The following is a 55,350-nucleotide window of genomic DNA, read 5'->3' as shown; positions in this document are numbered from 1 at the left end:
CGACGTGGTGGTCGAGCCGTCCCTGTCCACCCTCGTCTTCCGCTACGTCCCGGCCGCCGTCACCGACCCGGCGGAGATCGACCGCGCCAACCTCCATGCCCGCAAGGCGCTGTTCGCCTCCGGCGACGCGGTGGTCGCGGGCACCAAGGTGGGCGGCCGCCACTACCTGAAGTTCACCCTGCTCAACCCCGAGACGACGGTGTCCGACATCGCCGCCGTCCTCGATCTCATCGCCGGCCACGCCGAGCAGTACCTGGGAGAGTCCCTTGACCGCGCTTCCTGAATCCACCCGCGTCCACGACCTCGTGGGGATCGGACTCGGCCCCTTCAACCTCGGCCTCGCCTGCCTGACCGAGCCGATCGCCGAACTGGACGCCGTCTTCCTGGAGTCGAAGCCCGGCTTCGAGTGGCACGCCGGGATGTTCCTGGACGGCGCCCACCTCCAGACCCCGTTCATGTCGGACCTGGTCACCCTCGCCGACCCCACCTCGCCGTACTCCTTCCTCAACTACCTGAAGGAGAAGGGCCGGCTGTACTCCTTCTACATCCGCGAGAACTTCTATCCGCTGCGGGTGGAGTACGACGACTACTGCCGCTGGGCCGCCGGCAAGCTGAGCAGCGTCCGCTTCGGCACGACGGTCACCGAGGTGTCGTACGAGGACGGCCTCTACGCCGTACGGACCGAGGCCGGCGACACCGTCCGCGCCCGGCACCTCGTGCTCGGCACGGGCACGGTGCCCTACCTTCCCGAAGCCTGTCGGGACCTCGGCGGGGACCTGCTGCACACCTCCCAGTACATGCACCGCAAGGCGGAGTTGCGGCAGAAGAGGTCCGTCACGGTCGTCGGCAGCGGGCAGAGCGCCGCCGAGATCTACTACGAGCTGCTGTCCGAGATCGACGTCCACGGCTACCAGCTGAACTGGGTCACCCGCTCCCCCCGGTTCTTCCCGCTGGAGTACACCAAGCTGACCCTGGAGATGACCTCCCCGGACTACATCGACTACTTCCGCGCGCTGCCCGAGGAGACCCGCTACCGGCTGGAGAAGCAGCAGAAGGGCCTGTTCAAGGGCATCAACTCGGAGCTCATCGACGCGATCTTCGACCTGCTGTACCAGAAGAACGTGGCGAGCGGAGACCGGCCGGTGCCGACCCGGCTGCTCACCAACTCCACGCTGAAATGCGCCGGTTACGACGGCGAGGCGTACACCCTCGGCTTCCGCCAGGACGAGCAGGGCAAGGACTTCGAGATCCGCACCGAGGGCCTGGTGCTGGCCACCGGCTACCACTACGCGCCCCCGGCCTTCCTCGCCCCGCTGCGCGAACGGCTGCGCTACGACGGCCACGGCCGCTTCGACGTGGCCCGCAACTACGCCATCGACGTCACCGGGCGCGGCGTCTTCCTCCAGAACGCCGGCGTCCACACCCACAGCATCACCAGCCCCGACCTGGGCATGGGCCCGTACCGCAACGCGTGCATCATCCGCGAGGTGCTCGGCAGCGAGTACTACCCGGTCGAGAAGTCCATCGCCTTCCAGGAGTTCGCCGTATGACCGCCCCGACCTTCACCTTCCGGCCCGTCGATCCGCTCCGGGACGCCCAGTTGCTGCACTCCTGGGTCACCCACCCGAAGGCCGCCTTCTGGATGATGCAGGAGGCGAGACTGGAGGACGTGGAGCGGGCGTACATGGAGATAGCCGCCGACGAGCACCAGCACGCGCTGCTCGGGCTCCGGGACGGCGCCCCCGCCTTCCTCATGGAGAAGTACGACCCCGCCCACCGGGAACTGGTCGGCCTCTACGAGCCGCGGCCGGGCGATGTCGGGATGCACTTCCTGACCCCCGCGACCGACACCCCCGAGCACGGGTTCACCAAGGCCGTCATCACCGCCGTCATGGCACATCTCTTCGCGGACCCGGCCACCGAGCGCGTGGTCGTGGAACCGGACGTGCGCAACAAGGCGGTGCACGCGCTGAACGCGGCCGTCGGGTTCGTGGCCGAGCGCGAGATACAGAAGCCGGAGAAGACGGCCCTGCTGAGCTTCTGCACCCGCGAGCAGTTCACGAAGGCGGTGTCCGCGTGCTGACGCCCGCCGAGTCCGTGGCCCACCTGTCCCCCGAGCGCTGGGCGCGGGCCGAGCGGCTGCTGCTCCGCAAGGCGCTCGCCGAGTTCGCGCACGAGCGCCTGATCACCCCCGAGGAGGACGGCGAGGGCTATGTCGTCCGCAGCGACGACGGCCTCACCGCCTACCGGTTCACCGCCGTGCGGCGCGCCCTCGACCACTGGGAGGTCGACGCCGGCTCGATCACCCGGCAGCGTGACGGCGCCGAACTTCCTCTCTCCGCACTGGACTTCTTCATCGAGCTGAAGGACTCCCTGGGCCTGAGCGACGCCATTCTGCCCGTCTACCTGGAGGAGATCTCCTCCACCCTCTCCGGCACCTGCTACAAGCTCGCCAAGGACCGGCTCGCCTCCGCCGAACTGGTGGCGAGCGGCTTCCAGGCGATCGAGACCGGGATGACCGAGGGCCACCCCTGCTTCGTCGCGAACAACGGGCGGCTCGGCTTCGGGGTCCACGAGTACCTGGCGTACGCCCCGGAGACCGCGCACCCCGTCCGGCTGCTGTGGCTGGCCGCGCACCGCTCCCGCGCCGCGTTCACGGCGGGCGCCGGGATCGAGTACGAGGGCTTCATCCGGGCCGAGTTGGGCGCGGAGACCGTCGAGCGGTTCCGGCGGACGCTGACCGGGCAGGGCCTCGACCCGGCCGACTACCTCCTCATCCCGGTCCACCCCTGGCAGTGGTGGAACAAGCTGTCCGTCACCTTCGCGGCGGAGGTGGCCCGCCGGCACCTCGTCCCGCTCGGCGAGGGCGACGACGAGTACCTCGCCCAGCAGTCCATCCGGACCTTCTTCAACACCAGCGCCCCGCACAAGCACTATGTGAAGACGGCCCTGTCCGTCCTCAACATGGGCTTCATGCGCGGGCTCTCGGCCGCCTACATGGAGGCCACCCCCGCGATCAACGACTGGCTCGCCCAGCTGATCGAGGGCGACCCGGTGCTCAAGGGCAGCGGCCTGACGATCATCCGCGAGCGGGCCGCCGTCGGCTACCGGCACCTGGAGTACGAGCGGGCCACCGACCGCTACTCCCCCTACCGCAAGATGCTCGCCGCGCTGTGGCGGGAGAGCCCGGTGCCCTCCCTCCAGGACGGCGAGACGCTCGCCACCATGGCCTCCCTGCTGCACGTCGACCACGAGGGCGCGTCCTTCGCGGGCGCCCTGATCGAGCGGTCCGGACTCGATCCCGCCGCATGGCTGCGCCGGTACCTGCGGGCGTACTACGTCCCGCTGCTGCACAGCCTCTACGCCTACGACCTGGCGTTCATGCCGCACGGCGAGAACACCATCCTGGTGCTGCGGGACGGGGTCGTGCAGCGGGCCGTCTACAAGGACATCGCCGAGGAGATCGTGGTGATGGACCCGGACGCCGTGCTGCCGCCGGAGGTCACCCGGATCCGCGCCGACATCCCCGAGGACCAGAAGCTGCTGTCGATCTTCACCGACGTCTTCGACTGCTTCTTCCGCTTCCTCTCCGGGAACCTCGCCGCCGAAGGAGTCCTCACCGAGGACGAGTTCTGGCGCACGGTCGCGGAGGTCTCCCGCGCGTACCAGGAGGCGAATCCGCAACTCGCCGACCGGTTCCGGCAGTACGACCTGTTCGCCCCCGAGTTCGCGCTGTCCTGCCTCAACCGGCTCCAGCTCCGCGACAACCGGCAGATGGTGGACCTCGCGGACCCGTCGGCGGCGCTCCAGCTGGTGGGCACGCTGCGCAACCCGCTGGCCGGCCGCTGACGCGCGGCACCGGTGCTCGGCGCCGGTGCCGGGCACGGACGGGCGGGCGGGCGCCCCGGAGTACGGTCCTCCGGGGCGCCCGTTCGGCTCACGCTCGGCCGTCGGTCCAGGGCACCTGCGGCGACCGGTAGTACCCGATGCCGAGGGCGTCCCAGCGCGGGGCCTGCGCGGCCAGCCGTACCTTGTAGGTGTCCCAGTCGTGGGTGGCGGCGGGCGACCAGCCCAGCTCGGCCGCGCCCGGCAGCCGCGGGAACGCCATGTAGTCGATGTCGGCCGACGTCTTCAGCGTCTCCGACCACAGCGGCGCCTCCACCCCCTTGACCGCCGACGCGGGAGCGCCCGGCAGATAGGCGCCCGGATCCCAGTCGTACGACCGCCGCACCTCGACCAGTCCGGCCCAGGTCAGCCCCAGCCTGGTGTCCTTGGTGTACTTCATGTCGAGGTAGACCCGGTCGGCCGGGGACAGGATCAGCCCCGTGCCGTTCCGCGCGGCCGCGGCGACCTGCTCCTTCTCGGCCGCGCTGGTGCTGTCCAGCCCCCAGTACTGGGCGAGCGCCCCCTTGGCCGGGTGGGCGCCGGTGAGCTGGTGCCAGCCGATGACCTTCTTGCCGTACTTCGCGACGATCGGCTGCACGCGGTCCATGAAGGTCACGTAGTCGGCGTGGCTGGTGGAGTGCGCCTCGTCACCGCCGATGTGCAGATAGCGGCCCGGCGTGAGCGCGGCCAGCTCCCTGACGACGTCGTTCACGAAGGTGTAGGTGACGTCCTTGGACACGCACAGCGAGCTGAAGCCGACCTCGGTACCGGTGTAGCGCGGAGGCGCCACGCCGTCGCAGTTCAGCTTGGCGTAGGAGGCGAGGGCCGCGTTGGTGTGGCCGGGCATGTCGATCTCCGGCACGACCTCCATATAGCGGGAGGCGGCGTAGGAGATGAGCTGCCGGTACTCCGCCTTCGTGTAGAAGCCGCCCTTGCCGCCGCCGACCTCGGTGGTGCCGCCGTAACGGGCGAGCCGGGGCCAGGAGTCGATGGCGATGCGCCAGCCCTGGTCGTCGCTGAGGTGCAGATGCAGCTCGTTGACCTTGTACAGGGCGAGTTCGTCGATGTACCGCTTCACCTGGGCGACGGTGAAGAAGTGCCGGGAGACGTCCAGCATGGCGCCGCGGTAGGCGTAGCGGGGCTGGTCCTCGATGGTGCCGCCGGCGATCCGCCAGCTCGCGCGCTGGACGGTCTTCTTCTCGACGGCGGCCGGGAGGAGTTGGCGCAGCGTCTGCACGCCGTGGAAGAGTCCGGCCGGGGCGCTCGCGGTGAGCGTGACACCGGAGGGGCCGCTGCGCAGCCGGTAGCCTTCGGCGCCGTAGCCGCCCTTGTCCAGGCGCAGCCGGATGCCGCCGCTGCCGTGCTCGGTGAGCGGCAGCGGGTAGCCGGTGGAGGGCCGCAGGATGCCGGCCAGGTAGGCGCCGACGCGGCGGACTCCCGCCGGGCCGTCCACGCGGAGGGCGGTGGCGCGGGTGATGCGGTACGGGGCGCCGCCGGGGGTGACGGAGGCGGGGGCCGGGACCACCTGGTCCAGCGGCGTGACGCGGGCCTCGGGCGGGGCGGGGGCGGCGCCGAGGGTGAAGGCACCGGCCGCCGCGACGAGCAGCAGCGAACCGAGGACGCGGGCGGTTCGGGGAGTCGTACGGTCATTCCGTGTCACATGCGCTCCCTTCGGAACTGGTCGGGACCACTCTCCCACCGGGGGCGCCGGGAGGTGAGGAGTGACGTAGGACACAGTGGACGAACGGGAGTTCAGCACACCACCCGGCAGCTCAGTGCCCGATATCGGGCAGGATTCTTGCGAAACCGACGCCGGTACCCGAGGATCTACGGGTGCACGACGAACTCGTAGATCATCTGACGCGGTCCACGCCCCTCGGCAGGGGCGAGGCGTTGCGGGTGATCCAGGACGTGCTCGCCTATTTCGACGAGTCGACGGAGGATTTCGTCCGTCGCCGCCACCGCGAACTCCAGGCCCGTGGCCTGGTGAACGCGGAGATCTTCGAACGGATCGGGGCGGACCTCAGATATCGAGCGGTGGCACCGCCCGAGCTGACGCTCAGGCAGCTGCGCCGCATCGTCTACGGCTAGGAATATCTGTATATGTGCGGAATTGTCGGTTACATCGGGAAGCGTGACGTCGCCCCCCTCCTCCTGGAGGGCCTCCAGCGGCTGGAATACCGCGGGTACGACTCCGCGGGCATCGTGGTCACCTCCCCGAAGGCGCCCGGCCTGAAGATGGTCAAGGCCAAGGGCCGGGTGCGCGACCTGGAGGCCAAGGTCCCGGCGCGCTTCAAGGGCACCACCGGCATCGCCCACACCCGCTGGGCCACCCACGGCGCCCCCTCCGACGTGAACGCCCACCCGCACATGTCGGCCGACAACAAGGTCGCCGTCGTGCACAACGGCATCATCGACAACGCCGCCGACCTGCGCCGCAAGCTGGAGGCGGAGGGCGTCGAGTTCCTCTCCGAGACCGACACCGAGGTCCTCACCCACCTCATCGCCCGCGCCGGCGCCGAGAAGCTGGAGGACAAGGTCCGCCAGGCGGTCCGGCTGATCGAGGGCACGTACGGCATCGCCGTGCTGCACGCCGACTTCCCGGACCGGATCGTGGTGGCCCGCAACGGCTCCCCGGTCGTGCTCGGCATCGGCGAGAAGGAGATGTTCGTCGCCTCGGACATCGCCGCGCTGGTCATGCACACCCGGCAGATAGTGACGCTGGACGACGGCGAGATGGCCACCCTCAAGGCCGACGACTTCCGCACCTACACCACCGAGGGCACGCGCACCACCGCCGAGCCCACCACGGTGGAGTGGGAGGCCGAGTCGTACGACATGGGCGGCCACGACACCTACATGCACAAGGAGATCTTCGAGCAGGCCGACGCGGTGGACCGCGTGCTGCGCGGCCGGATCGACGACCGCTTCTCCACCGTGCACCTCGGCGGGCTCAACCTGGACGCCCGCGAGGCCCGGCGGATCCGCCGGGTGAAGATCCTCGGCTGCGGCACCTCGTACCACGCGGGGCTCATCGGCGCCCAGATGATCGAGGAGCTGGCCCGCATCCCCGCGGACGCCGAGCCGGCCTCCGAGTTCCGCTACCGCAACGCGGTCGTGGACCCCGACACGCTGTACGTCGCGGTCTCCCAGTCCGGCGAGACGTACGACGTGCTCGCCGCCGTGCAGGAGCTCAAGCGCAAGGGCGCGCGGGTCTTCGGCGTCGTCAACGTGGTGGGCTCCGCGATCGCCCGTGAGGCGGACGCCGGGATCTATGTGCACGCAGGCCCCGAGGTCTGTGTCGTCTCGACCAAGTGCTTCACCAACACCACGGTCGCCTTCGCGCTGCTCGCGCTGCACCTGGGCCGCACCCGCGACCTCTCGGTGCGCGACGGCAAGCGGATCATCGAGGGCCTGCGCAGGCTGCCCGACCAGATCACCGAGATCCTCAAGCAGGAGGAGCAGATCAAGGAGCTGGCCGAGCTGTACGCCGGCGCCCGCTCGATGCTGTTCATCGGCCGGGTCCGCGGCTACCCGGTCGCCCGCGAGGCCTCCCTCAAGCTCAAGGAGGTCTCGTACATCCACGCCGAGGCCTACCCCGCCTCCGAGCTGAAGCACGGCCCGCTGGCCCTGATCGAGCCCGCCCTGCCGACGGTCGCGATCATCCCGGACGACGACCTGCTGGAGAAGAACCGCGCCGCCCTGGAGGAGATCAAGGCCCGCTCGGGCAAGATCCTCGCCGTGGCCCACCGGCACCAGGAGAAGGCCGACCAGACGATCGTCGTCCCCAAGAACGAGGACGAGCTCGACCCGATCCTGATGGGGATCCCCCTCCAGCTCCTCGCCTACCACACGGCGAAGGCCCTGGGCCGCGACATCGACAAGCCGCGGAACCTGGCGAAGTCGGTGACGGTCGAGTAGGGACCGGCGCAGCCGACCGAACGAACCCCCCATGCGCCGCACGGGGGGTTCTTCCGTCTCAGGGGATCACGATCACCGGCCGCCGGGCGCGCCGCGCGAGCCGCCCCGCGACCGAGCCGAAGATCCGGCCCACGATCCCGTGCGTGGAGCCGACGACGATCGCGTCCGCCTCGTACTCCCGCCCCACCTCCTCGAGTTCGTGGCAGATGTCACCGCCGCGCTCGACGAGGATCCAGGGCACCTCGGAGAGGTAGTCCGCGCAGGCGAGTTCGAGGCCGAGCACCTCCGTACGGTGATCCGGCACGTCCACGAAGACCGGGGGCTCGCAGCCCGCCCACACCGTGGTGGGCAGCCGGTTGGCCACATGCACGATGATCAGACCGGAGCGGGAGCGGTGCGCCATGCCGATCGCGTACGCGAGGGCGCGCTCGCTGGAGGTGGAGCCGTCGAAGCCGACGACGACACCGTGCCGGAAGGCGGGGTCGCAGGAAGGACGTGCCTCTTCGGCCGCCTGGGGATCGGCCGCCGTAGGATCGGCGACCGGTCGCTTGCGGTCCGCGGGTTCGAAGAATTCGTGACCGGCCATGGCTGTCTCGGCGTTGTGATCCTTTATGGGACGGAACGACAGTGTGCGGCGGACCTGTGTCCGGGATTCATCTTCCCCACCCCATACCCCCAAGGGTACGGCGGCACGCCTCCCGAGCCCAGATCCCTTGCACGCTCCGTAAGCGGTCCCCCGACATCCGTAGGGGTTCACCGGAGCATGCACGAGCCGCGCCCGTTACGCAATGCTTGCTGCCCCGTACAGGCGCTTTGCACGGGATTCGCGGACGCACGGCCGGTGACCGACCGCTCCGCCAGGCGTTGAAGGGGGTGAGCCACCACCACGGGGAGCCACCGGGCGCCATCGTGCGCCGGCGGCCGACCCAGCTCGCCACAGGGAGTACGAGATGTCCGGACACCGGTCCCGCCCCGAGGAGCCCGGCCCGCAGGACAGCACCGGTGAGCTGATCCGCTGGGCCGCCTTCACCTGCGTCCTCGTCCCGGTGGTCCTGCTCTGGTACGGCACCTCGCTCGCCGGCGCCACCGGCACCGCCCTGGGGCTTGCCGCCGTCACGGCCGCCTGCCGGCTGCTGCTCCGGCGTTCGGAGCACGCGGCGCGGCACGGCGCGCGCCGGAGTGCGGGCCGGGGCCGGGGGCGCGGATCACGGCGCGGCGGGACGCGGGGTGCCGGGCGGGACGCCGGCCGGGGCGGGGGCCGGAACGGCGGGCGCCACGGCGGGCGTTGCGAGATGCAAAGAGGCGGACGTCACACGCGGCAGCGGACACCGGTCGACTGACCGGTTTCCGTGCTTCCAAGCGCTCCTTTTCAGCCAACTTCTTGATATCGCCCAAGTGGGGTCCCCACCACCCCTCAACCCCCGTTCCACCTGCACGGAAAGGGTCCAGGGGGCGCTGCGCACCCTACGCGGTTTGGCCACTGCCCGGAGGCGCACTTCCCTGCACGGCCCACGAGTGCAACGCTTCGTGATCGAATGCTTCACGCCAAGTTGTCATGTCGACAATGTGCCGCATTTGGAACTGGTCACCGTGCGTTTGCGGGACCCAGTAGATTCGATCTTGACTGTCTTTACGGCGGGGGACTCGTGCAGGACCGAGGGGAAACGTGCAGGAGCGACACAACCGAGGAGCCGCGACCACCGAGGGGGGCTTAGCAGTATGAGCCACGACTCCACTGCCGCGCCGGAAGCCGCTGTCCGGAAACTGTCCGGGCGTCGCCGCAAGGAGATCGTCGCGGTGCTGCTGTTCAGCGGCGGCCCCATCTTCGAGAGTTCCATACCGCTGTCGGTGTTCGGCATCGACCGCCAGGACGCCGGGGTGCCGCGCTACCGACTGCTGGTGTGCGGCGGCGAGGAGGGTCCGCTGCGGACCACCGGCGGTCTCGAACTCACCGCCCCGCATGGGCTGGAGGCGATCGCCCGCGCCGGTACGGTCGTCGTACCGGCCTGGCGCTCGATCACCGCGCCACCGCCCGAGGAGGCGCTCGACGCACTGCGCCGGGCACACGAAGAGGGCGCCCGCATCGTAGGGCTGTGCACCGGCGCGTTCGTGCTCGCGGCCGCCGGGCTGCTCGACGGCCGCCCGGCGACCACCCACTGGATGTACGCGCCGACGCTGGCCAAGCGCTATCCGTCGGTGCACGTCGACCCGCGGGAACTGTTCGTCGACGACGGCGACGTGCTGACCTCCGCGGGGACGGCGGCCGGAATCGATCTCTGTCTGCACATCGTGCGGACGGACCACGGCAACGAGGCGGCCGGTGCGCTGGCCCGCCGGCTGGTGGTCCCGCCGCGCCGCTCGGGCGGTCAGGAGCGCTACCTCGACCGGTCTTTACCCGAGGAGATCGGCGCCGACCCGCTCGCCGAGGTCGTCGCCTGGGCGCTGGAGCACCTCCACGAGCAGTTCGACGTGGAGACGCTGGCGGCACGCGCGTACATGAGCCGTCGTACGTTCGACCGCAGGTTCCGTTCGCTCACCGGGAGCGCGCCGCTGCAGTGGCTGATCACCCAGCGGGTGCTCCAGGCTCAGCGGCTGCTGGAGACGTCGGACTACTCGGTGGACGAGGTGGCGGGCCGGTGCGGGTTCCGCTCGCCGGTCGCGCTGCGCGGGCACTTCCGCCGCCAGCTCGGTTCCTCGCCCGCCGCGTACCGGGCCGCGTACCGGGCCCGGCGGCCCGGTGGCGACAAGCCGGGTGAGGCGGAGGCGGCGCTCCAGCAGGGCGCCGGGCAGCCGTTGCCCCCGGTGGGTCCGGCGGGTCCGGGACCGCTGAGCGGCATGCCCGTGCTGCACACCGAGCGGGACAACGGGGTGCCGATGCAGAGCAGGCGCACCGCGGCCGGGGCGGTGAGCCTGCTTCCCGGACCGCGTTCCGGGAGCTGACCGGAAGACCGGCGAGGGGGTGCGGAGTCCGGCTCCGCGCCCCCTCTCTTCGTCCGCGGGGCATCCAAAGGGCGAGGTCCGCCTTAGGGTGGTCGCATGAACGATCGCATGGTGTGGATCGACTGCGAGATGACCGGCCTCTCGCTGTCCGACGACGCTCTCATCGAGGTGGCCGCCCTCGTCACCGACTCCGAGCTGAACGTACTCGGCGAGGGGGTGGACATCGTCATCCGCCCGCCGGAGCGGGCGCTGGAGACGATGCCGGAGGTGGTGCGTCAGATGCACACCGCGTCCGGGCTGCTCGCCGAGCTCCCGAACGGCACGACGCTCCAGGACGCCGAGGAGCAGGTCCTCGCGTACATCAAGGAGCACGTGAAGGAGCCGGGCAAGGCTCCGCTGTGCGGCAACTCCGTCGGCACCGACCGCGGCTTCCTGCTGCGCGACATGCCGACGCTGGAGGACTGGCTGCACTACCGGATCGTGGACGTCTCCTCGGTCAAGGAGCTGGCCCGCCGCTGGTACCCGAGGGCGTACTTCAACAGCCCGGAGAAGAACGGCAACCACCGGGCGCTCGCCGACATCCGCGAGTCCATCGCCGAGCTGCGCTACTACCGCGAGGCCATCTTCGTGCCGCAGCCCGGCCCGGACTCGGAGACGGCGCGGACGATCGCGGCGAAGCACGTGCTGCCCGCGGCGCAGTAGCCGGCGAAGCCGGCCCCCGGATCCTGTCCGGGGGCCCGCGGGGGCGCGTCGGGGAGTCGCGCGAAAACCTGTGCGCGAGCACCCCCTCGGACCCTGTAGACTTCTTCTCGGCCGGTCGGGGAAACGACAAGTTTCCAAGCGCCGGTCATGGTGGGTGTAGCTCAGCTGGTAGAGCACCTGGTTGTGGTCCAGGATGCCGCGGGTTCGAGTCCCGTCACTCACCCTGTGTGAACAGCCGGTGACCCGTCGCAAGACGGTTCACCGGCTGTTTCTCGTTTCCCGCAAGCGGCGCCCGGCATCCGCGCCGCCCCCGCCTACGAGGACGCCCGCACCACCAGCTCCGTCGGCAGCACCGCGTGCCGCCGCTCGCCCCGCCGGGAACCCGAGGGGCGCCGGTCGGATATCTCTGCCAGCAGGAGGTCGATCATGGCGCGGCCCATGTGGTCGATGGGCTGGCGGACGCTGGTCAGGGGCGGGTCCATGTGGCGGGCGATGGCGGAGTCGTCGTAGCCGACGAGGGCGACGTCGTCCGGGATGCGCAGCCCGGACTCGCGCAGGACCTGGCGGGCGCCGGCCGCCGTGACGTCGGAGCCGGCGAAGACGGCATCCAGGCCGGGGCTGCGGGCCAGCAGGGCGGACATGGCCTTGCGGCCGCCCTCCTCGGTGAAGTCGCCCGGTTCCACCAGGAGTTCGTCCACCTCGTGACCGGCGGCACGCAGGGCGTCGCGGTAGCCGTCGACGCGGCGGCGGGCGCCGTAGACGTCCAGGCGGCCGGTGATGTGGGCGATACGGGTGCGGCCGCGGGCCAGCAGGTGCTCCACGGCCGCGCGGGCGCCGCCGTAGTTGTCCGAGTCCACCGAGGTGAGCGTCTCCGCGGCCGAGCGCGGGCCGCTGACCACGGCCGGGATCTCCAGCTGGGACAGCAGTTCGGGCAGCGGGTCGTCGGCGTGCACCGAGACCAGCAGGACGCCGTCGACCCGGTGCGCCGCCAGGTACTCGGCGAGGCGCTGCCGCTCCCGGTCGTTGCCCGCGAAGATCAGCAGCAACTGCATCTCGGTGTCGGCCAGTTCGGCGCCGACCCCGCGCAGCATGTCGGAGAAGTACGGCTCCGCGAAGAACCGGGTCTCCGGCTCGGGGACGACCAGCGCGATGGCGTCGGTGCGGTTGGCGGCCAGCGCGCGGGCCGCCGTATTGGGGACATAGCCCAGCTCGGCGACGGCCGCCTCCACCGCGGCGCGGGTCGCGTCGCTCACTCGGGGCGAGCCGTTGATCACGCGCGAGGCCGTGCCCCGGCCGACCCCCGCCCGCGCGGCGACCTGCTCAAGCGTGGGCCGGCCCCCGCTCCGGCCCCGCACTCCATGGCTCGCCATGCGCTCCGCCTCCCTCGCATCCTCCGGTTGGCTGGAATCTAACAGTCCCGGCCCGCCCCCAGACGGCTCCGTATGCCCCAGGCGCCCCGAACGCCCCGCCCGCACGGGCCAGTTAACGCTCCGATAACTGAACTAGGCCCCCGTGTCCGGTCCCTTGACACCCCGCTCGGAACCGACGACTCTTCAAGCCATCACTTGTGGGAGCGCTCCCACAGTACCTGACACCTACACAACCCGCACGTTCCCCGCCCGAGCCGCAGCGCGTGACGAACGGGCCCGATTCCATGCAGTCGGCCGGGGGGTCGGCACGTCAGGCAACAGGAGGACGCAATGCGCACGAACTTCCGCGGGTCCAGGCGGATGATGGCCCTCGCGGCCGTCGCCGCGCTGACCACGGGTTTGCTGGCCGGCTGCGCCAAGGACGCCAAGGACGGCTCCTCGGACGACGCGGACGGCGGCAACGGCAAGGGGAAGATCACGCTGACCGTCGGGACCTACGGCGTCTTCGGCTACAAGCAGGCCGGTCTCTTCGACGAGTACATGAAGCTCCACCCGGACATCAACATCAAGGAGAACGTCACCACCCGCACCGACGTCTACTGGCCGAAGGTGCTCACCCGCCTCCAGGCCGGCTCCGGCACCGATGACATTCAGGCCATCGAGATCGGCAACATCACCGAGGCCGTGCAGACGCAGGCGGACAAGTTCGTCGACATGAGCAAGTACGTCGACAAGTCCCAGTGGCTGGACTGGAAGAACGCCCAGGCCACGACCAAGGACGGCAAGCTGATCGGGCTCGGCACCGACATCGGCCCGATGGCGATCTGCTACCGCAAGGACCTGTTCCAGAAGGCGGGCCTGCCCACCGACCGGACCAAGCTCGCCCAGATGTGGAAGGGCGACTGGGCCAAGTACGTCGACGTCGGCAAGGAGTACATGAAGAAGGCGCCCAAGGGCACCAAGTTCGTGGACTCGGCGGCCTCCGTCTACAACGCCGCCCTCGGCGGCGCCACGGACCGCTACTACGACAAGGACGGCAATGTCATCTGGGACAAGTCGCAGGGGGTGAAGAAGGCCTGGGACGTGGCGATGACCGTCGCCACCAGCGACATGTCGGCGAAGCTCAAGCAGTTCGACCCGACCTGGGACCAGGGCTACGCCAACGCCTCCTTCGCCACCGTCGCCTGCCCGGCCTGGATGATGGGCTACATCGAGCAGAAGTCCGGTGACTCCGGCAAGGGCAACTGGGACGTGGCGGCGGCGCCCACCGCCTCCAACTGGGGCGGCTCCTGGATCGGTGTGCCGACCGCGGGCAAGCACCAGAAGGAGGCCATCGCGCTGGCCAAGTGGCTGACCGCGCCCGCCCAGCAGGAGAAGGTCTTCGCCAAGCAGGCGAGCTTCCCCTCGACCCCGGCCGCCTACCCGGCCCTGAAGCCGGCCGCGGACACCACCGCCTACTTCTCGAACGCGCCGATCACCCAGATCTTCTCCGACTCGGCGAAGACCATCCCGACGCAGATCTTCGGCGCCAAGGACCAGCCGATGAACACCGCCGTCACGGACGTCGGCATCCTCCAGGTCGAGCAGAAGGGCAAGACGCCGGCTCAGGGCTGGGACGCGGCGTCCAAGGAGATCAAGGACGTGCTCGGCCAGTGACCAGCTCCGACGAGGCTCTCGCGCACTCCGCGTCGAGCGCCGAGGCCGCGCCCGGCACCCCGCCGGGCGCGGCCCGGAGCGCTCGCCGCCCGGCCGGGCCGGCCGCCGCCGGCTCCTGGCGCAGCCGGCTGTACCGCTGGGACATGAAGGGGTCGCCATACGCGTTCGTCGCCCCCTTCTTCATCCTCTTCGGGGCCTTTACCCTGGTGCCGCTGCTCTACACGGCCTGGTACTCGCTGCACGACGTCCAGCTGTCCTCGCTGGACCACCAGACCTGGACGGGCCTGGACAACTACCGGAACCTGCTGTCCTCGGACTTCTTCTGGAACGCCCTGAAGAACACCTTCACCATCGGTGTGCTCTCGACGGTGCCGCAGCTGCTGGCCGCGCTCGGGCTCGCCCACCTGCTGAACTACCGGCTGCGCGGCTCGACCGTGTGGCGGGTGGTGATGCTGACGCCGTACGCGACCTCGGTGGCCGCGGCGACCCTGGTGTTCACGCTGCTGTACTCGTGGGACGGCGGCATGGTCAACTGGCTGCTGCACTTCGCCGGGGTGGGACCGGTCAACTGGCGCGAGTCCGACTGGGGTTCGCAGTTCGCGGTGTCGTCCATCGTGATCTGGCGGTGGACCGGCTACAACGCGCTGATCTATCTCGCCGCCATGCAGGCGATCCCGGCCGACCTGTACGAGTCGGCGGCGATCGACGGCGCCAACCGCTGGCAGCAGTTCCGGCATGTGACCGTCCCGCAGCTGCGGCCGACGATCCTGTTCACGGTCGTGGTCTCCACCATCGGCGCGACCCAACTCTTCGGTGAGCCTCTGCTGTTCGGCGGGGTCAGCGGGTCCAAGGGCGGCTCCGAGCACCAGTACCAGACGCTCGGTCTGTACATGTACGACCAGGGGTGGATCGTCGGCAACCTCGGCAAGGCGTCCGCGATCGCCTGGTCGATGTTCCTGATCCTGCTGATCATCGCCGCGGTCAACCTGCTGCTCACCCGACGGCTGAGGAAGTCCCAATGACCACCAGTGAACTGACGCTGCCGCCGAAGGCGCGCACCCCGCGCACCCGGCGCCGGGTGCTGGGCGCCGGCAAGCAACTGCACGCGGGACCGATGACGTACGTCGTCCTGACCGTCTTCGCGCTGGTCTCGCTCGCCCCGCTGGTGTGGACGGCGGTCGCGGCCTCCCGCACCGACCGGCGGCTGGCGCAGACCCCGCCGCCGCTGTGGTTCGGCGGCAACCTGTTCAGCAACCTCCAGGCGGCCTGGGACCAGGCCGGGCTCGGCACCGCGATGGTCAACTCGGTGTTCGTGGCGGGCACCATCACGGTCAGTACGGTGCTGTTCGCGACACTGGCCGGGTTCGCCTTCGCCAAGCTCCGGTTCCGCTTCTCCGGGCTGCTGTTGCTGCTGACCGTCGGCACCATGATGATCCCGCCGCAGCTCGCCGTCGTACCGCTGTATCTGTGGATGGCGGACCTCGGCTGGTCCAACCAGCTCCAGACGGTGATCCTGCCGAGCCTGGTGACCGCCTTCGGCACCTTCTTCATGCGGCAGTACCTGATCCAGGCGCTGCCCTCGGAGCTGGTGGAGGCGGCGCGGGTGGACGGGGCGAGCAGTCTGCGGATCGTCTGGCACGTGGTCTTCCCGGCCGCGCGGCCCGCGATGGCGGTGCTCGGCCTGCTGACCTTCGTGTTCGCCTGGAACGACTTCCTGTGGCCGATCATCGCCCTGAACCAGCAGAACCCGACCGTGCAGGTGGCCCTGAACGCGCTCGGCACCGGCTACGTCCCGGACCAGTCGGTGATCATGGCGGGCGCGCTGCTGGGCACCCTGCCGCTGCTGATCGCCTTCCTGCTGTTCGGCAAGCAGATCGTGGGCGGGATCATGCAGGGCGCGATCAAGGGTTGAGCCCGGCGAACCGCTCAGCCCGCGCGGGGCCGGGCCCTGACCGCCCGGCCCCCTCATCCGCCCGCTCCGCCCGGCGGGACGCCCCGCGCCCGCCCCTCCCCCGCGGGCCGCCCGTCCGGCACGCCCGCCACCTCCGGTCCCTCCAACTCTCACGGGAGCGCTTCCATGTCCGAACCACTCACCCCCGCCACCTTCCCGACCGACTTCCTCTGGGGCTGTGCGACCTCGGCGTACCAGATCGAGGGAGCGGTGCGGGAGGGCGGCCGCACCCCCTCGATCTGGGACACGTTCAGCCATACGCCGGGCAGAACGGCGGGCGGTGACCACGGTGACATCGCCGTCGACCACTACCACCGCTACCGGGAGGACGTCGCGCTCATGGCCGGCCTCGGCCTGAACGCCTACCGGTTCTCCGTCTCCTGGTCGCGGGTGCAGCCGACCGGCCGGGGCCCCGCGGTCCAGGTGGGCCTGGACTTCTACCGCCGGCTCGTGGACGACCTGCTGGAGCACGGCATCCGGCCCGCCGTCACCCTCTACCACTGGGACCTGCCGCAGGAGCTGGAGGACGCGGGCGGCTGGCCGGAGCGGGAGACCGCGCTGCGGTTCGCGGAGTACGCCCAGCTCGTCGGGGAGGCGCTGGGCGACCGGGTGGAGCAGTGGATCACCCTCAACGAGCCCTGGTGCAGCGCCTTCCTGGGCTACGGCTCCGGGGTGCACGCCCCCGGCCGTACCGACCCGGTGGCCTCGCTGCGCGCCGCGCACCACCTCAACCTCGGCCACGGCCTCGCCGCCTCGGCGCTGCGCTCGGTGATGCCGGCCCGCAACCAGATCGCGGTCAGCCTCAACTCCTCGGTGGTACGGCCGCTCACGCCGGACCCGGCCGACCTGGCCGCGGTGCGGCGCATCGACGACCTGGCCAACGGCGTCTTCCACGGACCGATGCTGCACGGGGCGTATCCCGCCTCGCTGCTGGAGGCGACCGCCCGGATCACCGACTGGTCGTTCGTGCGGGACGGCGATCTGGCCGCGGCCAGGGCGCCGCTGGACGCGCTGGGCCTGAACTACTACACCCCCGCGCTGGTCTCGGCCGCCCCCGGCAAGGTCGCGGGCCCGCGCGCGGACGGCCACGGCGCCAGCGAGCACTCCCCCTGGCCGGGCGCCGACGACGTGCTGTTCCACCAGACGCCGGGCGAGCGCACCGAGATGGGCTGGACCATCGACCCGAGCGGCCTGTACGAGCTGATCATGCGCTACTCGCGGGAGGCGCCGGGGCTGCGGCTGTACATCACGGAGAACGGCGCGGCCTACGACGACAAGCCGGACGCCGAGGGCCGGGTGCACGACCCCGAGCGCATCGCGTACCTGCGCGCCCACCTCGCCGAGGTGGAGCGCGCCATCGCGGACGGGGCCGATGTGCGCGGCTACTACCTGTGGTCCCTGATGGACAACTTCGAGTGGGCGTACGGCTACGGCAAGCGGTTCGGCGCGGTGTACGTCGACTACACGACCCTGGAGCGCATCCCGAAGTCGAGCGCCCACTGGTACAGCCGGGCGGCACGGACGGGGCAGCTGCCGCCGGTGGACGCGGCGTGAGCTGACCGCCTGAGCCAGGGGCGCGGCGGAGTGCCGCCGCGCCCCTGGCTCGTGTCCGCGGTCCTGCCGTGTCTCACTTGAAGGCGGCGAACGCCTTCGAGAACGCCCACTTGTCCTGGGCGACGGAGCTGCACGTGGGGTCGGCGGAGGGCTTGGGGCCGCCGGGGCACTGCTGGTCGCGGGCGCCGGACCACATGGACAGTCCGCCGAGGCCCTTGGCGGTGGCGAAGCCCGCGAGCCGGGTGGCGTCGGCGACCGTGAAGGTCTCGGTGGACACGTCGTTGACCCCGATCATCGGGGTGACGGCGACGGTCTTCCAAGCGGCCGCGTCGGAGAGCCCGAGCACGCTCTTGACCTGGGCCTGGGTGGCGGTCGCGGCCTGCTCGGCGTAGCCGCCCATGTCGCCGCTGTACGAGGCGCCGTAGTCCATCGCCATGATGTTGACGGTGCCGGTCCGCACGCCGTTCGCCTTGGCGTTGGACAGCAGGTTGACGCCGTCCTGGGTGAGGCCCTCGGGCATCACCGGGAGGGTGAAGGAGACGTCCAGGCCGGGGTGCTGGGCCTGGAGCTTGGCGATGGCCTGGGCGCGGCGGGTGTTGGCGGCCGTGTTCGGCAGCGCGCCGCCCTCCACGTCGAAGTCGACCTTGGTCAGCTTGAACGCGTCGATCACCTTGCCGTACGCCGCCGCGAGCGCGTCCGCGGAGGAGCAGGTGGTGGCCAGCTCGGAGCCGCTGGCGCCGCCGAAGGAGACCCGGACATCGCCGCCCTTGGCGCGCAGGGCGCCGATCTGCGCGGCCACGGCGTCGCCCGTGACATCGGTGACGCCGCCCCACTTGGGGGTGCAGCCGCCGCCGTCGGTGATGAAGGCCAGGTTGTAGTTCTTCACCCCGGTGGCGTCGGCGGCGCCGAGGAGGTCGAAGGCCGGGTAGAGGGAGGTGTCCACGTAGGGGGCGAACCCGGCGGACGCGGTGGTGCCGGAACCGGTGCTCGTGGTGGGCGTGGGGGCGGGGCTGGTGGTCTTGGTGGGCGTGGGGGCCGGGGTGGGGGTCCCGGTTTCCGTGGGTCGGCCGCTCGGCTCGGGGGCCGGGCCGTCGTCGGTGGAACAGGAGCTGCCGTCGATACGACAGCCCGTCGGGGCGCCGCTGCCCTCGACCACGAAGCCGACGGTCACCGACTTGCCGGGGGCGAGACCGGTGGTGTCCCAGCTCGCGGGGCGGACCGTGACATGGCTTCCGCTGACGCTGGAGGTGCCGTTCCACAGCGAGGACAGCCTCGCCCCGGCCGGCAGGTCGAACTCCAGGGTCCAGTTCTTCTCCTGCTGCGTGCTGGTGTTGGTGACGACGTACTGGCCGGTGTAGCCGGTGGACCAGTCGCTGGTCCTGGTGTACGCGGCGTTCACCCCCGCCGCGTTCGCCGTGCCCGTGAACAGGAGCGCTGCGCCGCCGACCACGGCCGCGGCGACGAGGCCGCCTATCGCCTTGTTCCTGCCACTGATGCTGCGCCGGTGCGTGCTCATGCGCGTGCCTGCCTTCGTTCGTCGCGGGGGTGTGGGGGTGTGTGGTGCGGCAGCACGCTAGCGAGCCGGAATCGGGCAAACGGTCTGATGCGGACGGCCGTTGCGGTCCTTAGGCTTCGCTTAAGGAAGGGATCGGGGCCGGTTAAAGGTGGAGACCAGCCGGCGTGCCCCGCGCCGGCGCACGGCACCCCGGTGTCCCCGGCGCCGCGGCCCGCGCGCGTCCCGCTGGAAGCGGATGCGTATCTCGCTGCCGCCCAGCACCGAGGCGCCGATGCGGACGTCGCCGCCGGTGGACTCGGCGAGCCGGCGCACGATGTCGAGGCCGAGCCCTGTGGAGCCCGTGGTCCCCGAGCCCCGGCCGCGGGCCAGCGCCGCCTCGGGGTCGGGTATGCCGGGGCCCGCGTCGGAGATCAGCACGATCACCGCGTCCTCGCCCTGGTGCACGTCCACCGCGAAGGCGGTGCCCTCCGGGGTGTGCCGGAAGACGTTGCCGAGCAGGGCGTCGAGCGCCGCGGCCAGGTCGGCGCGGGCCACGGGTATCCGCACCGGGCGGTCCACCCCGGCCACCCGCCAGGCGCGGCCCTCGTCCTCCGCGAGCGCGGACCAGAACTCCATCCGCTCGCCCACCACTTCGGCCGCGTCGCACCCGGCGCCGGAACCGGGCGCGGCCGTCTGGGGCTTGGCCTCCCGCGCCGTGCGGATGATGGTGTCCACCTCCCGCTCCAGCTGGGTGACGGCCGCGCGGGTCTGCTCGGCGGCCGGTCCGGCGCCCAGCGAGGCGGCGTTCAGCCGCAGGACGGTGAGCGGGGTGCGCAGCCGGTGGGAGAGGTCGGCGGCCAGCTCCCGCTCGCTCGCGAGGAGCCGGACGACCTGGTCGGCCATGGAGTTGAACGCGACGGCCGCGAGCCTCAGTTCGGTCGGGCCCTCCTCCGGCACCCGTGCGCCCAGCTCGCCCTCGCCCAGTTCCCGCGCGCCCTCGACCAGCCGGCGCGCGGGCCGCACCATGCGTACCCCGAGCCGGTCGGCGACGGCGACCGAGCCGACGATCAGCGCGAGGCCGACGCCGGCCAGCACCGCCCAGGCGGTGCCGACGCCGTGGGTCACCTCGGACTCCGGGACGTACACCTCGACCACGGCGATCGCGCCGGAGCCGAGCGCCACCGGCTGCAACAGGGCGAAGCCGCCGGTGACGGTGGCGGTGGAGGCCCGGCCGAGGCGTCGTACCGCCCGGATGTCGCGGCCGGTGGCGTGGGAGGCGCCGGTGTCGAGGGCGGCGCGGGTGCCCTCGGCGGGCAGGTGGACGGCCAGGTGGGAGTCGGCGCCGGCGGCGGCCACCACGCGCTCCAGTTCGTCCCGGTCGGTGGTGATCGACAGCGCGGGCGCCACGGCGGCGGCCTCCCGCTCGGCGCTCGCGAAGGCACGGTCGCGGGCCATCTCCCGGACCACCAGGCCGAGCGGCACGGCGAAGGCGACGACGACCATGGTGGTGACCGCCAGGCAGACCTTGACCAGGGCCCACCTCATCGCGGCGGCTCCGGGTCCGCCGGGGGCTCCAGCTTCACGCCGACGCCGCGGAGCGTGTGCAGATAGCGCGGCCGGGCCGCCGTCTCACCCAGTTTCCGGCGCAGCCAGGACAGATGGACGTCGATGGTCTGGTCGTCGCCGTACGACTGCTGCCAGACCTCGGCGAGCAGTTCTCTGCGCGGGACGACGACGCCGGGGCGTGCGGCGAGGAAGGCGAGCAGATCGAACTCGCGGCGGGTGAGGTCGAGCCGGGTGCCGTCCAGCTCGGCCTGGCGGCGCAGCGGGTCCACGGTCAGGCCGCCGACCCGCAGCACGCGGGAGGGCGCGTCCTCGCCGCCGGTGGCGCGGGCGCGGCGCAGCACCGCCGAGATCCGGGCGCACAGGTGGCCGACGGAGAACGGCTTGGTCAGATAATCGTCCGCGCCCGCGTTCAACAGCCGGACTATCTCCGCCTCGTCGTCGCGCGCGGTGGCGATGATGACCGGCACGTCGGTGATGCCGCGCAGCATCTTCAGGGCCTCGGAGCCGTCCAGGTCGGGCAGCCCGAGGTCCAGGACGACCACGTCGAAACGGTGGTGGGCGACCTCGCGCAGCGCCTCCAGCGCCGTACCGACCGAGCGCACGGTGTGCGAGGCGTCGGTCAACTGCCGGATGAGCGCGGAGCGTACGAACTGGTCGTCCTCGACCACGAGCAGACTTGCCATGCGCCGCACCGTACGCCATGCGCGGGAACCCGGTGCGGGCCTGTGGACAACTCCCCGGCTGTGGACAACCGGCGCCGGCCGGTGGTCCCGCACGACCGGTGGGGCAGGATGGACCGCGATGCGCAGAGGACTCGTACACGTACTGGCCTGGCTGCTCGCGACGGGCGCGGCGGTCACGCTGTCGTGGTGGGGCGTGCATACGGTGATGGCCGGGACGGCGCCCGCCCCGCCGCGCGCGCTGCCGGTCGGGGGAGCCGTCGCCCCGACGACGATGGCGACGTCGGCCACGGCTCCGGGCCCGCGGCCGTCCCGCTCGCACTCCGCGCCTCCGCCGCCGTCCCGCTCCGCCGGGGCGACCGGCCACTCCTCGCGGGGTCCCGGCTCCCGGCCCGGCCCCTCCCCCACCCCTTCCACCGCCTCCGGCACGGTCAAGGCGTACGACACCGACGGTGGCCGTGCGGTGTTCGAGCTGGGCGCGGCCGATGCCACGCTCGTCTCGGCGACGCCGGGGGCCGGCTGGTCGATGCAGGTGTGGAAGACGCAGACGTGGATCCGGGTGGAGTTCAGCCGGGGCACGGACCGGGTGTCGGTGTTCTGCGCCTGGCACGACGGCCCGCCGCACGTGGACATCGGCACCTACTGAGACGGCCGGCCGGGGCTCAGCGGAACGCTCAGCGGAACACGGAGGGCGGCGGCGCCGGGGAGTCCACGGCCGCCGCGTCCGTGACGGGCGGCGCGCCGCCGGTGAAGTCGGTGAGCGCGCGGCCGTGTTCGACGCGGGCGGTGTGCGGGTCGGAGGCGGCGCGCCGGGTGAGTTCGGCGAGCGGCAGCGGCAGGTCGGCGGCGACCAGCACCGCGTTGCCGAAGCGTTTGCCGCGCAGCACGGCGGGGTCGGCGATCAGCGCGAGTTCGCCGAACCGGGCGGCGGCGGTGGCGATCTGGCCGCGCAGATGGGCGAGCGGCGGGCCGTCGGCGAGGTTGGCGGCGTAGATCCCGGAGGGTTTCAGGGCGCGGCGGACCTCGTCCAGGAACTCGGTGGAGGTGAGGTGGGCGGGGGTGCGGGCGCCGCTGAAGACGTCGGCGATGATCAGATCGGCCCAGCCGTCGGGCACCTTGCCGAGTCCCGCGCGGGCGTCCGTGGAGCGCACCCGGATCCGGGCGCCGGCGTCCAGCGGCAGCTCGCGGCGGACCAGTTGCACCAGGCGCGCGTCGCGCTCCACGACCTGCTGGGTGGAGCGCGGCCGGGTGGCGGCGACGTAGCGGGCGAGGGTGAAGGCGCCGCCGCCCAGGTGGACGGCGTGCACCGGCTTGCCGGGCGGGGCGGCGAGGTCGATGACGTGGCCGAGGCGGCGCTGGTACTCGAAGGAGAGATACGCCGGGTCGTCCAGGTCGACGTGCGACTGGGGCGCCCCGTCGATCAGCAGCGTCCAGGCACGGCCCCGGTCCGGGTCGGGGACGAGCCGCGCGAGACCGCCGTCGACGGCTTCCTCGACGGCGGCGACGGCGGCGGCTGCGCGCCGGGGGTTCCTGGACCTGCCCATCCGGCCATTTTCGCAGGTCTCCGCGGTATGCGTGTCAGCGGCAGTTGTCGGCGGCCTCGATCAGGCGCGCCGCCTCCCCGAGGGCCTCGCGCAGCACGGCCGGGTCGGTGGCGAGGTCGGCGTCGTCGCCGGGGGGCAGGAGCCAGTCGGCGCCCGCGACCGGGGGCTCGGGGGCGAGCCGCAGCCCGCGCCCGTTGGTCTCGGTGCAGGTGCTGCCCGGCACGTCCCAGCCGGCCGCCGTGCCGGCGGGCACCAGGAAGCCGAGGGTGTCGCGGTCGTCGTCATGCAGCACCGGTCCGACCGCGTCCGCGGCACCGCGCCGCAGGATGTCGACCGCTTCGAGGCCCTGCCGGGCCGGTACGGTCACCAGGTCGCACACCGTGTCGCCCGAGGCGGGCGACAGCGGCGGGGTACACGGTTTCTTGCTCTGGCTGGTCTCCATGCCCGCCTCCACCACACAGCACTGTCGCGGTCAACACGTTCAACGCGCCATCCTGTCAACGGCTACGGCACAAGTGCGCCGCAAAGGATGGCACTTCATGGCAGATCACGGATGAGATATCCGCTTTTGTGGCCAAACCCAGCGTGGCGGGACCCTCACAGCCGGTACGTTCTTGCTCGCCGGAACCAGGGCACCACTCGGGCGCCATGTCCCGAATCCGCCCCGGCACCGGCATGGTTCGACGGTTCGCACGAGAGGACCCGGCCATGGCGTCGTCTACCGTGACCTCGTCACAGCCCGAACGGCCACCCCGGCCGAACCTCGCCTTCCGGCGGCTGCGCGGCCGGCGCTCACCGGCCGAGTTCGCGGCGCTGGTGCGGCGGGCCGCGCGGGAGATCGGTGAGCGGGTGAGCTGTGACGCGCGCTACGTCGGGCGGGTCGAGGCAGGTGAGATCCGCTGCCCGAACTACGCCTACGAGCGGGTGTTCCTGCACATGTTCCCCGGTCGTACGCTCGCCGACCTCGGTTTCGCGCCCCGCTCGACCGTCCGCGGCCGCGCGGCGCGTACGGCCACGCCGTCTCCCGCCGTGCGGGGGGCCGCCGCCGTGGCGAGCGGCGGCGTGTCGGAGCCGCCGGACCAGCACGACCCGTATGACCCGCACGAGGCGTACGGCCCCCAGGGGCCGTACCCGTACGACCATCCGAACCACGAGGAGAGCGACGTGCTGCGTCGCGCATTCATGACCGGCGGGGGCGCCACCGTGGCCGCCGCCGCGCTGGGCCCCCTGCGGCTGGCCCCGGACGCCGTGCCCGCGCCCCGCCGCTCGCACCGGCCCGGCGGCTCCGAGGCGACGGCCCTGGAGGAGGCGGTCCGCCGGATCCGGCTGCTGGACGACCGGCACGGCGCGGACGGCCTCTACCGGGGCGCGGCGGCTCCCCTGCGCGCGGCCTACGCGCTGCTGGACGCCGGGGCGACCCGGCAGGCCACCGTCGAGCGGCTGCACGCGGGCGCGGGTGAACTCGCCATCTCCGTGGGCTGGCTGGCGCACGACTCCGGCCGCTTCGACGACGCGCGCTCGCACTACGCGGAGGCGCTGGCCACGGCCCGGATGACCGGGGACGAGGGGCTGGAGGCGCACGCCTTCTGCAACACCGCGTTCCTCGCGCGGGACGCGGGCCGGCCACGGGAGGCGGTGCGCGCCGCGCAGGCCGCGCAGCGGGCGGCCCGGTCGCTCGGTTCCGACCGGCTGAACTCGCTGCTGGCGCTGCGGGAGGCGGGAGGCTGGGCGGGGCTGACCGACCGCACCGGCTGCGCGCGGGCGCTCGCGCGGGCGCAGGCGCTGTTCGCGCGGGGGCGCTCCGACGCGGACCCCGAGTGGATGAGCTTCTACGGTGAGGCCGAACTGGAGGGGCTGGAGGCGCAGTGCTGGTCCATGCTGGGCGACTGGCCGCGCGCGTCCCGGCACGCCCGGCGGGCGGCGGACCTCCAGGACCCCCACTTCACCCGGAACATCGCCCTGTATACGGCGGAGCTCGCGGACGACCTCGCGCGCGAGGGGCGGCCGGACGAGGCGGCGGAGGCGGGGATGCGGGTGCTGTCGCTGCTGCACCAGGTGCAGTCGTCACGCATCCAGACGATGCTGGCGGGCACGGCACGGGTGCTGCTGCCGCACCGGCGGGCGGCCGGGGTCTCGGATTTCCTCGACCGGCACAAGGCGTATCCGAGAGTGGCGGGAGCCTGAGCGAGGGGCCGGGGGCTGGCCGGAGGAGTGTTGCTCCCCGGCCCGCCGGACGACCCTGTCAGCCCGCCAGATGGCCCACGTCGTTCCAGCTCTCCAGCGCGGGTTCGCCGTACGCCCAGCCCAGGATCGACAGGGACGTCGGGTTGAGGCGGATACGGGCGGCGAAGTCGAGCGGGAAGCCGAGCCAGCGGGCGGCCAGGGAGCGCAGGATGTGGCCGTGGGCGAAGAGGAGGACGTCCCGGTCGGCGGAGCGCGCCCAGCCGACGACCTCGTCCGCGCGGGCGGTGACCTCGGCGACGCTCTCTCCTTCGGGGACGCCGTCGCGCCAGATCAGCCAGCCGGGGCGGACGGCCTGGATCTCCGCCGGGGTCAGGCCCTCGTACGCGCCGTAGTCCCACTCCATCAGCGCGTCCCAGGTCTCGGCCCGCTCCCCGAACCCGGCCAGCGCGCAGGTCTCCGCCGCGCGCGCGAGCGGGCTGGTGCGCACCGCCACACCGGGCAGCCCGTCCAGCGGCGCCCGGTGCAGGCGTTCGCCGAGCAGCTTCGCGCCGTGCCGGCCCTCCTCCAGGAGCGGCACATCGGTCCTGCCGGTGTGCTTGCCGGACAGCGACCACGCCGTCTGTCCGTGCCGGGCCAGCAGGATGCGCGGTGCCATGGGGGACCTTTCCGGGAGACGGACGCCCAGAAGACGCCACGGGAACGACAAGAGTCGGCCCCTCCATCATCGCTCACCCCGGTGGGGCAACCCCGCCCCCGGTCCCGGCGTCTTTGTGGGCCGGGGCCGCCCACCGCCGGACGACCCCGGAGCACCCGCGTGGGCCGCGGAAGGACACCGTAAAGTGGCACGGTCGCCCGCCGGGTGGCCGTACCGCAGAAGGGGGAGGGCGATCGGATGCCGCAGACCGAGATACCGGGCACCGAGGTGGCGCCCCGCACCCGGTTGCGCTGGTGGACCGAGCTGCCGCTGCTCGTCCTGGTCTACGGCTGCTACTCGGCCGGCCGCCTGTTGGTGCGCGGCGACGTCGACGACGCCGTGGACCACGGCCTGGCCCTGCTGCGCGCCGAGAAGCTGCTCCACCTGAACGCCGAGCACCCCCTCAACCGCCTGTTCACCCGCGAGCCCTGGCTCGGGATACCCGCGGACTTCTGGTACGCCTCGCTGCACTACCTGGTCACGCCCGCGATCCTCGTCTGGCTGTTCCGCAACCGCGCCGAGCACTACCGGCGGGCCCGCGCCTGGCTGATGACGTCCACGTTCATCGGACTGATCGGCTTCACCCTGGTGCCGACCTGCCCGCCCCGGCTGCTCGCCGCCGACCAGGGCTTCGTGGACACCATGGCCCACTACAGCGCGTACGGCTGGTGGGGCGGCGACGCCAGCGCCCCGCGCGGTCTGGGCGGCATGACCAACCAGTACGCGGCGATGCCGAGCCTGCACGTCGGCTGGGCGCTGTGGTGCGGGCTGATGCTGTGGCGGCACGGCGGCAACCGGCTCACCAAGGTCCTGGGCGTGCTCTATCCGCTGGGCACCGCGCTGGTCGTCATGGGCACCGCCAACCACTACCTGCTGGACGCGCTCGCCGGCGTCGCCGTGATGGGCGTCGGCCACCTGCTCGCGCCGCGCGTGCTGCGGGCCGTCGACCTGGTCCGCGCCCGGCTGTCCAAGGGCTCCGCGGCCGGAAGTTCCGCGATTGTCAGTGGCGGATGCCAGACTTCCGCGGGTGAGCGAATTCCACGGCAGCGCGAGTCGCGGCCCGGCGCCGGAGCCGAGCCGGACCCCTCCCCCACGGACGCGGGCGACGGGGCTCCGGCACCGGCTCGCTGAGCTGCGCGGCCCCGGCGTACCGGCGAAGGCCCTGGACGCCCGCGCCCTCGCGGCGCTGGCCGCCAACCCCGGCTGCCGCAGACGGGCGATCCTGGACGGCGCCGGGGTGGACAAGGCCAGGCTGGCGAGCGCGCTCGGGGCGCCCTCCGGCTTCGGCCAATCGCAGTTCGCGCTGACCCGCGGCAACGCGTTCGAGGCGAAGGTGAAGGCCGACGGCGGCGCCGAGCTGCTGCGCCTCGCGCACTCCCGCCTCGACCCGGCCGCCGAGGCTCCCGCGTCCGCCGCGGTGCCGGACCTGACCGCCCACGGCCCCGAGGGCCGTACGGCGCGTACGGCCCTCGCGCTGCGCGAGGCCACCCGCGCGGGCGGCTGGACACTGCTGGACCACCCGATGCTCGCCCTGGACGTGGCGGGCTCGCTCGCGTTCCTGGAGCCGGACGCGGTGGTGGTGCACCCGGACGGAAGCTGGTCCGTGGTGGAGATCAAGTCCTTCCCGATGCTGGACGGTTCCGCGGACCCGGCGAAGGTGGGCGCCGCCGCCCGGCAGGCCGCGGTGTACGTGCTCGCCCTGGAGGACGTGGCCGCCCGGCTCGACCCCGCCCCGCGGGTGCGCCACCGGGTGCTGCTGGTGTGCCCCAAGGACTTCTCGAACCTGCCGGCCGGATCCGCCGTGGACGTGCGCAAGCAGCGGGCGGTCACCGCGCGGCAGCTCGCCCGGCTCACCCGGATCGAGGAGATCGCCGGCTCCCTGCCCGAGAGCACCTGCTTCGCGCCCGACCGGGAGCCCGAGGAGCTGACGGCCGCGGTGGCGGCGGTCCCGGCGACCTACGCGCCCGAGTGCCTGTCCGCCTGCGAACTGGCCTTCCACTGCCGCGAGCGGGCCCGCGCGGCCGGCGCGGTCACCCCGCTCGGCCGGCCGCTGCGCGCCGAACTGGGCGGCCTGACCACGGTCGGAGACGTCCTCGCGGCGGCCCACGGCGAGCTGGGCGACCCGGACGATCCGGCGGTCGCGGCCCTGCGCCGGGCGGCGGCCCTGCGCGCCGAGGCCCTCCAGGAGGCCAGGAACCGGGAGGTGGCCGCCGTATGTCGCTGATCGACACCCTCGCCCGCCTGGAGGCCGTCGGCAGCGGGCGGGCCCTGGCCGCCGCGACCGTGCGGCACCGGCATCTGTCCGGCCGTCCGCTGGTGTTCGTGCCGCTCACCACCGCGGGCGAGGCCGGCGCCCCGCTCGGCGCACTGGTCGGCACCGAGCGGGACGCGCCCCGGCTGCTGGTCGTACCGCAGCCCCGCGACCGCGAGCTGCGGTTCGCGTTCCTCGCCGAGCTGGCCGACGTGATCCTGCCGTACATCGACTCCTACGCCACCGAGGTGGAGGCCGCCGAGCGCACCGAGACCGACCCGGAGACCGGCAAGCGGGTCAAGGTGGAGACGGAGCTGTGCGCGGACGCCCCCCAGCTGATCGTGCCGAGCCGCGCCGGCCTGGAGTTCGTACGGCTGCTCGGCCGCTCCATGCGCTTTCGCCGCACCGCGGAACAGGACCCGGAGGCGCCCTATCCGGCGCCGCCGCGGGTGCCGCTGCTCGGGCGCTGGCTCACCCACTACGGGGAGCGGGCCCGCGTGCCGGGCTCCGCGCTGCTGCTCGCCCTCACCGATGTGCTCTCCCGGCACTGGGCGACCGGCCAGTCGGGCCTGGAGGACCAGCACCTGGGGGCGCTGCTGGCCTGGATCGACCCCCCGGAGGGGATGAGCGGCGCCGAGGCCGCGCGGGCGGCGGAGCTGGCGCGCGACGAGGCCGGGCAGCTGCGGTGCCCGCCGGCCGGTCCCGCCACCGACCCCGCGTTCGACAACAAGCGGCTGGCCCCGGCGATCGAGCGGTACGACCGGGCGCGCACCGCCCTCGCCGCCGCCGAGGACCCGCTGGAGGCCGACGACCGGCTCGCCGCGCTCACCCGCGCCGAGCGGGAGATCCGCGAGCTGATCGAGGGCCAGACCCGGCCCACCTGGGAGGCGGTGTGGCGGGGCCTGGACCTGCTGCGGGCGCTGCCGGAGGGCGGGCATGCCGGGGAGCGCTGGGTGCGGGACCGCTGGTCGTTCACCGGGCACCGGGACCGGGTGCTGGCCGGGGAGCCCCCGCAGCCGCGCCGGGACGACGCGGTGACGGCGGCGAACAAACTGGCCGCCCGCGAGCGGGAGCAGGCCCGGCTGGAGGCGCAGGAGGCGCTGGACGATCCGCTGGTGATGGCGGGGCGGCGGCTGGCCGGGGAGGCGTTCGCGGGCGAGGTCACCGAGGTCGTCATGGCGTACAGCGAGGGCAAGCGGCCGAGCCCGCGCCCGCTGGTGACGGTCCGCACCGACGACCGGCCGCAGCTCGCGGAGCGCGTCAAGGTGTACCGGTCGCTGGGCGGCCGGCCGCAGTCGGCGGAGTTCGTGGAGCGGGCCGCCGAGGACGCGGTCGTGCTGCGCGTCCTCGACAAGATGGGGCGCGGCAGGGAGCCGGAGCCGGGCTCGGTGCCGGAGAAGGGCGAGCGGGTCTGCTTCACCCTCTTCGAGCACGAGCAGCGCGGCGGGGCGAAGCTGCCCGACCCGGAGGAGACCCCGTGGACGCACGGCGGACCGCCCGGCGAGGCCGTGGCGGAGGCCGCCGATCCGATCACCGAGGAGGACGTGCTGTGACGACCGTCGAGGCGGACCCCCAAGCCGCCGCCGCCCGCGCCACGGACGCGATCCTCCACGACACGCTGCACGGTACCGAGCGCGGCGTGGTGGTCGACTCGCCGCCCGGCGCGGGCAAGTCCACGCTGGTGGTGCGGGCGGCGCTGGAACTCGCGGACGCGGGGCGCCCGTTGATGGTGGTGGCGCAGACCAACGCCCAGGTGGACGACCTGGTGCTGCGCCTCGCCGGGAAGAACCCGCAGCTGCCGGTGGGGCGACTGCACAGCAGTGACGCGGACGCGTACGACAAGGCGCTGGACGAGCTGCCCCAGGTGCGTACGTCGGCGAAGGCGGCCGATCTCGCCGGGCTGCCGGTGGTGCTGTCCACGGCGGCGAAGTGGGCGCATGTGAAGGTGGACGAGCCCTGGCGGCACGCGATCGTGGACGAGGCGTACCAGATGCGCTCGGATTCCCTGCTCGCGGTCGCCGGCCTGTTCGAGCGGGCGCTGTTCGTGGGCGACCCCGGCCAGCTGGACCCGTTCGCGATCGTCGGCAGCGAGCAGTGGGCGGGGCTGTCGTACGACCCCTCGGCCTCCGCCGTCACCACGCTGCTGGCCCACAACCCCACGCTGCCGCAGCACCGGCTGCCGGTCTCCTGGCGGCTGCCGGCCTCCGCGGCGCCCCTGGTCTCGGACGCGTTCTACCCGTACACCCCGTTCCGCAGCGGCACCGGGCCCGGTGACCGCCGGCTCGGCTTCGCGGTGCCCTCCGACGGCTCGGGCCCGGACCGGGTGATCGACGAGGCGGCCGCCTTTGGCTGGGGCCTGCTGGAGCTGCCCGCCCGGCACACCCCGCGCACCGACCCGGAGGCGGTGCGGGCGGTCGCGGCGGTGGTCCGGCGCCTGCTGGACCGGGGCGGCGCGGCGCTCTCCGAGGGCTCATCCGAACCGGTGCCGCTGACCGCCGCCCGGATCGCCGTCGGCACCGCCCACCGCGACCAGGCGGCCGCGGTGCGCTCCGCGCTGGCGGAGCTGGGCGTCCGCGACGTGACGGTCGACACGGCGAACCGGCTCCAGGGCCGCGAGTACGACGTCACGGTCGTCCTGCACCCGCTCTCCGGGCGCCCCGACGCCACCGCCTTCCACCTGGAGACCGGCCGCCTGTGCGTCCTGGCCTCCCGGCACCGCCACGCCTGCATCGTGGTCTGCCGCGAGGGCGTCACCGACCTGCTGGACGACTACCCCTCCACCGAACCGGTCCAACTGGGCACGCTGGTCAAGTTCCCGGACGGCTGGGAGGCGAACCACGCGGTCCTGGCCCACCTGTCGGAACACCGGGTGACCTGGCGGCCATGACCGACGCACCGGGCACCCGGCGGCCGACACCCAGCCCAGCACCACCCCCTCGCTCGCCGGACGGAGTCCGGCACGCCGCCGGAGGCGGCCGATGGCTACAGCCCGGACGGCTGGGAGGCGAACCACGCGGTCCTGGCCCACCTGTCGGAACACCGGGTGACCTGGCGGCCGTGAGCCCTCTCCGGGGCCGCGGCCTCACCGTGGAAGCGCCCTTGCGCGCACGCGGGACAATGGACGGTGGTCCGGCAGCCCGCCGGTCCGGCAGGAAGGCCGTACGAGGAGGAGATGAAGACATGGCGGAGCCCACGCCGCGTCGGAACGAACCGCGGCTACGCCCCGCGCCCCTGATCTTCGAGCCCGCGGAAGCGGCCGCCGATCCCGAGCATTTCTTCCAGCTGGAGTCCATCGAGGATCCGCGGGCGCTGCTGTCCCGCGCGACGGAGCTGACCCAGGCGTTCCGCGCGGCCGCCGACCGTGCCGTGGAGTTCCAGGCCATCGCCGCGGCCCAGCTCGCCGACCCGCGCCGGTTCGACCGGCTGACCACCGCCGACATCGCCGAGCGCGCGGAGTGGACCGAGGACTATGCCAAGCGCATGGTCGAGTTCGGCCGGGACCTGATGCGCGGGAACAGCGAGGGCCGGACCACCGCCGATCCCGTGTGACCCCGCGGGCGATCCGCCGTGTGATAAGCCGACGTGATCCTCGTCTGGCATATGCCAAGCGGGCAAGATACTCCTCTCCACCGTCACCTGTCCCAGTTTTCCGCAACTCAGCAGAACCGGTTGCTCACCGCCGGTAGATCTGTACGGCATGAGCGGTACACCGAACGTCACCCGCGTCACCTCCGACGGCGCCGCCTGGCTCGCCTCGGCCGGGACCTACCCGCAGCGCACGCCCGCCCCGGCCGTGCTGCCCTGCGGCACCGTCTTCGACGTGGTCAGCGCCCCGGCCGTCTTCGGCCGCCGGATGCTGGACCGACTCTGGGACGACGGCCCCGGCTCGGGCCCGGTCGCGATGTCCCGTGGCCGGATGCTGCTGTTCTGCGCCCCCGGCACCGCCCACCGGCTGCCCTCGCTGCTGGCCTGGGAGGAGTGGGGCTCGCACCGGGCCGCCGCCGTACCGCCCCTGCTCTGCCACGGCACGGGCGACGCGGTGACCGTCCCGGCACCCGACGGCGACGCCTCGGCCGACCCCCGCTGGCTGGTCGCCCCGGACGCGCGTCACCCCTGGCTGCCGGGCCCGGAGGTGCTGCTGTGGGCGGCGGTACGGGCGGCCCGGTCGGCGGTGCGGATATCGATTTTTCCTCCCGCCGACCAGGATGCTAAGGTCTACGACGTCAGCAGGCGCCGCTAGCTCAGTTGGTTAGAGCAGCTGACTCTTAATCAGCGGGTCCGGGGTTCGAGTCCCTGGCGGCGCACGCGATGGCGATGGCGAGTTCGACCGCAAGAAGCGCGGTCCGAGCTCGCCATCGCTGTTTTCGTACGGCTTCCGCCGCGCGGTGTGGGTGGCGAAGCCCCACACCCCCCTTCAGGGCGACCTGGTGGACACCGGCCGGGAGGTCAGCCCCTGATCCTCTGCGTGATCTTCACCGTCCACGCCCCCGACGCCGTCCTGTCCTCCACCTCGACCTTCACGCCCTGCCCCGGCACGGTGAAGCTCTCGCCCAGGGCCACCGGAGCGTCCGCCAGGGGCGGGTAGACGGAGTCGTCGGGGCAGGCCGAGGTGTGCGGATGGGCGTCGACGACCTCGACGGGGCCGCCGCCGGATGCCGCACCGCTGCGCACCCGGTAGACGAGGATGCCCTCGCGGCAGGTGGCGCGGTCGTTGCCGGCGGCGGTGCGGGCCTCGAAGGCGAGGGCGCTGTCGGCCCCGGTGCGCACCACGGCCAGCTTCACCCCGCCGCCGAGCCCGAACGCGGGCGCCCCGCCGGTGCCCTGCACCGGGATGCCGGGCCCCGCGGCGAGGGGTTCCAGGGTGATCCGGGTCGGCCCGGTACCGCGCACGCACATCACCTGACGCGGGTCCAGCCACCCGAGCCGCCACTTGTGCCAGGCGAACAGATCCGGCGAGAGGCCGAACTGGCTGCCCATCAGGTCCCAGTCGCCGACGTGCGTGTCCCAGTCGCCCTTGCCGTCGGCCGGGCGGTGGTAGAGGTCGGGCAGATCGAAGACATGGCCGGTCTCATGGGCGAGAACCAGCCGGTCCGGCGGATGCTTCTCGAACACCGTGACGACGCGCCGGACATCCGTGCCGTCCACATGCAGGGGGGTGTCGAGGTTGACGACCTTGGTGGCGTCGGAGTCCACGCCGGGCGCGTCCGGGTCGGCCACCAGATACACCACCTGGTAGCGGGAGAAGTCGACGACTTTGTCGGCCACTTTGAAGGCGTCGTTCAGATAGGCGGCCCGGTCCTCGGCGGCCCAGTCCCGCCGCATGGCGTACGCCGTCGAGGGACGGGGCATACGCAGCCAGTGCGTCAGCGGATGCGGGCGCAGGGTGAACCTGCCGTAGGAAGCCTGCTCGAAATAGCGGCTGGTCTCCGGGAAGTGGTCGGCCGTCAGCTCCGCCGGGGTGGTGCGCGGAGTGCCGTCCGGAAAGGACAGGAAGACCATCACCGCGTCCAGCGTCCGGGTGGGGCGGGTGTAGTCGGAGTCCCAGGTGTCGACGCCCTCGGAGTGGTGGGCCTCGGTGCGGTGCAGGGCACAGGGGGCGGTGGAGAAGGGCTCGGCGACCGACGGGCCGGTGAAGATCGAGGTCGCGGCCACCGCCGACAACGTGGTGCACACGGCGGCGGTGCTGCGCAGCAGGGGCACGGACATGACCTCCGGACGCGGTTCGACAGACCCGCACCCAGGTTGCTCGGTTTCGCCACTCGATGCCCTGTTTGTCTGCACCAGAAGGGTGAGCGCTCCCCATTTGGGCGCCCGGCGCACTACGGCGCTCGTCATCCCTGATTCACTCACGGAACGTCACAACTGGTCGACGGGCTCAATAACCCGTCCAGGTGCGGGCAGAAACGATCTGTCAGAAAGTCCGTCCGGTCCGGGACACTGGATGATGGCTGGAAGGGCCTGGGGCCAGCCTCTATGATCGGCACACTTTCCGGCACGGACAGAGATCGAGTGCACTGCGGGAGCGAGCGGTGAGCGGAACGTCCGAAGGGCCGACGCCCGCGGCAGACCTCGACCGGTCAGCCGTCACAGACAGTGATCACATCACCTACGACCGTGTCTTCGGAGCGGCGCCGCTCGCCATGGCCGTCGTGGACCGCGGGGGATTCGTCCTGCGCGCGAACCCGGCCTTCGGCGAGCTGCTCGGCACCGACTGCGACACCCTCACCGGCCGGTCCGCCGCGGAACTGGTGGACCTGGCCGCCGATGCCCGTTCCTGGCACGCCTACCGGGAGGTGCTGAGCGGGCGGCAGGCCAGACTGCGCTGCACCCGCAGGCTGAAGCGTCCCGCCGGGAGCACGGTGTGGGTGCAGCTGACCGTGGTCCCGCTGACCGACGGCGGGGCGGGCGTGCTGCTGACCGCCGCCGACATCAGCGCCCGCCGTGAACTCCAGGCGCGGCTGCGGCACTTGCAGATGCACGACCCGGTGACCCGGCTGCCCAACCGCACCCTGTTCTTCGAGCGCCTGACGGCCGCGCTGGAGGCGGAGTCGTACGAGCGCGGCGGCACCGGCCGGATCGGGCTGTGCTACCTGGACCTCGACGGGTTCAAGGCGGTCAACGACACCCTCGGCCACCGGGTCGGGGACCGGCTGCTCGCCGCCGCGGCCGAGCGGCTGACCAGGGTCGCCGACGACGCCGGGTACGCCCGTGCCGCCACCCCCCTGGTGGCCCGGCTCGGCGGGGACGAGTTCGCGCTGCTGGTGGAGGACTCCACCGGCACCGAACAGCTCGCCGACCTCGCCGAGTCCGCGCTCGCGGCCCTCCAGGAGCCCTTCGACCTGGCCGGGCAGCGGCTGTCGCTGACGGCGTCCATCGGGGTCGTGGAACGCCATGCGGCGGGCACCACGGCGACCGGTCTGATGCAGGCGGCGGATACGACGCTCTACTGGGCGAAGGCCGACGGCAAGGGCCGCTGGACGCTGTTCGACCCCGAGCGCAACGCGCACCGGATGACCCGGCAGGCGCTGTCCTCCACCCTGCGGCCCGCCATCGAGCGCGGTGAGTTCGCCCTCGAATACCAGCCGTTGGTGGGCATGGAGGACGGCCGGCTGACCGGGGTGGAGGCGCTGGTGCGCTGGCACCATCCGCAGTTCGGCACGCTGACGCCGAATCGGTTCATCGGGCTGGCCGAGGAGGACGGCTCGATCGTGCAGCTCGGCCGCTGGGCGCTCGTCACCGCCTGCCGGCAGGCCCGCCGCTGGCAGCAGGCCCACCCCGGCGAACCGCCGATCTTCGTCAGCGTGAACGTGGCCGTGCGCCAGGTGTGGGACTCCGACCTGGTGGCGGACGTGGCGGAGACCCTGGCGGACACCGGGCTGGCCCCGCATCTGCTCCAGCTGGAGCTGACCGAGTCCGCGGTGATGGGCTCGGCGGGCCGTCCGCTCCAGGCGTTGCAGGCCCTGAGCGACATGGGGGTGCGCATCGCCATCGACGACTTCGGCACCGGCTACTCCAACCTCGCCTACCTCAGCCGGCTCCCGGTCTCGGCGCTGAAGCTGGACGGCTCCTTCGTCCGCGGCTTCCAGTACGAGGAGCCGCCCAAGGGGGTGGCACCCAACCCCGCCGACGAGGTGATCGTGGAGGCGATGATCCAGCTGGCCCACCGGCTGGGCCTCACGGTGACCGCCGAGTGCGTGGAGACCTCCGCCCAGGCCACCCGGCTGCGCCGCATCGGCTGCGACACCGGCCAGGGCTGGCTGTACTCCCGCCCGGTGCCGCCGGACCGCATCTCCGAGCTGCTGGGAGCGCGGGCGTACACCGCCACCACGTGAGGACGGCCGCGCCGCCACCACCTGAGGACGGCCGCGCCGCCATCGCGCGGGAGCGGCACGTCCGGTGTCGCGGGAACTAGGGCCTTTCTTCCGGATCAGGTCGGCTTGAGTTGGCGGTGCCTTACGGCCGAGCCGAGCGGGGGCTGGTGCGTGCAGATGCAAGGCGGAGGAGGGAGTCGACGCGGAGCGTCGACGACCGACGACAACGCCGCAGATGTGCGTACCAGGCCCCGCGACCCCGGCAAGATCCGGAAGAAAGGCCCTAGTCGGCCGTCGGCAATCCGTAGGCGTCCGCGATGAGTTCGTACGACCGCACCCGCACCTCGCCGCGGTGGGCGTGCGTGGTGATCATCAACTCGTCGGCGCCGGTGCGCTTGTGGAGGTCGTTCAGGCCGGAGCGCACCTCGTCGGCGGTGCCGTGCACCACGTTGGCCGACCAGGAGGCGATGAACTCCTCCTCCATGGCGCCGAGTTCCTGGTCCTCGGCCTGAGCCGGGTCGGGGAAGAGGCCGGGGCGGCCCATGCGCAGGCGGAGCATGTTGAGGGCCATCGCGCGGGTCTGGCGGCGGGCCTCGCGCTCCTCGTCGGTGGCGAGGGCGGAGACGCCGATGAGGGCGTACGGCTCGGCGAGCACCGGGGAGGGGCGGAAGGTCTGCCGGTACAGGTCGAGCGCGGGGATGGTGTTCTGCGCGGAGAAGTGGTGCGCGAAGGCGAACGGCAGACCGAGCATTCCGGCCAGCTGGGCGCTGAACCCGGAGGAGCCGAGCAGCCAGACCGGCGGGCGGTGCGGGGACTGGACCCCGCCCTCGGTGCTGCCCTGCACCGGGCCGGGGATCGCGTGGATGCGCCGGTAGGGGTGGCCGTCGGGGAAGTCGTCGTCCAGGAAGCGGATCAGCTCGGCGAGCTGCTCGGGGAAGTCGTCGGCGCCCTCGTTCAGGGTGTCGCTGCGGCGCAGGGCGGCGGCCGTGGCGCCGTCGGTGCCGGGGGCGCGGCCGAGGCCGAGGTCGATCCGGCGCGGGGCCAGCGCCTCCAGCGTGCCGAACTGCTCGGCGATCACCAGCGGGGCGTGGTTGGGCAGCATCACGCCGCCGGAGCCGAGCCGGATGCGCTCGGTGTGGGCGGCGAGGTGGGCGAGGATCACGGCCGGCGAGGAGGAGGCGACACCCGGCATGGAGTGGTGTTCGGCCACCCAGTACCGGTGGAAGCCGCGGGCCTCGGCGAGGCGGGACAGCTCGACGCTGGTGCGCAGCGCGTCGGTGGCGGTGCGGCCCGCGCCGACCGTCACCAGGTCCAGGACGGAGAGCGGGACGGGTGCGGTGCCGTGCGCCGTACCCCGGATGCCGTCCGCGACCGTGCGGTCCTCGTGTGCCACCGCGTGGTTCTCGCGTGCCTGAGCTGCCTCGTCTGCGGACACGGTAGGGGCCTCCTGGTTCCGGCGTGAGCTGTGCCGGAGTGTCGTAACAGGTGGCCCTCCCCGCTTATTCCGCCCGCCGGCGGCGGCCCTCAGGCCTGGACGAGCGGCTCCCTGGTGAACAGCGCGCCCAGCTCGGGCGCGTTCACCCGCCGGTCGGCGAGCCGCAGGCCCTCCCACACGGTGACCTGGTTCGCGGTGAGGACCGGCTTGGACAGGGACTTCTCCAGCAGGCCGAGGTGGGCGGCCGTGTGCAGGGCGGTGTCCGGCAGCAGCACTGCCTCCGCGCCCGCGTCGTCCGCGGCCCGCGCCAGCGCCAGCACGTCCTCCTCGCCCCAGCGGGCGGCCTCGGCGGCCGAGCCGATCCCCGCGGAGTGCGTCCCGGTCACCTCCAGGCCCCCGGTCCGCAGGAACTCCGCGAACAGCGCGGTGATCTCCTCGGGGTAGGTGGCGCCGACGGCGACCCGTCGTACCCCCAGCTCACGGGCCGCGTGCACGAAGCCGAAGGAGGTCGAGGAGGCCGGCATCCCGGCCAGCCGGGCCAGCGTGCGCACCTGGTCCTGCGCGCCCTGCCAGCCGTGCACGAAGCCGCCGCTGGTGGATGCCCACACCACGGTCTCGGCACCGGCGAGCCGCAGCCGCTCCATGCCCGCGCCGAGCCGCTCCGCGGAACCCGTCGCGCGCAGCTCCTCGACCCGGCGCGCGTCCTCGCCGTCCTCGGCGTGCACCAGGTCCACCCGGATGTCGCTGCCCAGGAGCTGCTCGATGCGCGGATAGTCGTCCTCGGCGAAGTGGCCCGGATAGAGGACTCCGAGTGCGGTCATGTCCAGCCTTCCTGCGTGCGTTCGGGCGGTACGCAACGCCCGCGCGCCGCCTCGCGCGGCGGCGCCCGGTGCGCTCTCACGGCTCGGGTACCCAGCCTCGGGGGCGCCCCCCACACAATGACCGGCCGACCGTGTTGACGGCGGTGGACCGGGGTGCGAGCGTGGGCGACCCGTGCTGTCCGGGCGGTCGGAGGGACCTCCGGGGCGTCCGGGCCAGCACCCGCCACGGACCGCGGGAGCCGCGCATGTCGGACGCCGGGAGCCGTCCCGCCGGACGCCGGGAGCCGTCCGGCACGGCGAGCGTTCCCACCCTGCTGGTGCTGGACGCCGAGCCGCCGCCCCGACTCGGCCGGCTGACCGGGCGGGCCCGGATCGTGCACACCGACGCGGCGCACCTGGCCGAGCGGCTGCCGCACGCGGACGCGCTGCTGGTCTGGGACTTCACCTCGACGGCGGTGCGCGAGGCATGGCCCGGTGCCGGGCCCCGGCCGCGCTGGGTGCACACGGCGAGCGCGGGCGTGGACCACCTGCTGTGCCCGGAGCTGGCGGCGTCCGACACGGTGGTCACCAACGCGCGCGGGATCTTCGACCAGCCGATCGCCGAGTACGTGGCGGCGCTGGTGCTGGCGGTGGCCAAGGATCTGCCGCGCACCCTGGAGCAGCAGCGGGAGCGGGTGTGGCGGCACCGGGAGAGCAGACGGGTGGCGGGCACGCGTGCCTGTGTGGTCGGCTCGGGGCCGGTCGGGCGGGCGATCGTCCGGCTGCTGAAGGCGCTCGGGGTGACGACGGCGCTGGTCGGGCGGGTGCCGCGGACGGGGGTGTACGGCCCGGACGACCTGGACCGGCTGGTCTCCCGCGCGGACTGGGTGATCGCGGCGGCGCCGCTGACGGGGGCGACGTACCGCATGTTCGACGCCCACGTCTTCGGCGTGATGCAGCCCTCGGCGTTCTTCGTCAACGTGGGGCGCGGTGCCCTCGTGGACGAGGACGCGCTCGCCCGCGCCCTGACCCGGCGCTGGATCGCGGGCGCCGCGCTGGACGTGTTCGCCACCGAACCGCTGCCTGCCGACAGCCCGCTGTGGGAGCTGGAGGGGCTGATCGTCTCCCCGCACATGAGCGGCGACACGGTGGGCTGGCGGGACGAACTGGGGCGCCAGTTCCTGGAGTTGTACGAGCGCTGGGCAGCGGGCAGGCCCCTGCCGAACGTGGTCGACAAGTCACGCGGCTATGTACCCGGCCACTGATCGGGCGAGCGGCGCGGGCCGGCCCGGCGGCGAACGGCTCGACCGGCTCGACCGGCTCGCGGTGCTGCCATTGGGGCATGCCAATGACATATGCCAGCGGGTCATCTCCGCAGTTGAGGCAGCCGCCGGAACGAGAACGACGGGCCGGGAACTTGTCAACGCCCCCTCCCCGGCGGCCGTTCCCCCGTTATCGTGGTAGCGCCGCACCGTCCGGACATCCACGGCCCAGTAAGCGAGCGCAGGGGGGACCCACCGTGGCGCTGATGCACGAGCCGACCGCCCCGTACCACTCCGCCCAGGACGCGCTGCGCGTGCTGGAGGCCGTGGCGCGCACCGCCGCCGGGGTCACCGAGACCGAGGTGGCCCGGCACACCGGCCTCGGCCCCGAGCGGCTCACCCTGCTGCTGCGGATGCTGCGCCGGGAAGGGTATGTGGAGCAGATCGGCGGCGGGGCGTACACCACCGGCGACACCCTGCACCGCCTCACCTCGGCACGGGACCGCGAGCGGGCCCTCGCCGAGAAGCTCCAGCGCATGCTGGACCGGCTGCGCGACTCGGTCGGCGCGGCGGTCTACATCAGCCGGTACGTCGACGGCGAGGTCAAGGTCACCCAGTACGCCGCCGGGCCCTCCGCCCCCGCGGTCAACGAGTGGGTGGACTTCCGCTACTCGGCCCACGCCACGGCGGTCGGCAAGAGCCTGCTGACCCAGCTGGACCACAACGCGCGCCGCGACCACCTCGCCCGGCACAAGATGGCCCGCCTCACCTCGCGCACCATCACCAGCGACAAGCTGCTGCTCTCCCGCCTGGAGTCCCAGCCGCCGACGGTGCCGGTGCTCGACCTCCAGGAGTACGCGGTGGGCACGGTCTGCGCGGCGGTTCCGATCACCGCGGGCGCCTCGGTGGGCTGCCTGGCCGTGTCCCTCCCGGTGGAGCACGCGCACCGGCTGAAGCAGGCCGCGGACACGCTGAACCGGAGCGCGGCACCGGTGCTGCTCTCGCTGGCGATCTAGGCCGTTTCCTTCAGATCATCGGATCGTTGGTCTGGCGTGTCGTTGACTGACGCCCAGTGGGCCCGCATCGAACCGTTGCTGCCGGACCGGACGCCGAAGCGGGGCGGACGGTGGCGCGATCACCGGCAGGTGATCAACGCCATTGCGTTCAAGTACCGCACGGGTACGCCGTGGATGGATCTGCCCGAGCGCTTCGGGTCGTGGAAGGGCGCCCACAACCGGCTGCGGAAGTGGGCGGCCGACGGCACCTGGGAGAAGGTCTTCACGGCCCTGCTCGCGCAGGCCGACGCCGAAGGCGACCTCGACTGGGTCGTCGCGGTCGACTCCACGATCGTGCGGGCTCATCAGCACGCCGCCGGGGCCCGCCAAAAGGGGCCCCGGCCGGCGAGCCGGCCGACCATGCCCTCGGACGCTCCCGCGGCGGACTGACCACCAAGATCCACCTCGCTTCCGACAGTCGCTGCCGGCCACTGGCGTTCGTCATCACGCCCGGCCAGGCCGGTGACGCACCCGCATTCGAGCAGGTCATGACCCGCTTACGAGTGCCCCGGCGGATCGGCCGCGCCAGAACCACGCCGGACGTGGTCTTGGCCGACAAGGCCTACTCGTCGCGGGCGATCCGCCGCCATCTGCGACGACGCGGCATCCGGTCAGTGATCCCGCAGCCCGCCGACCAGGCCGCCAACCGCAAGCGGCTCGGGCGCCGAGGTGGCCGCCCGCCGGCCTTCGACCGCGAGGCCTACAAGCAGCGGAACACCGTCGAGCGGTGCATCAACAAGCTCAAGCAGTGGCGCGGCCTGGCCACTCGCTACGACAAGACCGCCACCGTCTACCTCGCCGGACTCCACATCGCCGCCATCTTCATCTGGTCGGCGAGGTGATCCGAAGGAAACGGCCTAGGCCTCTCGTCCGGGTGGTCACGAGCACCCCTGAGGACCAGGTAGTATTTTCTTCGTCGCCGGCCGCGGGAAGCGGAAGGCGAGAGTCATGCGCCGCTAGCTCAGTTGGTTAGAGCAGCTGACTCTTAATCAGCGGGTCCGGGGTTCGAGTCCCTGGCGGCGCACAGCGGAAAGGCCCCTCACCTCGGTGGGGGGCCTTTCGCATGCCTAGAACGTGACGTCCGAGCAGGCGTAGAACGCGTTGCCCGTGTCGGCGATCGTCCAGACCGCGAGGATCACATGGTGGCCGGACAGGCCCGTCGGCAGGACGCCGCTGTGGCTGAGCGTCGCCGGCGGCTGCTGGCCGTTGTAGGGCACGGTCAGGAACGGCGTGAGGTTGAGGTCCGAGCGGGACAGCGGATGGTTCTGGTTCCAGCCCTGCTTGGTGACGTAGTACTTGAAGTCCGTCGTGGCGTGCCGGGCCGTGAACTGCCAGCGGAAGGTGTACGACTGCCCGCCGGTCACCGGCGTGGTGGGCCAGGCGGCGCCGGACGGCGTGGTCGGCGAGCTGAGCTGGGCGAACCGGTCCACGCCGCCGTTGCAGAGCTGGCCGTCGGCGGGCCCGGCGGCCGGGAAGCCCTTGGGGCCCTCGACGCTCTGCGGCTCGTACTGGATGTCACCGCAGCCCTTGACCGTGCCGTTGGCGCAGAGCTTCTGCCTGCTGATGGGCAGGTCGGTGTAGCCGTGCCCGCTGGCGCCGCCGGTCGAGAGCGCGAACGCCCCGGCGGTCACCACACCGAGCACGACTGCGGACATTCTGGTCTTGGTTCGCATACTGCCGCTCCTGGAGAACGTGGGGAGTTCAGGGAGGCGCCAAGGAGGAAGGTCTAGACCAAGTCACAGGTTATGGGCGCCACTTGGTCATGTCCATACCATCGGCGTCCGCACCTGCTCCCGGCTACACCTGCTCCCCGCGCCCCGCGCAGAACGCCACCGTGAGGTCGCGCACCAGCACCTTGCGCTCGTCGTCGTCCAGCTCGACCAGGCCGCGCGTCGTCAGCCGGGTCACCGTGTCCTCCACGGAGTCCACCACCGAGCTGAACACGCTGGCCCGCTGCCGGGCGTCCAGTGCGGCGATCCGGCGGCGCTCCATCGCGGCCGCCACCTCCGGGGCGTACTCCACCCGCAGGGGCTGCACGGAGAACACCTCCAGACCGGCCGGCGCGGTCTGGGCCGTCACCAACCGGGTCAGCCGCTCCCCCGCCGCCGCGGGCCCGCCGCCCGCGCCGCCCGCCGGCTCCACCGGCACCCGTGCGAGCGCCGCCTCCACGCACTCGCGCAGGTACCGCTCGTGGTCCTCCAGGCCCAGCACCGCCCGCGCGGTGTCCCGTACCCGCCACATCACCAGCACCACGACCCGCAGCGGCGTGCCGCCCGGATCGGCCGCGGGGATCGCCTCGCTGCGCCAGTGCCGCAGCCGTACGTCGACCCGCCGGCGCCGCAGCAGCGGGTTGACCCAGAGCAGCCCGGTGCGCCGCACCGTTCCCTGGTAGCGCCCGAACAGGCCCACCACCCAGGCCCGTCCGGTGCGCCCGCGGGCCAGCCCGCCGAACCCTGCCGCGCCGAGCAGCCCGGCCCCGGCGTACGCCGCCCACTGCGCCGGTCCGAGCCCCGCGCCCGCGGGCTCCGGCAGGCGCAGCGCCTGGGCAGCGAGCGGCGGCAGCACCCCGGCCCACCAGGAGGCGGCCAGGCAGCCGGTGACCCCGCAGGCCCCGGCGAGCACTCCGGCCGCACCGGGCAGCACCCGCGCCGGACGCTCCGTCAGCTCGGGGTCGATCCGGGGCAGCGGGTGCCGCCGCGCCGGCGCCGGGCGGCTCGCGCGCGGCAGTTCACCGGTGCCCTTGCGGCGCCCCACCACGGCGGGCGCGGGCGGCGGCCCCACCGGATCGCGGTCGTCGCCGCGCCCGTCCCGGCCGCCGGGGTCGTCGCGGAACAGCAGATGGACGGGGATCTCGGTGGTGGACTCGTTGCGGATCAGCCGGGCCGGGCGGGTGCCGGTGGCCGTGGCCGTCCAGGGATGCCCCTCGGAACCGGACGGTGTGTGCGAGACGGTCGTACTCATGGGTGCCTCCAGCCTCCGCGCCAGATGCGTCATGAACGGGAACTGATGGGATGCGTACGGCGATCGGGGCGGGCTCAGGAGAACAGGCGGCGCCAGGTCTCCGGGCCCATCGAGCCGTCGGCCGCCCCGCCCCGCCAGCCCTGGCTGCGCTGGAAGGCCGCCACGGCCTGCCGGTCCGCCTCGCCCCACCGGGGACCGGCACCCTCGTCGTGGAACCGGCCGAACCCCTTGCGGGTCAGCCGGCCCCTGAGCCGGGTGACGTACTCGTTGCTCTGCCCCGCGCGGAAATAGGCCTTGCCGGGGTAGCCGGGCACCCCGTTGGAGGCGGGCTCCGGCGTCTCCGGGGTGATGTCCCGGCCCCGGCCGGAGGTGAGCAGTTCCCAGGTGCGCGGGCCCGGCAGCCCGTCGGCCTGCGCGTCCTGCCAGCCCTGGGCCCGCTGGAACGCCTCGGTGGCCCGCCGGTCCGCCTCGCTCCACACCGGGCCCGGACCCTCGGGGTAGTACGGTCCCGCGCCCCGCGCCACCAGCATCTGGCCCAGCTGGGTGACGTACTCGTTGACCGCGCCGGTCCCGAAGGCGTCCGCGCCCGGAAAGTCCGGGGAGGTCTTGCCGTCCGCCGCCTCGGCGCCCTCGCTGCCGGCGGACAGGCCCTTGTAGCGGTAGGGGACGTACTTGCCGGTGTTGCTCCAGTAGGGGTAGGGCGTGGTCCGGCTGCGGGTGTGCGGGGGTGTCTGCTCGTAGGCCTTGTAGTGGGTGCGGGCGGAGTCCGTCCAGCCGCCGAAGATCACCACGTGGGAGCCGTTCTGGGGGTTGGCGGTGTTGTGGTAGAGCAGGATGTCGCCGGGCTGGAGCTGGGACTTGGTGATCTTCACGCCGTACTGGGCGAGGCTGCCGGTCCACTGGTTGCTGTCGAGGCCCCAGGCCATGGAGACGTACCCCGAGCAGTCCTGCCGGTAGCCGTCGGTCCAGTAGCTGCCCATGCTGTACGGCACCTTCGCGGTCACCCAGGACTTGGCCCGCTGGATGATGGCGCTGCGGGTGGTGCGCGGGGTGCGGGCGGCGCCGGGGCGGACGGTGCCCCGGCCGTGCAGCGGGGACTGGCGGCCCTGGGGGGTCGCCTGCTCGCCGTCGCCGGGGACGGCCTGGCGGTGCGGGAGGTGGTCGGCGGGGAGGACGGCGGGGAGAGCGGCCGCCGGGGTCACCGCGCCGAGGGCGGCGGACACGGCGGCCACGACGGCCATCCCGCGCCTCGCGGGGAGCTGGGCGAGACGGCCGGGCAGCTGGCGGCGACGGGTGCGGCGCCGGTGGACACAGCCGGGACAGTCGCAGTCGCGCGCGGGTTCGAACTCCTCGAACGCCGAAGCGGTCATGCGATCTGCCTCACATTCATGGTGTTTTTGTCCGCTTGTGTGCACGTTGATCAGTTTCCCAACTCTCCACGGAACGCGCACTTTGACGGTCCGAACGATGGACGGCCCCCTTCGCAGCCCCCTCCCGGTGGTCCGGAGCACCCTCCCAGGTCAGGTAGAGTTCTCTCTGTCAGCAGGCGCCGCTAGCTCAGTTGGTTAGAGCAGCTGACTCTTAATCAGCGGGTCCGGGGTTCGAGTCCCTGGCGGCGCACGATGACGATGGCGATCCTTGTCCGCAGACAACGCGGACTCGGGTCGCCATCTCTGTTTCGGGCGGCTTCGCCACGCACAACGGGGGCCTCGGCGCGGGACCTTCAGGCACGGATCAAGAAGCTGATCGTGGACCGGCGACTGCCCCCGGAGCCCCGCTGCCCACCGAGCCGGAGCTGACGGAGCTCCTCGATCGAGGGCCTGGCCTTTCGGACGGTCGTCGGCCACCTCCGGGGCGAGGACTCGCTGCTCCAGCTCCTCGAACTGCGCGAGGCCGTGGAGACCGGCCTCGTCTCCCGGCTCGCCGGGCGGCTGCCCGAGGCGGACCTGGCCGAGCTGGACGCACTGGTCGACCGCATGGAACAGCAGGCGGCTCGGGGGGCTTCTCTCGCGGACACCGACCGCGCCTTCCACGCCACGCTCCGGGGACTTCCCGCAGGCGGAGCGCGCCATGAGGGAGCACTTCGGGCACGTGCGGACACGCCTGTCCGGGTGAGCCGACTCCGGCCGACGCTGCGGATTCAGCGGGGGCGGCGGCCGCGGCGGGTGCGCAGACCCACGGCGACGGCGGCGACCGAGGCCAGCGCGAGACCGGTCAGGGCCTGCGCGGTGTCGGGTCCGGAGCCGCTGGTGGCCACGGTGGCGAAGTGCGCGGTGGCGTCGACGGGAGCGGCGGAGACTCGGGGGCCGCCGTCCCCGGCCACGACCGTGATCCTGCCGTCCACCACCCGGTCGGCGCAGGTGACCCGGACCTCGTAGGCGCCCGGCCCGGCCGTGGAGCCGACGCGGGCCCGGCCCGAGAGGGTGTTGCGGGTGCCGGTGAGGCGGACGTCGGCGGTGAAGGCGCGCGAGGCGGCGGTCGCCTGCCTCCCGGTGCAGCCGCTGACCCGCAGGGTCACCTCGGCCCCCGGCGCGGGGGCTGCGGGCGCCGCGGCGAGGGTGCCGCCGTCGGCCGCGTGCGCGGTCTGGGCCGCCGGGCCGAGTGCGGCTACGGCCAGCAGACCGCCGCACACAGTGAGGGGTAGTGAGCCCATCGTGAACCTCCAGACACGTAAGGAGGCTCTCCCGGCCGGGGCGCCCCCGCATCCCGAGGGGGCGCCCCGCTGCTCCATCCGGGTGAGACCGGGTTCGCGGGCCGGACGCCGGATTTCGCGGGCCGGAAGTCAGATGAGGTCGACGAGGTCCGCGATGGAGTCCACGACCTGGGAGGGCCGGAACGGGTACCCGTCCACTTCCTCCGTCCGGGTCACCCCGCTGAGCACCAGGAAGGTGCGCATCCCGGCCTCCAGGCCCGCCAGCACATCGGTGTCCATGCGGTCGCCGATCATCGCGGAGGTCTCGGAGTGGGCGCCGATCGCGTTCAGGCCCGCGCGCATCATCAGCGGGTTGGGCTTGCCGACGAAGTAGGGCTTGCGGCCGGTCGCGGCGGTGATCAGGGCGGCGACCGAGCCGGTGGCGGGCAGCGCGCCCTCGGTGGAGGGGCCGACGTTGTCGGGGTTGGTGGCGATGAACCGGGCTCCGTCGTTGATCAGCCGGACGGCCTTGGTCATGGCCTCGAAGGAGTAGGTGCGGGTCTCGCCGAGGATCACGAAGTCGGGCTCGTGATCGGTGAGGACGTAACCGATGTCGTGCAGCGCGGTGGTCAGGCCGGCCTCGCCGATGACGTAGGCGCTGCCGCCGGGCCGCTGGTCGTTCAGGAACTGGGCGGTGGCGAGCGCCGAGGTCCAGATGTTCCCGGCCGGCACGTCCAGGCCCATCCGGCGCAGCCGGGCGTGCAGATCGCGGGCGGTGTAGATGGAGTTGTTGGTGAGGACCAGGAAAGGGCGGCCCGAGTCGCGCAGCTTCTTCAGGAAGTCCTCGGCACCGGGGATCGGCACGCCCTCGTGGATCAGGACGCCGTCCATGTCGGTGAGCCACGATGCGATCGGCTTGCGGTCTGCCATGTTGTGCGTCTCCTGGCATGCGTGAGGTCTACGGGGCGGGGGCGCCGGAACCACGGCGTACCGACGCCCCCAGCGTAGTCAGCCGCGGCCGATCCGTGTCCCGGCGGTCAGCCGCCCGTCTCCGGCTTCCGGTCCTCGACGTACGCGGTCAGGTCCTCGCCGATCTCGATCCAGTCGGACCCGAAGAACCGGACGCCGTCCGTCCGTCAGCTCGGTGAGGGCGATGGCGATGGCGTCCGTGGCCCTGACGTCCTCGCCCGCCGGACAACTCGCGCGGATGACGGCGGGCGTAGCCGGCCATGCCGGTCATCCCCACTATCCGACCGACCCGTTGGCGCGACTCGTTCCTCGCCGTGCCGCGCGCCCTGAGCCCGAAGGGCTGGACGAACAGCTCAGCGGCGCCCGCGGGCCAGCAGGAACGCGGCGCCGGCCACGCAGAGCAGGGCACCGGCGGCGGCGAGCAGGCCGTGGGTGAGGGCGGGGCCGGTGCGGGCGAGTTCGCGGGCGCGCTTCCCGGCTTCCCGCGCGTCCTGGGCGAAGGGGAGGGAGGGGGCGGCGGAGGAGGCGGGGTCGGGGGTGCCGGGTGCGGGGGTGCCGGTGACGGGGCCGCCGGTGCCCTGTGTTTGCTCCGGAGCCGTAGCCGTAGCCATGCCCGTGCCCGCGCCCGTGAGGTCCTGTGCGACCGGCGTGCCGTCCTGGTCTCCGGACGGCTCGGGAGCCGGGGACATCGGGGTGCCGACCCCGAACCGGTAGGCGTTGGACTCGCCGACCCACTCCCCGTCCTGGCCGCGCCGCTGCACGGCGGCGGCGTTGGCGGTGACCTGGTCGGGTACGGCGGCCTCACGGGTGAGCGCGAGGCGGACCCGCACGCTGACGGTCTTGCCGGGGGCCACCGTGAAACCGCTGAATCCGGGTGCGTCCAGCACGCCGACCAACTCCTTCTCGTCGGTGCTCTCGAACGTCACCGGGCGGACGCGGGAGCCGTCGTCGAAGTCCAGCCGTGCCTGGCCGGCCTTCAGTTCGTGCCGGTCGTCGACGAGGACGACGACCGGGTGGATGCCCGCGCAGGAGCGGCGGGTGGTGTTGGTGAGGTCGATGGACCAGGTGACGGCGCCGGCGCCGGGCTGGTACTCGGTGGGGCCGCCGCGGATCCGGGTGGCCAGGGGAAAGGCGTGCTCGCCGGGCGCGGCACAGGAGGGCGCGGGGGCGGCGGTCGGGAGGGGACCTGCGAGGGCCGACGCCGGGAAGGGGGTGAGGGCGGCGGCCGCGGCGAGGGTGAGGGGGTGGCGGGAGATGCGGCCGGGGGACGGGGACGTGCGCAGTCGCATGAACACATGACCATGCCGGGTTGGGGGCACCGGACCGGACCGCCACTCCGGGGCAGCCCCGGATGCCCCTCGATCGGCGGAGACGTCCGCCCCGACTAGGCAGCGCCGACCTCGATGAGACGCCGGGGCGCCCGGCCGGACCAGCACGCGTCGGGAAATCCGCCGGACCGGCAGACACCGGGGCGGCCCGCCGCATCACCGAGCGCCTGTGAAAGGGGCCGAACCAGCAGACGCGCCGGGGCGGACCGCCGGTTCAGGAGGCGCCGGGAAGTCGGCCAAACCGGCAGACACCGGCGCAGACCACGGATCAGAAAGCCCCCGGAAACCGACCGAACCCCCAGACGCACCGGGGCAACCCGCCGAATCAGAAAACGCCATGGCAGCCGCTGCCGGGCCGCCAGACATCGGCGCGGCCCGCCACACCACAAAGCCCACAGACGTCCGCCAGACCGGCAGACACCGAGGCGGGCCGCCGGAGGCAGGCGGCGCCGGGAAAGGGGCCGAACCAGCAGGGGCGCGGAGACGGGCCGCCGGGTCAGGAGTCGCCAGGGAGTCGGCCAAACCGACAGACACCGGCGCAACCCGCCGAATCAGAAAGCCCCCAGACGTCCGCCGGACCCGCAGACGCCGGGGCGGGCCGACGGGTCAGGAGGCGCCGGCGCAGACGTGTTCGGCCTCGGTGGCCGTCGAGTTACGGAGGCTCTCGGCCTGTTGCAGCGCCCGCCGCTGGGAGGCGTCGGGGTGTCCGCCGTCGGCGATGCTGCGCAGCAGGTCCGCCTTCATGTCGTCGTAGGACCGCTCCGCCTTCTGGGCGGCGGCCAGGGCCTTGTCGCAGTTGGTCGGGGGAGCGGCGTGGGCCGCGGGCGCGGCGGCGGAGAGCGCGAGCAGCGCCAGGGCTCCGGCCGCGAACGGTCGTGTCGACCTCATGGGAACCTCCGCTGTGATGGATGCTGGGCATGTGTACGGATGGTGACCGGGAGTCAGGAGAACAGCATGACCACGCGCCCGCTGTCCCGGACCTCCACACAGGCCTGGTACGGGTTGGGATCCCCCTGCCGCTCCCCGCACGCCCACCGCGCCCCGGCCGCCCGCACCTGCGCCCCGGCCGCCGCGCCGTGCCAGACCTTCGTGTAGGCCGCCGCGACCTGGAGGGCCGCGCCGCAGGTCACCGGCTTGCTCGCGAGGACGCCGAGCCCCGAGGCGGGATCGGCTCCGCAGTACCGCGTGCCCGCGTCCTGCGCCGCGACGGCCGTGCCGCCGCCCGACACGCAGAGCAGGCAAAGCCCGATCGCCCCGACGGCCACTCTGGTTCTCACCGATCTCATCGGACACCTCCGTCCCACGAGCAACCCCCACCGCATGAGTACCCACATCCGCGTCCGGCGCTCGCGCGGCGCGCCCGGAGACGACTGCCCGGCGGGCCCCCTCGCCGATGGGTTTATCCCGGCGCGAGCGAGCCGGGCGCGGCCGCGGCAGGCACCCGGCCGGCGCCGGTGAGCGACCGGGCCCCCGGCCCCCACCAGCCCCCGCGCCCCGCCGGTACCGCCGACCCCACCCCCGTAGCCCGCGCTGCCCGTCACCCCTCCCCCCTCCCGAACACTCCCGCCCCCAGCACCATCTCCGCCGCTCCTTCCGCCACGACCCGCTCCCCCTGCCGTACGACCGCCACCGCGGCGCCCGCACCGAGCCCCTCCCGCCGGGCCCGCGCCTCCAGTACCGCCGATACTCCGCGCACGAACGGCTCCGGGTCCGCCAGCACCGTGCGCCCCCCGAGCAGCACCCGGTCGATGTCCAGCAGTCCCACCAGGTTCCCGGCCCCCACCCCGAGTGCCCGCGCCGCCGCCGCCACCTCTCCCCGCGCCACCGCGGACAGGCACAGCGCCTCCAGACACCCCCGGTCCCCGCACGCGCAGCGCGGACCGTCGAGCTGGACGACCTGGTGCCCGAACTCCCCGGCCCCGGTCCGCGCCCCCCGGTGCACCCGCCCGCCGATCACGAGTCCCGCCCCGAGGCCCGTACCGAGGTGCAGGTACGCGAACGACCCGCCCTCGCCGCCGGCCGCCAGCCCCACCGCCGCCGCGTTGGTGTCCTTGTCCACGACCACCGGCACCCCCAGCCGCCCGTGCAGCGCGTCCCGCAGCGGAAACCCGTCCCAGCCCGGAAACCCGGTCACCCGGTGCAGCACCCCCCGCGCATGGTCGAGCGGCCCCGGCAGGGCCACCCCCACCCCCAGCAGCGACCCGGCTCCGGCCGGCCCCCCAAAGGCCCCGAGGCAGGAGCGGACCAGTCCCGTGACCGCCTCGACGACCACTCCGAGCACGGCCTCCGCGCCCGCCCCGAGGTCCAGTCCGCCGCACCGCTCCCCCACCACGGCCCCGTCCAGCCGTACGAGCACCACCCGCAGCGCGTCCCGGTCCAGCTGCACCCCCACCGCGTGCCCCGCCTCCGGCACCAGCCGCAGCACCGTGCGCGGCTTGCCCCCCGTGGACGCCCGCCGGCCCGCCTCCGCCGCGAGGCCCGCCTCCCGCAGCCGCGCGGTGATCTTGCTGACGGCCTGCGGGGTCAGACCGGTGCGCTCGGCCAGTTCCAGCCGGCTGATGCCCTCCGCCCCGGCCCCGCGCAGCAGACCGAGCACGAGCGCGCTGTTGTGCGACCGCACCGCCTCCAGGTTCGCTCCCGCCCGACCGGCGGCCGGCTCGCGCCGCACCCCTGCCCCGCTGTCCACCCTGTCCTCGCTCACTCACCCATTCTCCCCGCCGCTTGCACTTTGGCAACAGCGTTGCGAAAGTGGAGGGCATGAGCACTCCCCTCCGCGTCGGCCTGATCGGCTACGGCCTCGCCGGCTCCGTCTTCCACGCCCCCCTGATCGCCGCCACCGAGGGCCTGGTCCTCGACACGGTCGTCACCTCGAACCCGGAGCGGCAGCGCCAGGCCCGCGACGCCTTCCCGGACCTGACGCTCGCCGCGAGCCCCGAGGAACTCCTAGCCCGCGCAGGCGAGTTGGACCTGGTCGTCATCGCCTCCCCGAACAAGACGCACGTCCCGCTCGCCACTGCGGCGCTGACGGCGGGCCTGCCCGTGGTGGTGGACAAGCCGGTCGCCGGCACCGCCGCCGAGGCCCGGACGCTCGCCGCCCTCGCCGAGGACCGCGGCCTGCTGCTGTCCGTGTTCCAGAACCGCCGCTGGGACAACGACTTCCTCACCCTGCGCGCCCTGCTCGCGGACGGCGCGCTCGGCGAGGTGCGCCGCTTCGAGTCCCGTTTCGAGCGCTGGCGCCCGAAGCCCAAGGGCGGCTGGCGCGAGTCCGGGGACCCGGCGGAGATCGGCGGCCTGCTCTACGACCTCGGCAGCCACGTCGTCGACCAGGCCCTGGTGCTGTTCGGCCCGGCCGCCGAGGTGTACGCGGAGGCGGACGTGCGCCGTCCGGGTGCCGAGGCCGACGACGACACCTTCATCGCGCTCACCCACGAGAGCGGCGTCCGCTCCCACCTCCATGTCTCCGCGACCACCCCCCAGCTCGGCCCCCGCTTCCGGGTCCTCGGCTCCGAGGCGGGCTATGTGAAGTACGGTCTCGACCCCCAGGAGGCCGCCCTGCGCGAGGGCCTGCGCCCCGGACCCCGGTGGGGTGCGGAGCCCGAGGAGCTGTACGGCCGGATCGGCGCCGGGGAATCCCCGCTGACCGGCGGCGGCACCCCGGTGAAGACCCTGCCCGGCGACTATCCCGCCTACTACACGGCCGTCGCCGCCGCCCTCGCCGGCGCCGGCCCCAACCCGGTGACCGCCCTGGAGGCGGCCGCCGCCCTCGACGTACTGGAGGCGGCCCGCAGGTCCGCCCAGGAGAAGGTGACGGTGACCCTGTGACCACGCAGCAGCAGCAGATCGCGCCCTCCATCGAGGAGTTGGAGGACCAGGAGCGGCGCCTGGTGTTCGACCGGTTCACGTACGACGACGCCTGGGAGCTCGGCTCCCTGCTGGTCGGGCTGGCCCGCGAGCACCGGGCGCCGGTCGCGATCGACATCCACCGCGGCGGGCAGCAGCTGTTCCACGCGGCCCTGCCCGGCTCCACCCCGGACAACGATGTCTGGATCGTCCGCAAGCGCCGGGTGGCCGAGCGCTACGCCTCCTCCTCCTACCTGGTCGGCTGCCGCTTCCGGGCCAAGGGCACCACCTTCGAGAACTCCTCCCGCCTGGACCCGGACGCCTACGCGGCCCACGGCGGCTCCTTCCCGATCCGGCTGGAGCACGCGGGTGTCATCGGCGCCGTGACCGTCTCCGGCCTGCCCCAGGTGGACGACCACCGGCTGGTGGTGGCGGCGCTGGAGCAGTTCCTCGGCCGCCCGCAGGAGCCCCTCGCCTCTTCGGCCGACTGAGGGAACCCGGCGGTCGGACCGAGGGAAGTCGGGAATCAGCGGGAACCCCCTCCGGTTGGCAGTGGGCACAGACTGATGATCACGCCAGCACCGCCCCACCCTCCGGAGGGATCGCCCGCATGAGTGAGACGACAGGACCACTGAAACAGCGCATCGGCCGGCACGGCGTCTGGGACATCGCGCTGCGCGCGGAGGACCCCGCCCGCCGCGGCGAGCAGGAGGACGCCGCCGCCGAGCTGGAGGAACTCGACTTCGGTGCGATCTGGCTGGGCGGCAACAGCACCGCCGCGAACGCCACCCCGCTCATCGAGGCCACCCACCACATCACCGTCGGCACCAGCATCCAGAGCGTCTGGCAGCAGGACGCCGCCACGACCGCGGCCGACTTCGCCCGGCTGGAGTCGTCCCACCCCGGCCGCTTCATCCTGGGCCTCGGCGTCAGCCACGGCCCCCGCGTCGAGGGCTACCACCGCCCCTACTCGGCGATGACCGGCTACCTGGACGAGCTGGACAAGGCAGGTGTCCCGGCCGGCCGCCGCGTGCTCGCCTCGCTCGGCCCCAAGATGCTCAAGCTGGCCGGCGACCGCGCGGCCGGCGCCATCCCCTACCTGGTCACCCCCGAGCACACCGCGAAGGCCCGCGAGATCCTCGGCCAGGGCCCGCTGCTGGCCCCGGAGTTCAAGGTCGTCCTGGAGCAGGACCCGAGCCGGGCCCGCGACATCGCCCGCGCCTATCTGTCCCGGTACCTCGAACTCCCCAACTACACCAACAACTTCCTCCGCCTCGGCTTCACCGAGTCCGATGTCGCGGACGGCGGCAGCGACCGGCTCATCGACGCGGTCTTCGCCTGGGGCGACGACGACCGGATCCGCCGCCGCGTGCACGCCTTCCACGAGGCGGGCGCCGACCACGTGGCCCTCCAGGTGGTCACGGAGACCACCGGCCAGACCATCCCGAGGGAGCAGTGGCGCAGGCTGGCCCTCCTGCTGAGGTGACCCACCCGCGCCCCCGCCTCCGGCAAGACGTCCGGGCGGGCGGCCCGGCAGCACACTCGACCGGCCCCGCCCGCCCCGGAGGCGGGGCCGTCTCGACGTACGACTGCCCCGCACGAACGCGACCGCCCACGTCACCCACCCCCACCCGGCGCCGAAGCCGCATCCCCCGACCGCCCCGGCGAAGCCGCGTCCGCGGCCATCCTGGCGGAGCCGCATCGCCCTCCGTCCCGCCGGAGCCACACCCCTCCGACCGTCCCGACGAAGCCGCGTCCCCGGCCACCCCGGCGGAGCCACACCCCCCGGCCGTCCCGGAGGAAGCCGCGTCCCTCCGGCCCGTCCCGGCAGAGCCACATCCCCCGGCCATCCCGCCGAAGCCGCATCGCCCGCCGTGCCAGCGGAGCCGTCCCGACGAAGCCACTTCCCCGGCCACCCCGGCAGATCCACGCCCATCGACCGCCCCGGACGACGAAGCCACATCCCCCGCCGTCCCGGCAGAGCCCCCCGGCCGCCCCGGCCAAAGCCCCATCCCCCGGCCATCCCGGCGGAGCCCCCCCGACCGTCCCGGACGAAGCCCAATCCCCCTCGACCGGCCCGAACGAAACCGCGCTCCTCCGACCGTCCCGACGAAGCCACGTCCCCGGACCATCCCGGCGGACCCCCCCGCCGTCCCGGCAGCCCCCCGGCCACCCCGAACGAAGCCGCGCCCCACCAACCGTCCCGGCAGAGCGAGCCCCCCGGCCATCCCAGCGGAGCGCCTACGCGTTCTTGAACTCCTGGCGCTGCCGCCCGAGTCCCTCGACCTCCAGTTCCACCACGTCCCCGGCGCGCAGGTACGGCTTCGGCTCGGGATGCCCCATCGCCACTCCGGCCGGCGTCCCCGTGTTGATCACATCGCCGGGGTAGAGCGTCATGAAGTGGCTGACGTAGCGCACCACTTCGCCCACCGGAAAGATCTGCTCCGCCGTCGTGCCGTCCTGCTTCAGCTCCCCGTTGACCCACAGCCGCAGCGAAAGCCGCTGCGGATCGGGTACCTCGTCCGCGGTCACCAGCCACGGCCCGAGCGGGTTGAACGTCTCGCAGTTCTTGCCCTTGTCCCAGGTCCCGCCCCGCTCGATCTGGAACTCCCGCTCGGAGACGTCGTGCGCGACCGCGTATCCGGCGACGTGCGCGAGGCCCTCCTCGGCCGACTCCAGATAGCGCGCCGTGCGCCCGATGACGACGGCCAGTTCCACCTCCCAGTCGGTCTTGGCGGAGCCGCGCGGCACCAGCACGGTGTCGTCGGGCCCGACCACCGTGTCCGGCGCCTTGAAGAAGACGACCGGCTCGGCGGGCGGCTCGGCGCCGGTCTCGCGTGCGTGGTCGTGGTAGTTCAGCCCGA

Annotated in this window: 50 protein-coding genes, 4 tRNA genes and 1 pseudogene (2 of these 55 only partly in view); 33 read left to right on the top strand and 22 right to left on the bottom strand. The window is 73.0% G+C overall.

Going from position 1 to position 55,350, the window contains the following annotated elements; genetic code table 11:
- The 4 genes in view from desA to ACZ7EC_RS05400 are tightly spaced (each overlapping or abutting the next) and all read left to right on the top strand, a layout consistent with a single transcriptional unit that may run on beyond the window.
- A protein-coding gene (desA, locus tag ACZ7EC_RS05415; RefSeq protein WP_471058326.1) for a lysine decarboxylase DesA crosses the window boundary here: on the top strand, positions 1-283 show its 3' portion. Its footprint begins 1,160 nt before the window's first position; the window shows 283 of its 1,443 coding nt (coding positions 1,161-1,443); its start codon lies beyond the left edge, outside the window; it ends in the stop codon at positions 281-283.
- A complete protein-coding gene (locus ACZ7EC_RS05410) occupies positions 267-1,550 on the top strand; it encodes a lysine N(6)-hydroxylase/L-ornithine N(5)-oxygenase family protein (RefSeq protein WP_471058323.1) in 1,284 nt (427 codons plus the stop codon). The genes desA and ACZ7EC_RS05410 overlap by 17 nt, the downstream gene beginning before the upstream one ends.
- A complete protein-coding gene (locus ACZ7EC_RS05405) occupies positions 1,547-2,083 on the top strand; it encodes a GNAT family N-acetyltransferase (protein WP_471058321.1) in 537 nt (178 codons plus the stop codon). The genes ACZ7EC_RS05410 and ACZ7EC_RS05405 overlap by 4 nt, the downstream gene beginning before the upstream one ends.
- Positions 2,080-3,849 (top strand): IucA/IucC family protein, encoded by a 1,770-nt coding sequence (locus ACZ7EC_RS05400; RefSeq protein ID WP_471059723.1) that lies wholly within the window; start codon positions 2,080-2,082, stop codon positions 3,847-3,849. Before ACZ7EC_RS05405 ends, ACZ7EC_RS05400 begins: the two co-directional genes overlap by 4 nt.
- An 88-nt stretch (positions 3,850-3,937) precedes the next feature.
- Here ACZ7EC_RS05400 and ACZ7EC_RS05395 read toward each other — a convergent pair whose 3' ends face one another.
- The gene (locus tag ACZ7EC_RS05395) at positions 3,938-5,545 is read right to left on the bottom strand and encodes a beta-N-acetylhexosaminidase (RefSeq protein ID WP_471058318.1); all 1,608 of its coding nucleotides are present in this window, start codon (positions 5,543-5,545) and stop codon (positions 3,938-3,940) included.
- A gap of 173 nt (positions 5,546-5,718) precedes the next feature.
- Between ACZ7EC_RS05395 and ACZ7EC_RS05390 the strand changes: the two genes are divergently transcribed.
- Positions 5,719-5,976, top strand: coding sequence for a hypothetical protein (locus ACZ7EC_RS05390; RefSeq protein WP_397985815.1), 258 nt, complete (start codon positions 5,719-5,721; stop codon positions 5,974-5,976).
- A 12-nt stretch (positions 5,977-5,988) separates the two neighbouring features.
- On the top strand, positions 5,989-7,806 hold the full coding sequence (gene glmS / locus ACZ7EC_RS05385; RefSeq protein ID WP_471058315.1) for a glutamine--fructose-6-phosphate transaminase (isomerizing): 1,818 nt from the start codon (positions 5,989-5,991) through the stop codon (positions 7,804-7,806).
- 58 nt (positions 7,807-7,864) lie between these two features.
- Here glmS and ACZ7EC_RS05380 read toward each other — a convergent pair whose 3' ends face one another.
- Positions 7,865-8,392: a universal stress protein gene (locus ACZ7EC_RS05380; RefSeq protein ID WP_471058312.1), complete on the bottom strand. Its 528-nt coding sequence runs from the start codon at positions 8,390-8,392 to the stop codon at positions 7,865-7,867.
- A gap of 364 nt (positions 8,393-8,756) precedes the next feature.
- On the opposite strand from ACZ7EC_RS05380, the gene ACZ7EC_RS05375 reads away from it, so the two are divergent.
- From ACZ7EC_RS05375 to ACZ7EC_RS05360, 4 genes are all read left to right on the top strand, one after another.
- The gene (locus ACZ7EC_RS05375) at positions 8,757-9,146 is read left to right on the top strand and encodes a hypothetical protein (RefSeq protein WP_471058309.1); all 390 of its coding nucleotides are present in this window, start codon (positions 8,757-8,759) and stop codon (positions 9,144-9,146) included.
- A gap of 379 nt (positions 9,147-9,525) precedes the next feature.
- Positions 9,526-10,746, top strand: a complete 1,221-nt coding sequence (locus ACZ7EC_RS05370) for a helix-turn-helix domain-containing protein (RefSeq protein WP_471058306.1) — start codon at positions 9,526-9,528, stop codon at positions 10,744-10,746.
- Positions 10,747-10,842: 96 nt separating this feature from the next.
- Positions 10,843-11,448 carry an oligoribonuclease gene (orn, locus tag ACZ7EC_RS05365; RefSeq protein ID WP_471058304.1) on the top strand — a complete coding sequence of 202 codons (606 nt, stop codon included), beginning with the start codon at positions 10,843-10,845 and terminating at the stop codon, positions 11,446-11,448.
- Between the two features lie 150 nt (positions 11,449-11,598).
- Positions 11,599-11,671 (top strand) — tRNA-His (locus ACZ7EC_RS05360).
- Positions 11,672-11,762: 91 nt separating this feature from the next.
- Here ACZ7EC_RS05360 and ACZ7EC_RS05355 read toward each other — a convergent pair.
- Positions 11,763-12,818: a LacI family DNA-binding transcriptional regulator gene (locus ACZ7EC_RS05355; protein ID WP_471058302.1), complete on the bottom strand. Its 1,056-nt coding sequence runs from the start codon at positions 12,816-12,818 to the stop codon at positions 11,763-11,765.
- Between the two features lie 330 nt (positions 12,819-13,148).
- On the opposite strand from ACZ7EC_RS05355, the gene ACZ7EC_RS05350 reads away from it, so the two are divergent.
- The 4 genes from ACZ7EC_RS05350 to ACZ7EC_RS05335 all read left to right on the top strand — a co-directional run bounded on the left by ACZ7EC_RS05350 (position 13,149) and on the right by ACZ7EC_RS05335 (position 17,979).
- Positions 13,149-14,474 carry an ABC transporter substrate-binding protein gene (locus ACZ7EC_RS05350; RefSeq protein ID WP_471058299.1) on the top strand — a complete coding sequence of 442 codons (1,326 nt, stop codon included), beginning with the start codon at positions 13,149-13,151 and terminating at the stop codon, positions 14,472-14,474.
- Positions 14,471-15,496 carry a carbohydrate ABC transporter permease gene (locus tag ACZ7EC_RS05345; protein ID WP_471058296.1) on the top strand — a complete coding sequence of 342 codons (1,026 nt, stop codon included), beginning with the start codon at positions 14,471-14,473 and terminating at the stop codon, positions 15,494-15,496. Before ACZ7EC_RS05350 ends, ACZ7EC_RS05345 begins: the two co-directional genes overlap by 4 nt.
- A complete protein-coding gene (locus tag ACZ7EC_RS05340) occupies positions 15,493-16,386 on the top strand; it encodes a carbohydrate ABC transporter permease (protein WP_471058293.1) in 894 nt (297 codons plus the stop codon). Before ACZ7EC_RS05345 ends, ACZ7EC_RS05340 begins: the two co-directional genes overlap by 4 nt.
- Positions 16,387-16,551: 165 nt before the next feature.
- On the top strand, positions 16,552-17,979 hold the full coding sequence (locus ACZ7EC_RS05335; RefSeq protein WP_471058290.1) for a GH1 family beta-glucosidase: 1,428 nt from the start codon (positions 16,552-16,554) through the stop codon (positions 17,977-17,979).
- 73 nt (positions 17,980-18,052) lie between these two features.
- Here the strand turns inward: ACZ7EC_RS05335 and ACZ7EC_RS05330 are convergent, their stop codons facing one another.
- The 3 genes from ACZ7EC_RS05330 to ACZ7EC_RS05320 form a co-directional block, all read right to left on the bottom strand.
- Positions 18,053-19,495 (bottom strand): glycoside hydrolase family 18 protein, encoded by a 1,443-nt coding sequence (locus tag ACZ7EC_RS05330; protein WP_471058287.1) that lies wholly within the window; start codon positions 19,493-19,495, stop codon positions 18,053-18,055.
- A gap of 120 nt (positions 19,496-19,615) precedes the next feature.
- The gene (locus tag ACZ7EC_RS05325; RefSeq protein ID WP_471058284.1) at positions 19,616-21,019 is read right to left on the bottom strand and encodes a sensor histidine kinase; all 1,404 of its coding nucleotides are present in this window, start codon (positions 21,017-21,019) and stop codon (positions 19,616-19,618) included.
- Entirely contained in the window at positions 21,016-21,723 is a 708-nt protein-coding gene (locus ACZ7EC_RS05320; protein WP_471058281.1) for a response regulator transcription factor, read from the bottom strand. Before ACZ7EC_RS05320 ends, ACZ7EC_RS05325 begins: the two co-directional genes overlap by 4 nt.
- A 118-nt stretch (positions 21,724-21,841) precedes the next feature.
- On the opposite strand from ACZ7EC_RS05320, the gene ACZ7EC_RS05315 reads away from it, so the two are divergent.
- On the top strand, positions 21,842-22,366 hold the full coding sequence (locus ACZ7EC_RS05315; RefSeq protein ID WP_471058278.1) for a hypothetical protein: 525 nt from the start codon (positions 21,842-21,844) through the stop codon (positions 22,364-22,366).
- A 28-nt stretch (positions 22,367-22,394) separates the two neighbouring features.
- Here the strand turns inward: ACZ7EC_RS05315 and ACZ7EC_RS05310 are convergent, their stop codons facing one another.
- Positions 22,395-23,264, bottom strand: a complete 870-nt coding sequence (locus ACZ7EC_RS05310; RefSeq protein WP_471058276.1) for a spermidine synthase — start codon at positions 23,262-23,264, stop codon at positions 22,395-22,397.
- 34 nt (positions 23,265-23,298) lie between these two features.
- Positions 23,299-23,706 (bottom strand): hypothetical protein, encoded by a 408-nt coding sequence (locus ACZ7EC_RS05305; RefSeq protein ID WP_471058273.1) that lies wholly within the window; start codon positions 23,704-23,706, stop codon positions 23,299-23,301.
- A 266-nt stretch (positions 23,707-23,972) separates the two neighbouring features.
- Here ACZ7EC_RS05305 and ACZ7EC_RS05300 point away from each other — a divergent pair, with 266 nt between their 5' ends.
- On the top strand, positions 23,973-25,448 hold the full coding sequence (locus tag ACZ7EC_RS05300; RefSeq protein ID WP_471058271.1) for a hypothetical protein: 1,476 nt from the start codon (positions 23,973-23,975) through the stop codon (positions 25,446-25,448).
- Between the two features lie 58 nt (positions 25,449-25,506).
- On the opposite strand, the gene ACZ7EC_RS05295 is transcribed toward ACZ7EC_RS05300, so the two are convergent.
- Positions 25,507-26,103 carry a histidine phosphatase family protein gene (locus ACZ7EC_RS05295; RefSeq protein WP_471058268.1) on the bottom strand — a complete coding sequence of 199 codons (597 nt, stop codon included), beginning with the start codon at positions 26,101-26,103 and terminating at the stop codon, positions 25,507-25,509.
- A gap of 237 nt (positions 26,104-26,340) precedes the next feature.
- On the opposite strand from ACZ7EC_RS05295, the gene ACZ7EC_RS05290 reads away from it, so the two are divergent.
- The 7 genes from ACZ7EC_RS05290 (at position 26,341) to ACZ7EC_RS05260 (ending at position 32,697) form a co-directional block, all read left to right on the top strand.
- Positions 26,341-27,273, top strand: coding sequence for a phosphatase PAP2 family protein (locus ACZ7EC_RS05290; RefSeq protein ID WP_471058265.1), 933 nt, complete (start codon positions 26,341-26,343; stop codon positions 27,271-27,273).
- Entirely contained in the window at positions 27,170-28,366 is a 1,197-nt protein-coding gene (locus tag ACZ7EC_RS05285) for a hypothetical protein (RefSeq protein ID WP_471058262.1), read from the top strand. The genes ACZ7EC_RS05290 and ACZ7EC_RS05285 overlap by 104 nt, the downstream gene beginning before the upstream one ends.
- Positions 28,357-29,946, top strand: a complete 1,590-nt coding sequence (locus ACZ7EC_RS05280; RefSeq protein WP_471058260.1) for a hypothetical protein — start codon at positions 28,357-28,359, stop codon at positions 29,944-29,946. The genes ACZ7EC_RS05285 and ACZ7EC_RS05280 overlap by 10 nt, the downstream gene beginning before the upstream one ends.
- Positions 29,943-31,280 (top strand): AAA domain-containing protein, encoded by a 1,338-nt coding sequence (locus tag ACZ7EC_RS05275; protein ID WP_471058257.1) that lies wholly within the window; start codon positions 29,943-29,945, stop codon positions 31,278-31,280. Before ACZ7EC_RS05280 ends, ACZ7EC_RS05275 begins: the two co-directional genes overlap by 4 nt.
- Positions 31,281-31,573: 293 nt before the next feature.
- Positions 31,574-31,942: a hypothetical protein gene (locus ACZ7EC_RS05270; protein ID WP_085564885.1), complete on the top strand. Its 369-nt coding sequence runs from the start codon at positions 31,574-31,576 to the stop codon at positions 31,940-31,942.
- Between the two features lie 148 nt (positions 31,943-32,090).
- Complete coding sequence (locus tag ACZ7EC_RS05265) at positions 32,091-32,633, top strand: hypothetical protein (RefSeq protein WP_471058255.1); 543 nt, start codon at positions 32,091-32,093, stop codon at positions 32,631-32,633.
- Positions 32,624-32,697, top strand: a tRNA-Lys gene (locus ACZ7EC_RS05260). The genes ACZ7EC_RS05265 and ACZ7EC_RS05260 overlap by 10 nt, the downstream gene beginning before the upstream one ends.
- Positions 32,698-32,839: 142 nt before the next feature.
- On the opposite strand, the gene ACZ7EC_RS05255 is transcribed toward ACZ7EC_RS05260, so the two are convergent.
- Positions 32,840-34,099 carry a M6 family metalloprotease domain-containing protein gene (locus tag ACZ7EC_RS05255; RefSeq protein ID WP_471058253.1) on the bottom strand — a complete coding sequence of 420 codons (1,260 nt, stop codon included), beginning with the start codon at positions 34,097-34,099 and terminating at the stop codon, positions 32,840-32,842.
- Between the two features lie 323 nt (positions 34,100-34,422).
- On the opposite strand from ACZ7EC_RS05255, the gene ACZ7EC_RS05250 reads away from it, so the two are divergent.
- Positions 34,423-36,225, top strand: coding sequence for a putative bifunctional diguanylate cyclase/phosphodiesterase (locus ACZ7EC_RS05250; RefSeq protein WP_471058250.1), 1,803 nt, complete (start codon positions 34,423-34,425; stop codon positions 36,223-36,225).
- Between the two features lie 262 nt (positions 36,226-36,487).
- Here the strand turns inward: ACZ7EC_RS05250 and ACZ7EC_RS05245 are convergent, their stop codons facing one another.
- Both ACZ7EC_RS05245 and ACZ7EC_RS05240 read right to left on the bottom strand, forming a co-directional pair.
- Positions 36,488-37,597 (bottom strand): LLM class flavin-dependent oxidoreductase, encoded by a 1,110-nt coding sequence (locus ACZ7EC_RS05245; protein ID WP_471059721.1) that lies wholly within the window; start codon positions 37,595-37,597, stop codon positions 36,488-36,490.
- Between the two features lie 131 nt (positions 37,598-37,728).
- Positions 37,729-38,460 carry a maleate cis-trans isomerase family protein gene (locus ACZ7EC_RS05240; RefSeq protein ID WP_471058247.1) on the bottom strand — a complete coding sequence of 244 codons (732 nt, stop codon included), beginning with the start codon at positions 38,458-38,460 and terminating at the stop codon, positions 37,729-37,731.
- Positions 38,461-38,705: 245 nt separating this feature from the next.
- On the opposite strand from ACZ7EC_RS05240, the gene ACZ7EC_RS05235 reads away from it, so the two are divergent.
- The 4 genes from ACZ7EC_RS05235 to ACZ7EC_RS05220 all read left to right on the top strand — a co-directional run bounded on the left by ACZ7EC_RS05235 (position 38,706) and on the right by ACZ7EC_RS05220 (position 41,780).
- On the top strand, positions 38,706-39,704 hold the full coding sequence (locus ACZ7EC_RS05235; RefSeq protein ID WP_471058244.1) for a D-2-hydroxyacid dehydrogenase: 999 nt from the start codon (positions 38,706-38,708) through the stop codon (positions 39,702-39,704).
- 254 nt (positions 39,705-39,958) lie between these two features.
- Positions 39,959-40,717, top strand: a complete 759-nt coding sequence (locus ACZ7EC_RS05230) for an IclR family transcriptional regulator domain-containing protein (RefSeq protein ID WP_471058241.1) — start codon at positions 39,959-39,961, stop codon at positions 40,715-40,717.
- Between the two features lie 36 nt (positions 40,718-40,753).
- A protein-coding gene (locus ACZ7EC_RS05225; protein ID WP_471058239.1) for an IS5 family transposase occupies positions 40,754-41,598 on the top strand; the annotation gives its coding sequence in 2 pieces (ribosomal slippage) (positions 40,754-41,084 and positions 41,084-41,598; 846 coding nt in all).
- 108 nt (positions 41,599-41,706) lie between these two features.
- Positions 41,707-41,780: transfer RNA gene (locus ACZ7EC_RS05220), tRNA-Lys, on the top strand.
- Positions 41,781-41,823: 43 nt separating this feature from the next.
- On the opposite strand, the gene ACZ7EC_RS05215 is transcribed toward ACZ7EC_RS05220, so the two are convergent.
- The 3 genes from ACZ7EC_RS05215 to ACZ7EC_RS05205 form a co-directional block, all read right to left on the bottom strand.
- A complete protein-coding gene (locus tag ACZ7EC_RS05215) occupies positions 41,824-42,429 on the bottom strand; it encodes a lytic polysaccharide monooxygenase auxiliary activity family 9 protein (protein WP_471058235.1) in 606 nt (201 codons plus the stop codon).
- 124 nt (positions 42,430-42,553) lie between these two features.
- Positions 42,554-43,717 carry an SPFH domain-containing protein gene (locus ACZ7EC_RS05210; RefSeq protein ID WP_471058232.1) on the bottom strand — a complete coding sequence of 388 codons (1,164 nt, stop codon included), beginning with the start codon at positions 43,715-43,717 and terminating at the stop codon, positions 42,554-42,556.
- 74 nt (positions 43,718-43,791) lie between these two features.
- On the bottom strand, positions 43,792-45,087 hold the full coding sequence (locus ACZ7EC_RS05205; RefSeq protein WP_471058229.1) for a peptidoglycan-binding protein: 1,296 nt from the start codon (positions 45,085-45,087) through the stop codon (positions 43,792-43,794).
- Positions 45,088-45,263: 176 nt separating this feature from the next.
- On the opposite strand from ACZ7EC_RS05205, the gene ACZ7EC_RS05200 reads away from it, so the two are divergent.
- Both ACZ7EC_RS05200 and ACZ7EC_RS05195 read left to right on the top strand, forming a co-directional pair.
- Positions 45,264-45,337: transfer RNA gene (locus ACZ7EC_RS05200), tRNA-Lys, on the top strand.
- An 8-nt stretch (positions 45,338-45,345) separates the two neighbouring features.
- Positions 45,346-45,768: pseudogene (locus tag ACZ7EC_RS05195) on the top strand (FCD domain-containing protein); the annotation flags it as partial.
- Between the two features lie 89 nt (positions 45,769-45,857).
- Here the strand turns inward: ACZ7EC_RS05195 and ACZ7EC_RS05190 are convergent.
- The 6 genes from ACZ7EC_RS05190 to ACZ7EC_RS05165 form a co-directional block, all read right to left on the bottom strand.
- Complete coding sequence (locus ACZ7EC_RS05190) at positions 45,858-46,370, bottom strand: hypothetical protein (RefSeq protein WP_471058226.1); 513 nt, start codon at positions 46,368-46,370, stop codon at positions 45,858-45,860.
- A 129-nt stretch (positions 46,371-46,499) separates the two neighbouring features.
- The gene (locus ACZ7EC_RS05185) at positions 46,500-47,279 is read right to left on the bottom strand and encodes an HAD-IIA family hydrolase (RefSeq protein ID WP_471058224.1); all 780 of its coding nucleotides are present in this window, start codon (positions 47,277-47,279) and stop codon (positions 46,500-46,502) included.
- Between the two features lie 392 nt (positions 47,280-47,671).
- Positions 47,672-48,607 (bottom strand): hypothetical protein, encoded by a 936-nt coding sequence (locus tag ACZ7EC_RS05180; RefSeq protein ID WP_471058221.1) that lies wholly within the window; start codon positions 48,605-48,607, stop codon positions 47,672-47,674.
- 645 nt (positions 48,608-49,252) lie between these two features.
- Positions 49,253-49,534: a hypothetical protein gene (locus tag ACZ7EC_RS05175; protein ID WP_471058218.1), complete on the bottom strand. Its 282-nt coding sequence runs from the start codon at positions 49,532-49,534 to the stop codon at positions 49,253-49,255.
- Between the two features lie 53 nt (positions 49,535-49,587).
- Positions 49,588-49,932: a hypothetical protein gene (locus tag ACZ7EC_RS05170; protein ID WP_471058215.1), complete on the bottom strand. Its 345-nt coding sequence runs from the start codon at positions 49,930-49,932 to the stop codon at positions 49,588-49,590.
- A 251-nt stretch (positions 49,933-50,183) separates the two neighbouring features.
- Positions 50,184-51,332 carry an ROK family transcriptional regulator gene (locus tag ACZ7EC_RS05165; RefSeq protein ID WP_471059719.1) on the bottom strand — a complete coding sequence of 383 codons (1,149 nt, stop codon included), beginning with the start codon at positions 51,330-51,332 and terminating at the stop codon, positions 50,184-50,186.
- 71 nt (positions 51,333-51,403) lie between these two features.
- Here ACZ7EC_RS05165 and ACZ7EC_RS05160 point away from each other — a divergent pair, with 71 nt between their 5' ends.
- The 3 genes from ACZ7EC_RS05160 to ACZ7EC_RS05150 all read left to right on the top strand — a co-directional run bounded on the left by ACZ7EC_RS05160 (position 51,404) and on the right by ACZ7EC_RS05150 (position 53,972).
- On the top strand, positions 51,404-52,468 hold the full coding sequence (locus tag ACZ7EC_RS05160) for a Gfo/Idh/MocA family protein (protein ID WP_471058212.1): 1,065 nt from the start codon (positions 51,404-51,406) through the stop codon (positions 52,466-52,468).
- On the top strand, positions 52,465-52,977 hold the full coding sequence (locus ACZ7EC_RS05155; protein ID WP_471058209.1) for a heme-degrading domain-containing protein: 513 nt from the start codon (positions 52,465-52,467) through the stop codon (positions 52,975-52,977). The genes ACZ7EC_RS05160 and ACZ7EC_RS05155 overlap by 4 nt, the downstream gene beginning before the upstream one ends.
- A 119-nt stretch (positions 52,978-53,096) precedes the next feature.
- Complete coding sequence (locus ACZ7EC_RS05150; protein ID WP_471058206.1) at positions 53,097-53,972, top strand: LLM class F420-dependent oxidoreductase; 876 nt, start codon at positions 53,097-53,099, stop codon at positions 53,970-53,972.
- A 755-nt stretch (positions 53,973-54,727) separates the two neighbouring features.
- Here ACZ7EC_RS05150 and ACZ7EC_RS05145 read toward each other — a convergent pair.
- On the bottom strand, positions 54,728-55,350 hold the 3' portion of the coding sequence (locus tag ACZ7EC_RS05145; protein WP_471058203.1) for a fumarylacetoacetate hydrolase family protein. It continues 235 nt past the right edge of the window; the window shows 623 of its 858 coding nt (coding positions 236-858); the start codon falls outside the window, past its right edge; it ends in the stop codon at positions 54,728-54,730.

Source organism: Streptomyces sp. NPDC037203, from assembly GCF_055605065.1.
This window is presented reverse-complemented; position numbering and strand designations above follow the sequence as displayed.

What these genes read in the sequence shown, in the direction of transcription:
- ACZ7EC_RS05180 (WP_471058221.1), bottom strand. Translation starts at nt 48,607, where the DNA reads ATGCGACTGCGCACGTCCCCGTCCCCCGGCCGCATCTCCCGCCACCCC.
- ACZ7EC_RS05350 (WP_471058299.1), top strand. Translation starts at nt 13,149, where the DNA reads ATGCGCACGAACTTCCGCGGGTCCAGGCGGATGATGGCCCTCGCGGCC.
- ACZ7EC_RS05235 (WP_471058244.1), top strand. Translation starts at nt 38,706, where the DNA reads ATGTCGGACGCCGGGAGCCGTCCCGCCGGACGCCGGGAGCCGTCCGGC.
- ACZ7EC_RS05335 (WP_471058290.1), top strand. Translation starts at nt 16,552, where the DNA reads ATGTCCGAACCACTCACCCCCGCCACCTTCCCGACCGACTTCCTCTGG.
- ACZ7EC_RS05190 (WP_471058226.1), bottom strand. Translation starts at nt 46,370, where the DNA reads ATGGGCTCACTACCCCTCACTGTGTGCGGCGGTCTGCTGGCCGTAGCC.
- ACZ7EC_RS05330 (WP_471058287.1), bottom strand. Translation starts at nt 19,495, where the DNA reads ATGAGCACGCACCGGCGCAGCATCAGTGGCAGGAACAAGGCGATAGGC.
- ACZ7EC_RS05150 (WP_471058206.1), top strand. Translation starts at nt 53,097, where the DNA reads ATGAGTGAGACGACAGGACCACTGAAACAGCGCATCGGCCGGCACGGC.
- ACZ7EC_RS05375 (WP_471058309.1), top strand. Translation starts at nt 8,757, where the DNA reads ATGTCCGGACACCGGTCCCGCCCCGAGGAGCCCGGCCCGCAGGACAGC.
- ACZ7EC_RS05305 (WP_471058273.1), bottom strand. Translation starts at nt 23,706, where the DNA reads ATGGAGACCAGCCAGAGCAAGAAACCGTGTACCCCGCCGCTGTCGCCC.
- ACZ7EC_RS05405 (WP_471058321.1), top strand. Translation starts at nt 1,547, where the DNA reads ATGACCGCCCCGACCTTCACCTTCCGGCCCGTCGATCCGCTCCGGGAC.
- ACZ7EC_RS05340 (WP_471058293.1), top strand. Translation starts at nt 15,493, where the DNA reads ATGACCACCAGTGAACTGACGCTGCCGCCGAAGGCGCGCACCCCGCGC.
- ACZ7EC_RS05210 (WP_471058232.1), bottom strand. Translation starts at nt 43,717, where the DNA reads ATGAGTACGACCGTCTCGCACACACCGTCCGGTTCCGAGGGGCATCCC.
- ACZ7EC_RS05240 (WP_471058247.1), bottom strand. Translation starts at nt 38,460, where the DNA reads ATGACCGCACTCGGAGTCCTCTATCCGGGCCACTTCGCCGAGGACGAC.
- ACZ7EC_RS05300 (WP_471058271.1), top strand. Translation starts at nt 23,973, where the DNA reads ATGGCGTCGTCTACCGTGACCTCGTCACAGCCCGAACGGCCACCCCGG.
- ACZ7EC_RS05310 (WP_471058276.1), bottom strand. Translation starts at nt 23,264, where the DNA reads ATGGGCAGGTCCAGGAACCCCCGGCGCGCAGCCGCCGCCGTCGCCGCC.
- ACZ7EC_RS05160 (WP_471058212.1), top strand. Translation starts at nt 51,404, where the DNA reads ATGAGCACTCCCCTCCGCGTCGGCCTGATCGGCTACGGCCTCGCCGGC.
- ACZ7EC_RS05380 (WP_471058312.1), bottom strand. Translation starts at nt 8,392, where the DNA reads ATGGCCGGTCACGAATTCTTCGAACCCGCGGACCGCAAGCGACCGGTC.
- ACZ7EC_RS05370 (WP_471058306.1), top strand. Translation starts at nt 9,526, where the DNA reads ATGAGCCACGACTCCACTGCCGCGCCGGAAGCCGCTGTCCGGAAACTG.
- ACZ7EC_RS05320 (WP_471058281.1), bottom strand. Translation starts at nt 21,723, where the DNA reads ATGGCAAGTCTGCTCGTGGTCGAGGACGACCAGTTCGTACGCTCCGCG.
- ACZ7EC_RS05170 (WP_471058215.1), bottom strand. Translation starts at nt 49,932, where the DNA reads ATGAGATCGGTGAGAACCAGAGTGGCCGTCGGGGCGATCGGGCTTTGC.
- ACZ7EC_RS05355 (WP_471058302.1), bottom strand. Translation starts at nt 12,818, where the DNA reads ATGGCGAGCCATGGAGTGCGGGGCCGGAGCGGGGGCCGGCCCACGCTT.
- ACZ7EC_RS05215 (WP_471058235.1), bottom strand. Translation starts at nt 42,429, where the DNA reads ATGCGAACCAAGACCAGAATGTCCGCAGTCGTGCTCGGTGTGGTGACC.
- ACZ7EC_RS05270 (WP_085564885.1), top strand. Translation starts at nt 31,574, where the DNA reads ATGGCGGAGCCCACGCCGCGTCGGAACGAACCGCGGCTACGCCCCGCG.
- ACZ7EC_RS05325 (WP_471058284.1), bottom strand. Translation starts at nt 21,019, where the DNA reads ATGAGGTGGGCCCTGGTCAAGGTCTGCCTGGCGGTCACCACCATGGTC.
- ACZ7EC_RS05315 (WP_471058278.1), top strand. Translation starts at nt 21,842, where the DNA reads ATGCGCAGAGGACTCGTACACGTACTGGCCTGGCTGCTCGCGACGGGC.
- ACZ7EC_RS05255 (WP_471058253.1), bottom strand. Translation starts at nt 34,099, where the DNA reads ATGTCCGTGCCCCTGCTGCGCAGCACCGCCGCCGTGTGCACCACGTTG.
- ACZ7EC_RS05280 (WP_471058260.1), top strand. Translation starts at nt 28,357, where the DNA reads ATGTCGCTGATCGACACCCTCGCCCGCCTGGAGGCCGTCGGCAGCGGG.
- ACZ7EC_RS05290 (WP_471058265.1), top strand. Translation starts at nt 26,341, where the DNA reads ATGCCGCAGACCGAGATACCGGGCACCGAGGTGGCGCCCCGCACCCGG.
- orn (WP_471058304.1), top strand. Translation starts at nt 10,843, where the DNA reads ATGAACGATCGCATGGTGTGGATCGACTGCGAGATGACCGGCCTCTCG.
- ACZ7EC_RS05295 (WP_471058268.1), bottom strand. Translation starts at nt 26,103, where the DNA reads ATGGCACCGCGCATCCTGCTGGCCCGGCACGGACAGACGGCGTGGTCG.
- ACZ7EC_RS05175 (WP_471058218.1), bottom strand. Translation starts at nt 49,534, where the DNA reads ATGAGGTCGACACGACCGTTCGCGGCCGGAGCCCTGGCGCTGCTCGCG.
- ACZ7EC_RS05185 (WP_471058224.1), bottom strand. Translation starts at nt 47,279, where the DNA reads ATGGCAGACCGCAAGCCGATCGCATCGTGGCTCACCGACATGGACGGC.
- glmS (WP_471058315.1), top strand. Translation starts at nt 5,989, where the DNA reads ATGTGCGGAATTGTCGGTTACATCGGGAAGCGTGACGTCGCCCCCCTC.
- ACZ7EC_RS05205 (WP_471058229.1), bottom strand. Translation starts at nt 45,087, where the DNA reads ATGACCGCTTCGGCGTTCGAGGAGTTCGAACCCGCGCGCGACTGCGAC.
- ACZ7EC_RS05265 (WP_471058255.1), top strand. Translation starts at nt 32,091, where the DNA reads ATGAGCGGTACACCGAACGTCACCCGCGTCACCTCCGACGGCGCCGCC.